This window comes from Ignavibacteria bacterium (assembly GCA_025612375.1).
GTDB lineage: Bacteria > Bacteroidota > Ignavibacteria > Ignavibacteriales > SURF-24 > JAAXKN01.
The window spans coordinates 41,503-99,173 of the sequence record JAAXKN010000011.1 but is presented as its reverse complement, the minus strand read 5'-3'; the positions used below and the strand labels follow the sequence as shown (position 1 = coordinate 99,173).

The window sequence follows — 57,671 nt, the reverse complement described above, 5'->3', positions numbered from 1 at the left end:
CCCTGGCCATGAAAAAAGACTACAGGCTTATACAGGTGCATAATATGCCAGACTTCCTCATCTTTACAGGTATTGTGCAGAAGATGCTCGGGAAAAAACTCATTCTTGATATTCATGACCTTACGGTGGACCTCTTTGAGACAAAGTGGCCGGATAAAAAGAAATCCCTGATGATGTCGGCTGTAAGAAAAGTTGAAAAGCTCTCGTGCAGTTTTGCAGACCACCTTATAACCGTAACTGAAGCATGCAGGGATAAACTTGTCGAAAGGGGAGTTCCGCCGGAGAAAATCACTCTTGTCCTTAATACGGCAGACACCCGTATATTCCAGTTCGACTGCAACCGCACTTTTGAAAGGATTGAATCCGGGGCCAGGCTACTTTACCACGGCACAGTTGCTGAAAGGTTCGGAATACATACTGCAATTGAGGCACTTGCGCTTCTGCAGAATAAAATCCCACGGAGCACACTTCATATTTATGGCAAATATGATACCGACTACAGAATTAAACTCGAAGGACAGATCAGGGACCTGGGCCTTGAAGGACTCGTTTTCTTAAACGGCGCCAGGAGCCTTGAAGAAATTTATGAGATAATTAAAAAATCTGACCTCGGCTTGGTGCCTTACGTTGACGACCCGTATATGAATCTCGCATTGTCAACTAAAACATTTGAATATGCTGCAACAGGTCTCCCTGTAATTGCATCTAATCTATACTCTCTTTCACTTATCTTCGACCAAAGCAGTATTAAATTTGCACGGGCAGATAAGCCTGAGGCTTTCGCTGATGCCATTGCCGAGTTGTGCCTTAGTCCTGAAAAGCGCATGCAGATCTCGCAGAATGCAAATGAAGTGGTAAGCGCAATTTCAGGCACCGTAATGGGAAAGAGATATCTCAACCTTGTGGAAAGCCTGGGAAAATAATCTTGTGCATAAAACTGAGAATTAACTTACTAAAATAGGGCGATTCTTTGAATCTTAAAATATTCGGTAAGAATGCAATTGTATATTCGGTCGGGACGGTGGTTTTAAGGGCTTCATCATTTCTGCTTATTCCGCTTTATACGCATTATCTCTCCTTGAGTGACTACGGGCTCCTTTCCACGCTTCTGCTGACAATTCAGATACTTGTTACAATTGTGGACTTTGGTATCAGAAGCGGTATGATGAGGTTTATGGCAAAATATGAACAGGAAAACCGGCTGAAGGAATTCCTGGGAAGTGCTCTGGCTGTGAATATTATGGGCGGCCTTCTGACTACACTTGTTACAATCTATCTTTTCAGCCCTATACTTCGCGTAGTGCTGCATTCAGGGGATATCTCAAACTACATTATGCTTACCTGCCTTACGGCAGTTGTACAGTCATTATGCATAAATATTATTTCTTACTACAGGGCAAAAAACCAGGGGCTGGTTTTTATGATTATTAATCTGGCGGCCTCTTTGCTGCTTATTGCCGGAAGCCTCCTGTTTCTTGTGAAGTTAAATATGGGAATTCAGGGCATACTTATTTCACAGATCATGTCCTATGGCATAATCTGGGCTGTTGTAACAGCTGCTGTTTCTCTTAAGCACGGCTTGTCAGTCTCACCAAAATTGTTTCTTCTGCTTCTGAAATTCGGGTTTCCTCTCATATTTGCCATGGCAGGAAATCTATTAATGAATACATCGGCTGTCTATTTCCTGGGATATTTTACAAACCTTGAGCAGGTGGCAATATACTCACTTGCCTTTAAGATTGCATCAATTGCCGAGATGGTTGTAATTCTTCCTTTCCAGATGGCATATGAACCCTTTGTCTTTGCCAATCTGCATAACCCTGAAATTAAGGCAACAATATCAAAACTTACTACCTATCTGCTGCTTACTTTTACCGTAGTAGGATTCCTGATAGTTTTTGTATTCCGCGGCCTCATTCACCTTATTGCCCCGCCTGAATATAGTGACGCCTACATTTTTATATTCTTACTTCTGCCCGGTATTGCGGCCCAGGGGCTGCAATACGTGGGACAATCCTTGCTGCACGTTCAGAACAAGACTCATGTAACAGGAATAATAGTTTTCAGCCTCAGCCTTTTTAGTGTGGCATTAAATTATATATTTATCCGCCAGTATGGAATCTGGGGGCTCGTTGCTGTATTTAATATCATCATGTTTACAATTGCCGTAATGCTTCTTGTTCAGGGCTCCAGGACGTTTACTCTCAGGCTTGAACTAAGGCGCGTTATAATGGTAAGCCTTGCCTTTATTATACTCCTTGTAAATGCTTTTACATTCAGGAACGTTCCTGCATATTTCTATTACCCCGTGGCTTTAATTGTACTTTTGTCAACGGGTCTCACGCTGTACTGGGGCAAATTCCTCAAAAAAAATGAAAAGGCATTTCTATCCGGGTTGTTTAAAAAGAAGAATAACCGGGCAATTGAAAAACAGCTTACTGGTGAAAACTTATGACAGATCTTTATCTCATATTGGCTATTTTAATTGCAGGCATTCTTGCCGCGGCAGTTATATATATATCTGTAATCAGGTATGAAGCCGCTCTTTTACTCGTTGTTATATCCCCCTGGGTTTCTGCAATTTTCTTTAACAATTCGCCTTCATTCGACTACCAGTCCGAAGGGGGATTGGGCTCATACCTTAGAATCGGGATACTCGCCCTTACAGGAATTGCAGGCGTTATCAAATATCTGAAGCTTCTGCCTGTAAACAGGGGAAGGATATCAGTCCATTTTATACTCCTTGGCGTATTCCTCGTTCTGGCATTTGTATCTGTCAGTTATTCCATCGATAAGGAATTTACATTCATACGCACGGCATCTTTTCTTGCACTCGGGGGATTTTTGCTCGGACTGGACAGCTGGCTTCAAAGTGAAAAGGAGTTTGAAACTTCGCTTAACGTGGTGTTCTTCTTTATAGCTTTTTCCGTAATAGTAAATTCACTCGCTCTTATACTTCTGCCCGGAAGAGTCTGGTGGTGGGAGGCTGAAGAAAGATTCCTCGGGCTCTGGGATCACCCCAACACCCTGGGCGGGCTCTGCATGGTATCCTACCCCGTGCTCATGTGGAAATACAGGAGGGCTGTGAGCTTAAACTCAAAGCTTTTTGTTATTGCACTTGGCATACTGACGTTAATTCTTCACTACCTGACCGGAAGCCGTACATCAATTGTTGTTGCAATTGTCGGGCTTATAACGTGGTATCTTGTTGAGAGAAAACTTTTGAAGGCGGGAATTATTGCTGCCCTGTTTATTCTGCTTGCAGTTCTTGTAACACAATTCAAGCCTCAGGTTTTTCAAAGGGAGGGAGACAGCGGTATTACCGACCTTACTGGACGCGAAGGTTTCTGGCAGGGTGCCCGCATCTTAATTTCCGAGCGTCCCCTCCAGGGCTACGGCTACTCTGTGGAAGGCAAGGTGTGGGAGGATGCGAGGTTCTACGACCCCAAAAACTCCCTTTGGATCGGAAGCTCAAGAGCTTCACTACATAACGGATATATCTCAGTTGTAATAGGTGTCGGCCTGCTTGCATTTCTACTATGGTGCGCAGTTCTGATTCTTCCTCTATGGCGCATTTCTTTTATACCTGAAAGCGACTACAAGGCATTGATTATTGCCCTCATAGTAATGATTCTTTTATCGAATTTTGCCGAAACTGCAATAACCGGGGGCAACTCAATTAATTCAATATTTTTTTGGATAGCGTGGGTATTGGCGGGAAGGTCAGCTGTTCTGAAGACCGGGAACAACCTGATCGAAACCCCATACCTGATTGGAGAGTGAATCTATGAAGACGACTTATGTGTTGATTACCGCAGCAAAAAACGAAGAGGCTTTTATTGAAGACACAATTAGAGCTGTGTTAAGGCAGTCTATCCTTCCGCTTAAATGGATTATTGTAAGCGACGGATCAAAAGACTGCACAGATGAAATAGTAAGACAGTATGAGGCAGATTATGATTTTATTCAACTCCTCAAGGTGACGAGTAACGAGGGGAGAGATTTTGCCTCTAAAGTCTATGCGGTAAATATAGGCTACACACTCATAAAAAATCTTTCATATGATTTTATAGGCATTCTGGATGCCGATATAACGTTTGAAGTGGATTACTATAAAAAGCTGCTGAAGGAATTTGATGTTAATCCCAGGCTTGGCCTGGCCGGAGGACAGATATTTGATCTTTATGACGGCAAGATGCATAAAGGAATTAACAGCGACAACAGCGTCGGAAATGCCATTCAGTTCTTCAGGCGCGAGTGTTTTGATAAGCTTGGCGGGCTTACCCCGATTGCAAACGGCGGAGAAGACGGCGTGGCTGAAATATCTGTCAGAATGCACGGCTGGGAAGTTAAATCCATTTCACACCTCCCGGTCCTTCACCATAGAAGAACGGGTACGGCAGTCCTGAACATTCTTAACTTCAAGTTCCGCCAGGGGGCCGTTGAGTACTGCCTCGGATACCATCCCTTCTTCCAGGCTATGAAATGCATTTTCCGCTTCAGGGAAAAGCCATATGTCATAGGAAGCATATTCCGCTTTGCAGGGTTCTGGTGGACAACCCTGAAGCAGGAGGAAAGGCCTGTAAATATTGACTTTGTGCGCTATGTAAGAAAAGAGCAGATGGAACGCATAACAAATATTTTATACCAAAGAAATTTCTATTGCCTTTCGAAAACAGACAAAAACAAAGAGTATCTGGTGTAATGAAACATCGCAGAATTAAATTTGCCGTAAGTTTATGCTGCTATATAATCCTTCTTCTTAAGCGAGGTATCCTCAGGCTTATTGGCAAAGAGCCTGAAGGAAGGTGTACCGTTATTTATTTCCATTCTGTTAAAGGCAAGGAAATAGAAAAGTTCAGGTGTAAGATGAATCTCCTGGTAAAATATGCCGTGCCCTTAAGAGCCGACTACGCGGGCAGCCTCCAAAAGGGAAAGAACTACGTAGTGCTGACATTTGATGACGGCTTTAAGAGCCTGATTAAAAATGCCATCCCTGAACTGGTAAAACTTGGAATTCCCTGTGCAATTTTCTTCCCGGCAAAATACCTGGGGCGCAGGCCCGGATGGGAATTCAATAAGAGGTTCAACGACGAAGATGAAGAGATAATGACAGCCCGCGATATAAAAAATCTCCCGGCGGATTCTGTCCTGATCGGATCGCATTCATTATCACACAGGATCATGACAGACCTAGATCCCCTGGAGGTCGAGGAAGAATTCACAAAGTCTAAGGAGTATTTAGAATCATTAATCGGCAATGCTGTTCACTTGTTTTCATTTCCATATGGCGCTTTTAACAAGAGCCTCATTGAACATGCACTGGAAGCCGGATATAAAAGAGCCTTTACAAGCAGCTATGAAGTGCTGGCATCTGAATTAAATAGTTCCGCAGTTGGCAGGGTGAGGGTCGACCCCTCGGATAGTATACTGGAATTTAAGCTGAAAATACTGGGGGCCTATAAATGGATGAATTATTTCAGGCCCCTGAAAGAAAAGCTCTTAAGCCTGAAAGGCAGGAGCGTGGCAATAAAGAAGACTGACGCAGATTACAGGGCGTCGGAGGCTGGTTCATAAAGTATTATAAAGTTATATTTGCGCCGATGTCGGAAGTTTTTGCCTTTTTTGTTTTCCTTTGGGCTTCACCTTTTTCCTCCGATAAATTCTTCCCGCGCCCTTTAAGAGGAGAAGTGCTTTTGAGCCTGTAATTCTTTTTCCCGGGGTTCTGAAACCCCGGGTTTATGTTCAGGAGGTCTCCGGGGGAATGTATGATCCCTTCAGTCTCTTTGCCGTCGGTGCGGAAATAACAGTTATAGCCCACATCAAGAGTGCCTCTTCTGGAGGAGGGATCTGTAAAAAGAGCGGTACAGTTATAAAAAATATTGTTTATTACCTTTGCATTGTGCGTGTCATGCAGCTCGAATGCGTTGTCTGTGATGTTGACAAATGTATTGTTTATTATAAAAACTTCATATATAGGGCTTGGGTGAGCGGGGGAATGTGAGCCGTAAATGTTAAGTCCGCGGAACGTATCGTGGAAAATGTTGTTCCTGAAAGCAATATTCCTTACCGGCGGGGTAACTTCAGTTATCATCACAATCTCCTTGTTCAGGCTTCTTTCTCCCAGGCTGAAATCATTTTCTTCAAACGTAATATTGCTTGCAGGCCCCCAGGTCTGAACACAGTCTATATGAGGATGGGTGCCGTTTTCAGGGTCATTAAGTGAAATGTCGTGCACGCGGTTTTTTCTTATTATGTGGCCTGAGCCGAAAAACCTCATGCCGTCGGCATCCAGGTTCTGCGGGTTTGTCCTTGACCACTGGACGGTTCCTGAAATGTCATTATTTTCAATTGTGTTATTCTGTCCTGCAATCTGAATTCCGGCCTGCCCGCAGCGCGCCATTCTGTTTCCCCTGATAAGGCACCTGCTTGTTGCATCGGAAGTGAGGTCGTCTCCAAGGCGGATTCCTTCAAGAAATACATCGTGAATATAATTGTTGAGAATTTTTAAGCCGCGTCCCCTTAAGTGAATGCCGGCTCCTTCTTTCCAGCCTTTAGGAGAGGTCGAAGTAATTTCAAAACCGTCAATTTCAACGTGGTCTGCCTCAACAGTAAAACCCTTTGTAACAACACCTTTGCCGGAAGCCCTGAATGTGACGGGGGATTTTGAGGTGCCTGAAGTATGGATGTAAACCCTTTCGGGATAGTTCCCTTTTTTTACAATGCAGATGTCGCCTGCAGCGATAACCTCGGAGGCTTTCTGTATGGTCTTAAAAGCCTCTGATTCAGAGCGCCCGGAATTCGAATCGCTCCCATTATTTATATCGACATAATATGTACTTGATGCATATGACGAACACCCTGCAGCGGTAAGAATAACGGCCAGCAGAAATAATCTTAAACATGTACCCATATCTAAAGCCCGTAATGTGACTTGTTTTTGAAAAGGTTATAATCCAGTTTTATTATATAATAGAACCTAAATAAGGGAATAATTCAAGGCGATTGGCAAGAGGAAATTTATGAAGTTAATTGCACAGCCGGATGCTTCATCGGTTTATAAAAAGAGGATGGAGTTTTTTGAAACCCCGGGTAAAATAACTGTCGAAGTGGATAATGTGGATGAGAAGTTGTGGGATAGTTATCTGGAAGAATTTGAGGATGCTTCCTTGTACCAGACATGGGCCTACGGAAAATATTTCACTGGGGGAAAGAACCTGAGTCATCTGATACTTAAAAGAAACGGGCATATAGCAGCTCTTTCTCAGGCAAGAATACTTACGGTCCCTTTTCTGCAAAGAGGAATCGCATATATTTTCTGGGGTCCCTTGTGGAAAAGAAAAGGAGTACTTCCTGACAACAGGATCCTTGCAGACATACTGAAAGCAATGAATCGCGAGTATGTTGAAAAAAGAAAACTGATGCTCAGGATTGTCCCCGGATTGTTTGAGGAAGAATACGAAGAGATCTTTAAGCACTCTCATTACGAGAAAAATAATAGCTACAAACCGCAGAGGACAATTATAGTAGGCCTTGAGGCTTCACTGCCTGAAATAAGGGGAGGGTTCCATCATAAGTGGAAAAACCACCTTAATGTTGCCGAAAGAAATGAACTGCAGGTCCTCCGGGGAACTTCTGAGGATCTGTTTTTAATGTTTAATGGCCTCTACACAGAACTCCTTCAAACGAAGGATATTCCGGTGCCGGCTGACATAGATAATTTCATTAGAATACAGCATAACCTTTCCCAAAGGCATAAGATGCAGATAATGATCAGCACTTCGCAGGGCAGGGCGGCTGCGGGCCTTGTGGCCTCGCTCGTCGGCTCAACGGGCATTTGCCTTCTTGCTGCAGCAAATAAAGAAGGACGCGGGCTCCTGGGGACTTACCTTCTGCAGTGGGAGATGATTAAGTGGATGAAAGAACAGGGGGCCAGAGCCTATGACCTCGGGGGAATTGACGCTGAAAATAACCCCGGCGGCTACCGCTTCAAATCAGGCATGGGGGGAAGGGAAGTCAGGTTTTCCGGACAGTATGAATCCTGCTGGAGCCTCTCCAGCAGGATCATTGTTAATACAGGTGAATACTTAAGAAGAAGAAAAAAGAAATCTTAATCAGCCTTACTTCTCAATTATCATCTTTTTGTTTTCAATAAAATTGTTTGTCTTCATCTGATAAATATAAGTTCCGCTTGAAAGCTTTCCGGCATCAAACTGCACCTCGTAGCTTCCCTGTGACTTCTGCTCATGTACCAGCGTTGCAACTTCCTTACCCAGCATGTCGTACACCTTAAGTGTTACAAAAGAGTTCTCCGGAACAGAGTACTTAATAACCGTTGAGGGGTTAAAAGGATTCGGGAAGTTCTGTGAAAGCTCGTAGTTCTCAGGCGTCATATCTTCATCCGCAGCCTCAGCTTCCTTGCCGATACCAAGTTGGTACTGTGCTTTGTTATCAAATGATGAGATCACGTTGCCAGCCAGATCTTTTATGTTACTTACCGTTACAGTGTAAACAATCCCTCTTCTGTGCTTTGAAGTGGAAAGAATAACACCGTCCTGGGTTGAATTCATAGTTACGCCGCGTACTGTTATTCCATTGGAAATGCTGTAGTTCGACTTTAGCAGGGCTTCAGCCGAAGCAATCTTTTCAGAGAATGTTATTACCAGTTTGGAAGATGAAGTCAGGCTGGCTCCCATAACCTTGGGGGATGATACATCTGTAGTCGGGTTTACAATAACGGTTGAAGATGCATATTCATAAGCACCCATGTCATATGACGTACCCTGGGGTCTGGAAATTCCGCTAAGGTCAGCTGTAACATCAGAAAGAACAGCTCCTTTGTCGATCAGTCCTGATGTTGCCTGGAGGTGGTAATCTCTCTGAGAGGGGCTGACAAATTTAGGGTCTGTGCCCCACAGATCGCCCTGGTAATGCGTTCCGGCAGGAAGTGTACCGTCAGTATGGAAAAAGCTGTTATAGCCTATCTGAAGGCCTCCTGAGGCGGTTTTATCATCGATATAGAGCTCAACAGTATTGTTGAAAATATTATTCATTACCTTTGCATTCGGGCAGTCGTGCAGTTCAACCGGGTTATCCACGAAGCCGTCAAATGTATTGTTCTCAACCTTCAGGTTTTCAATAGGTGTGGAAGTACCGGAAACGTGGCTTCCGTAGATATTAAGGCCTCTTAAAGTATTATAGCAAACGTTGTTTCTGTATGTGATGTCGTTAACCGGGGCATTAACTTCTGTAACCATGGATATCTGCTTGTTTAAGGTAGGCTCTGCCATGGCAAATGTGTTGTTTTCAATTGTCATGTATGTGGCAGGTCCCCATGTTTGTACAGCATCGACGTGAGGGGCATTGCCGTTTTCAGGATCACTGAGCAAAATGTCATGAATATAATTATTGCAGATAATGTGGCCTGTACCGAAGAACCTTAAACCCACGGCATCCAAGTTCTGCGGATTTGTTACGGCCCACTGTACAACGCCTGCAATTTCATTTCCTCTTACCATGTTATTTGCGCCGCAGACAAGAATTCCTGATTGGCCTACGCGAATAATCTTATTATTCTGAAGCAGGCAGTTGGCCGTGGCTGTGGAAGCCGCATCATCGCCGAGCCTGATACCTTCGCGGTAGGTAATGTGAATGTAGTTATTAAGGACTTTTACGTACTGCCCTTTGATGTGAAAGCCTGCTCCCTCAACCCAGCTTGTGCGGCTTGTCTCTGTTACCTCGAAGCCGTCAACCGTAACGTAGTTTGCAATTATTGTAAAACCTTTTGTTACAGCACCCTGCCCAAGTGCCTTGTATACAATTGGAGCGTTCTGTGTGCCTGAGGTGCTGACGTTTATTCTTTCAGGATAGCTGCCCGGAACGACAAAGCATGTATCTCCTGCAGCCATGGAGTTTGCAGCCTTCTGAATTGTTTTCCAGGGGAGTGAGCTCGAGCGGCCTGAGTTTGCGTCGCTTCCTCTGGAGGCATCAACATAGTAGTTTATTGCCCAGCTCTTAGTATTCATTAAAATTAGAGCAAACAGTGTAAATAATAAAATCTTTTTCATTGGCGTCTTTCCCGTAGTTAAAAATCTGCTCAACCTCAGGAAAGAAAGGTGCCATTAGAAGAATTGTTAAATCGGACTAAAATGTAACATTTAGTAAATATTTTAAGTTTAAAGTGTGACTAATATTGCACAGATGGGGGCATGCGTACTCTGAATGCGGCAGAGGCCTGGGGGCTGTAAAAAGAGGGTACATACAAAAAAAGCAGGCCCTGTATGGTGCCTGCTTTTTTTTATTTATTTGTATTTATGCGTGATTACTGGAAGAGACCGGAAGACTTTACGGCGTCTCTGTAATACTTGAATTCCTTGTTGACAATCCTTTTGGATTCAACGGGCAGTTTGTTATAAAGAGGGAAGATCTCCTCCCAGTAATCCTTGATTTCGTTTAAGTTATTCAGCTTGGGAAGCGTATCCCTTACAGAATCCACAAGGTTCTGCGGTTCAGCTTCAACTGCAGGTTCACTCTGGGCTGCCTGGGGAGGCTTTTTCTGCTGCGGAGCTTCATATTTTGCGCTTGGCACAATCCCTTTTTCGTTCCAGAATGGATCGGCGTCTTTTCTTCTCCACTGGGCTTTTGTTTCAGTCTTACCGGTCTGACGGTCCTTTACCTCAACAAAAACCTTTACGGCATACTTTTTAACCCAGTCGCGGCCGTAGGCGGGCTGCCACAATTCCTTGGCGATTCCCAGATCCTTACAGCACCTTACCAGACAGTCACTCTTTGCGGCTTCATAGACCGAGGCCCAGCTAGTATTCCTGTTGTTTTCATAGTACTCATGCTCACCGAGTGCACGGCTGACGAAGCAGCCTCTTACATAAAGCGAACCGTCAAAACAGAGCGTATTGCCTATCTTTGAGATCGAGTGCTGGATCAGTGCCCACTGGCCGATTCCAAAGATCGAATTCAGCTTTTCACGGTAAAAGACCTGTGGATAATAGATCAGTCCGTCCGGGCGTATCTCAACTTCTTCCGGATTAAGCGGCGCCTCGAGTGCTTTCTGCTCTTTCTCCGTTACTGTAAGAAGGCTTGCCTTCTGGTACATGTTGTTGAAAGGAGTCAGATTTGTTGTCTCATTTTCGGCAATATTCTGCAAATTGTTCTGTTCATAGCTTGAAACAGCATTTTCCATAGTTTCTTCTCCTAATGGTTTTTAGCCAATGATAAGATTATTTTTTTCTATTATTTCGCAGCCGAGCGGTACTAATCCTGTTGCTTTGAAATATTTCTTTACTTCCTCTTTTTTAAGTTCACGCGAGTGCTTAACCAGCTGAGGACAAGCTTTTTCGAGTTCTTCCAGATCGAGCACCTCATCTGTTATAACGTGCGAGGATTTTCTCCAGCTTACCTTTACAGTCCCGAAATCCACATTTTCACCTTCAGGAATGAAAGCTTTCAGCGTTTTCTTTACCGATTCTGCCTTTTTCTGCAGCCTCGTCTGAACGGCCTGAAGACGCTTTATCTCTTTTTTTACCACTTCTTCCATATCCGCACAGTAAAGATTGTACTGTGCCAGACCGTATACCAGATCAGAACGCGACTGACTAAGAGTTTCCAGTTTATCACGGACCTCGGGCAAAAGCTCTCCTGTTTCCTCGGAATAGCTCGAATCAGAATCAAGCAGACCCTGAATATCCTGATCAATCTGAAAAAGTTTGAAAGTATCGCTCATCTTTTTTTACCTTTACCTTTCTCTGTTTTCCGTCCCCATAATTCATCTGTTTTTAATCTTGTCCGGACTATGAATATAGTGACGGGCATTCTGAAATAAAAACCATATTTTTATCCGAAAAGTTCAGTTTTTGGAGCATTTTTAAGGAAAATTAGGGGAAATAATCGTCCCCTTTGACGCCTGAAAATGCCTGTTTTTAAGGAGAAAAAGGGCAGGGAAACGCCCCCTAAAAAGGGAAGGTTTTATGACCAGAAAGATGACACTTTAATCGGGCTTTTTAGCCTGGCATGATTATGGTTTCCTTTTACTTCCGGGGCAATATTTTAACCTCTGTCCCTGATAAATAGTTCGGGAAATTTTGACGCTAAGTTCAGAGGTTTATTGACTTAATTGCTTTATATTTTTAACTTAAGAAAGCATTAATAGGGTTATTGGGCGGATTTTTGTGTGTTAACTTTGCCTTTATGTTTACCTGCCGGAATTTGGATGCCTAATGCTTTGATTTCTTGTGATAACGTTTGTTTACGCTCCTGCAGCCCGCTATTCTTAAATAGCAATAACATTTTAAGTTTGAAACAATTTTATTATCCATATAACCGGTATCTGGTAATAATGTAATTTTGCGGAGCTGTATGAAATCAAAACTGTTACTGACCCTGGCATTCATAGCATTTATGACTTATGAAGGCTTTGCCCAGCTGGCACAGAACAGCTGGAGCTATTCCTTTGGCCTGGCTTATCCCAGATACATCAGTTCCGGAATCTCTCCAAGCGAGTATAATTACGGAGTATTCCATTCCTTCCAAAGAAATTTCTCTGAGCACGTGGGACTGAGAATTTCGGGCAATTATAACCGCCTGCAGGGAAAATTTGGAACAATTGAAGAGAAAACAGACCTCCTGAGCGCAAACTTCGACCTGGTTTATTACTTCGCCCCCTGTGAACCGGTCTCTCCTTACTTCCTTGTTGGTGCGGGTGCTTTTATCTTTAAGGTAAGCAACCCTATCAGCCCCGGCCTTTCAAGCAAATTCCTGAGGGATTACCAGATCGATGCCGGCCTGGGTGCCGAATGGTACCTCTCTGAGGACTGGAGGCTCGAGACGGAACTGGATTACACTACTCCTGCTACAAGCAGAATTGACGGCGTTACCTCGGGCTTTAACAACGGGCTTCTTGGCGGTAACTACGATACATATGCCACTTTCCGCCTGGGCGTTATTTACTACTTCTCAAAAGGGGAGCCTTCAAAACTTTGCGACCTCTACAGCGGCCTGGCAAAGGAAACCCCTGAAATAGATTATGACCGCATAGAGAGCATAATTAAAAAATACCAGACCAAACCTACAGAGACTGTAGATTACGACAGAATTGAGGACATAGTTAAAAGAAACCAGACTCTTGCCGCTCCGCAGATGCAGAAACAAAACTGGCAGCTTGTTGGCGTAACCTTTGACCTGGGAAGTGCAAAGTTCAAAACAGAGGCTTATCCCATACTTTATAACGCTGCTCAGATGCTCGTGCAGAACCCTGATCTGAAAGTTGAAATACAGGGCTATACAGACGACATAGGCTCCGATACATATAACCTTAACCTTTCACTTAAAAGGGCCGATGCCGTTAAGGATTACCTCGTAAGCCACGGGGTCGCGGCAAACCGCCTTAGCGCCGTGGGGCTTGGGTCACAGAATCCTGTCGGCAGCAACAAGAGCCCAAAAGGCAGGGTACTGAACCGCAGGATAGAATTTAAGATATTAAATTGATATATTTAGTAAAGTAGAAATTTTTAAGATTAATAAAGGGTTACATACAGATTGTAACCCTTTTTTGTGTAACATGATAAGAAAGATATTTTACCTGCTCGTAATGCTGTCCGGGATCCTGCCGGCCCAGACAATTACTTTTGATGAGTTCCTGACTATAAGCAAGGGATCATTAAACCGCGATGCCCTGCTTGAAATGAAAAATATTCTGCCTAAGAATTTTGCAATTACAGCACTGGACTATGCCGACTTCTCAGGCGACGGTAAAAACGACCTGGCTATAGCCGTAAGACCTTTGAACAGGCACGACAGGACCATCTACGTCTACATGTTCTGCGATTCCCTTAAGCATTACACACTCGTTCACGCCGATACTATGAAGTTTGTCGTGCTTCCGATTGAAATAGGTTTCAGCATCAGTAACAGGGTCTGCTACATTACACAGAAAATTGAGGATAAAAGCTGGGCCATTACAGGCTACTCCTTTGTAAAAAATGAACTTGCACTTGTGGATTATTACAGGACCCAGGTAAAGCCGTTAAACAAAAAAACTGATATCGGCCTTGAGCGCTATAACAACTACAGGAACCTTGAGGCCTTTACAGGGTACTACGACGTTAATACACTTAACGAGTACAAAAAAACAAAGTACTTTTACCATCCCGTATACGCACTTAAAAGAAATGTTTACTCAGGCTACGACAGAAGTGTGGCTATAGATAAAAGCTGGCTGTGGGATAACTCTAAGCCTGGCCTCAGCCCCTCCTGGGGCAATGTTACCATTTCTCAGGATGAGACACAAAAAGATGATCCCGAAATGGTAATTGACCTCACCTTAAACAGAAATTTTTTATCCGGCATCGATTCGCTTTTACTAAACGAGCTGACAATCTGCTTCGACCGTTCGGCTGAAAGGCTGATTAAAGGCGCAACCAGAAGGGGGGAGAAGTTCAGGGAATCGGCCGATGAGGACGTGGCAAGAATAAACGTCAGCTTCACTGCAAGCAATCCCTCCCAGGCAAGGATTGTTACCTCAATTGGAAGCAATTACAGGCTTAAGAGGGCATCAGAAATAAGACTGTCGGGAAAAAAATCGGGCGACCTGACCTTCAGGCTTAGGCTCCCTATGGAAATGCTTAACATTGCCCCGAATATGAACGAGATTGGTACTTTTATATCCCTTGCCCTGAAGGCTAAGGACGGGAGTGACATACTGCTTAAGGATTCCGACGGCGACTATGACGATCCTTCCTCATATGCAAGAATGGTACTCCTGGGTGAAGGGGAGTACTACGGGAACATTCAGACGAACAGGTTTGATCTTCTCTTAAAAAAACTCTCGCAGAACGGAATTTTTTAATGGGAATTTTCCTCGTTTACCATACCCCTTTACTTTTTAATAAATTTGTTTTATGTTAAGGCAAACATATTCTTTTAATTTTATCCGGCGAGGTAAAGAAAGATGACAAAGACGAAATTACAACTTATAACAACAAGGGAGAACCTCCGCGGCCTGTTATCTGACTGGTCAAGGAGGATTTTTTGTATATGAACATAAAAGCTAAAATTATTGACCAGGAAGGTATGAACCGTACGCTTACGCGCCTTGCGCACGAGATACTGGAGAGGAACAAGGGTACAAAAAATCTGGTGCTGATCGGTATGAGAACGCGCGGTGAGTTTATTTCCAGAAGACTCCTGGAGAAGATTAGGGAAATTGACCACTCGGAGCCCCCGTACGGAGTGCTTGATATCACTCTCTACAGGGATGACTTCCGCAAGCGCCTCAAACAGCCGCAGGTCTCTGTAACAAACATAACCTTTGACATTAACGAAAAAGACGTCATACTTATTGATGACGTCCTTTATACCGGCAGAACCGTCAGAAGCGCCCTCGATGCCTTGATGGACCTCGGGCGGCCTTCTACAATCCAGCTCTGCGTTTTAGTCGACCGCGGGCACCGCGAGCTCCCGATCAGGGCCGACTTTATCGGGAAAAATATCCCTACTTCATTCAATGAGGAAGTAAAAGTGAAAATGAAAGAAATAGACGATGAAGACGCCGTCTATTTAATCGATATTTCTAAAGAATAGATATTTCCTGAAGGCGAAACCGTTGTTTCGCCTTTTTTTTGATAAAACAAAATTTAAGTAATTCTTAAAATTAAAGAGAGAATATTACATGCCTTTATCAAGCAGACATCTACTGGGATTGCAGGGCGTTCCAAAGGAAGATATACAGCTCATTTTAGATACGGCGGTCACTTTCAGGGAAGTGCTGGAAAGGCCGATCAAGAAGGTCCCGACACTTCAGGGGAAAACCATTGTAAATCTTTTCTTTGAAAACTCCACCCGCACCCGTATCTCATTTGAACTGGCGCAGAAGCGCCTTTCGGCCGATACGATCAACTTCTCAACTTCCACGAGCAGTACAAAAAAGGGAGAAACCTTCAAGGATACTGTAAAGAATATTGAAGCCATGAAAGTCGACATGATCGTAGTGCGCCATGCCTCGGCAGGAGTTCCGCAGTTCTTAACACGCATTTCAAATGCAAATATTATTAACGCCGGTGACGGCGCACACGAGCACCCCACGCAGGCCCTGCTGGATATGTATTCAATCAGGGAAAAGTTCGGACGCCTGGAAGGACTTAAGGTCTGTATCGTTGGCGACATCGCTCACAGCCGCGTGGCGCTTTCAAACATATTCGGGCTTAAGGCCATGGGCGCCCACGTGTCGCTCTGCGGCCCTGCAACCATGATCCCGAGGGATATTGAAAAGCTGGGAGTAAAGGTAATACACGACATTGACGAGGCCATACGCGAAAATGACGTCCTTAACGTCCTTAGGATCCAGCTCGAGCGCCAGGCGGGCGCCTTATTCCCAAGCCTGAGGGAATACCACAACTACTTCGGCATAACTTCTGAACGCCTTGAGAAAAACGGAAGGGATATTGTTATTCTACACCCCGGACCCATAAACCGCGGCGTTGAGATCTCTTCGGAAGTGGCCGACGGACCGTATCAGATAATTCTCGATCAGGTGACAAACGGTGTAGCTGTCAGAATGGCTGTGCTCTACTTATTAGGAACATTAAACAAGGCGGATGGAAGATGAAAATAATATTAAAAAACGCGAGGCTCCTTAACCCGGAGCAGAAACTAAATGAAACCAGTGACCTGCTGATTACTAACGGCGTAATTACAAAAGTCGGCAGCCTTAATGCTGAAGACACAAAAAATGCTAGAACATTTGAACTTAATAATAAATACGTGGTCCCCGGGCTTTTTGACATGCACGTCCACTTAAGAGAGCCGGGCAGGGAAGATGAAGAAACTGTTGTTACAGGAAGCAACAGCGCCGCTGCAGGAGGTTTTACGGGACTTGCATGCATGCCGAACACCAATCCGGCAATAGACTCGGCTGAAATTGTAAGCTTCATAAAAGAAAAAGCAAAAAACCACCTCGTGGATGTCTATCCTGTAGGCGCTGTTACAATGGAAAGAAAAGGTGAATCTCTCAGTCCTATGGCTGAACTGAATGAAGCAGGCGTTGTGGCATTTTCTGACGACGGCGATGCCATTAAAAATGCAAGAATTTTAAGGCTGGCATTTGAATACGCCTCAATGTACGGCATACCCATTATGGAACACTGCGAGGATGAATCCCTGGCCGGTGGTGTGATGAACGAGGGCGTTACCTCTACATTCTTAGGACTTCCCCCGATGCCTTCAATTGCCGAAGACCTGACCGTTATGCGCGATATAATGATGGCTGAATACACGGGCGGCAAAATTCATATCACCCATATCAGCACAAAAAACTCAATTGAAATGGTACGCCAGGCAAAGAAAAGGGGAGTCAAAATTACCTCAGACGTTACACCCCACCACTTCTCTTTGACTGAAGAAGCCCTTAAGAATTACGACACAAATACAAAGATGAATCCCCCCTTAAGGACGAGGGCCGACGTGGATGCCGTGCTTGAAGCCTTAAAAGACGGCACCATAGACGCCATTGCAAGCGACCACGCGCCTCATTCAATTGAGGAAAAAGAGATGGAATTTATCTATGCGCCTAACGGAATAGTGGGACTTGAAACCGAGCTCGGCCTGGCCTTAAGCGAGCTTCTGAATAAGAAGATCCTTTCAATTGAGGAGATTGTAAATAAACTGTCGGTTAACCCAAGGAAGATTCTGAACCTCCCGGTTCCGAAAATTGCCGAGGGTGAAATTGCCAACCTTACAATAATCGATCCCGAGGTTGTCTGGACGGTTGACGTTAAGCAATTTAAGTCCAAATCAAAGAACTCTCCTTTCGACAAGAGGCTTTTGACCGGAAAGGCCCTGGGTGTTATTAACAAGGGTAAAATGTTCTTTGAAGATAAATTCTTTGCGATTTAATCCTGTAGTTCTTAATATGTAATGTTTATTCCCATTTCCATAAATAATCCGGGGTTATATAAGCATGAAAGAGAAAAATGTGTTCCTTATTCCTGCAGCTTTAATCGCTGCAGGACTTATTATCTGCGCCGTTATTATGGCTTTGACCTGGCGCGCTAACAGGAAAGCCGATCAGACAATTACCGTTACCGGTTCGGCAAAGAAGGAGATAACCAGTGACTTCGGCCTCCTTAGGGGAAGTATCTCTTCGCGCGCCACTACGGCTGAGGAAGCGTTCAATGAGCTGAACCGTCAGAAGCCGATCCTGCTTGAATACCTTGCCTCAAAGGGGTTCCCTCAGGATAAGGTTACTTTCTTTACAGTTAATTCTTTTCCTGTCTATGAGGTGGGCCCGAATAGGGAACAGACGGGAAGATTGCTCAATTATAACTACAGCCAGAGAATAGAGATCAGTTCAGCCGACGTTAATAAGATTCGGGAAATATCGCTTGAAATCAGTTCACTGGTTAAAAAGGGCGTTACGTTCATGGTGGAGATGCCTGAATACTACTATACTAAGCTTGCGGACCTAAAAATCCAGGTACAGGCTGAGGCCGCAAAAGACGCCATTAACCGCGCGCAGAGGATTGCCGAGGCCACGAACAGATCCTTAGGCCCCATTAAGTCGGCCAGGATGGGAGTCCTTCAGATTACGCCGAAGTTTTCAAACATGGTCTCCGACTACGGTGTAAATGACTTAAGCTCAATTGATAAGGAAATTACAGCCGTAATTTCGGCCTCCTTCCAGCTTGAATAAAATAAAAAAGGCATGCGCTTTCTAAGCGCATGCCTTAATAAACTTTTGGGAAAAATTGTTTTACTTCAGAATCGACATCTTCCTAATTTCTGAATACTGGCCCTGTCTTAATTCATAAAAATATATTCCGCTTGGAACGTTCTTTGCGTTAAAATGGATGGAGTATTCTCCTGATAGCTTAAAGCCGTCTAAAAGCGTTGCCACCTCACGCCCGAGTATGTTATAGACCTTAAGGGTAACATTGCCGCTTCTTTCAAGGCTGAACTTAATTGTCGTCTCAGGGTTAAAAGGATTCGGGTAGTTCTGTGAAAGGCTGAACTTTGCCGGGACTGCCGGAGCGCCTTTCTGTTCTACTCCTGTAACAAGCGCGGGGTTCCCTTTTGCAAGTATAGTCCCCCAGTCGCCCGAGATCCAGAGCGTGGAATCATTCATCATATGCATTGAGAAAAGGTCGTATGCGGTTGAAGCCCACTGTTGTGTCCATGTTGTGCCGCCATCAGTGCTGTAAAGAACGAGTCCTCCGTCGCCAACGGCATAAACAACGCCCGCCGACCTGCTTTCAACAGAATTTATATTAGCCGTAGTGTTTGTAGTAAGGCGTGTCCAGGTTTGTCCGCCGTTAATGGTCTTTAATATTGTGCCGTTTGAGCCTGAAGCATAACCGTTGTTTAAGTCTCGGAAGTCCACGTTTACAAGCGCATAGCCTGTATTCTCATTTTGCTTTGTCCAGCTTTGTCCGCCATTTTGCGTATGGAGTATGAGCCCGTTTTCGCCGCATATCCAGCCGTTCTGTGTGTCTTTGAATTTTATTCCGAATAAAATACTTGTTACGCCGGGATTCTGGTATGTCCAGGTTTTGCCTCCGTCCATTGTATGGATTAGCTTACCCTGTTCACCAACAGCCCAGCCGTTATTGAGGTCGACAAAGCTTACAGCTTCAATCGTCTTGGAATCAAGCTGTGTATTTATCTGCTGCGTCCATGTAGCCCCGCCATCAGAGGTATGCAGAAGTATTCCCATGTCTCCAACAACCCAGAGGTTATCTTTTCCCACGGCAGCTGCGCCGTAGAATGAGTCTCCTGTAATCCCCTTGGTTATGTTGTCCCAGGTTTTCCCGCCGTCATTGGTCTTAAGCATATAACCCCACTGCCCGCCGGCAAAGCCATTCATGTTGTTGCCGAAGGTAATCCAGTTGACGCTTGGAGCAGTGCCTTTATTTGTGAAGTTCCAGGCGCCGGTTCCGGTTTTGCTTGCCAGCATCCCGAAATCCCCAACAGCCAAAAGTGTTCCCGGAGTTCTGGACAGGCCGTGTACCGAAGTATAAATGCCAAGAGCTTCATTTGTCCAGCTGCTTCCGGAATTAACTGAATGCAGCATGGTGCCGTTATCGCCCGCAACATAGTATTCCGATGGGGAAGTAAAAGTAATGTCGTTTAAGCCTTCTGTAACGCCTGAGGCAATTGGGCTCCAGCTCGCGCCGCCATTACGAGTGACATACATTGTTCCGCCGCTTCCCAGGATAAAGCCTGTCGACTGGTCAAGGAACTTAACCATCGTGTTTATAACCGTGGTAGCTTCACCGGTTGCTTTTGAGCTCCAGCTCGTTCCGCCATTTGTTGTATAAAGAACAGTTCCGTTTGAGCCAACGGCAAAACCGTTTGTGCTGCTTATAAAGCAAATGCTGTTGATGCTAATGTTTGTTGGAACGCCCTGCGACTGCTGAGACCAGGTTTTCCCTCCGTTCAGGGTTGTAAGAATGGTCCCGTTATCTCCTGCAGCCCACCCTAAGTTTTTGTCGAGGAAGAAAATTGAGTTAAGTCCGTTAGTGTTATTCGGTCTTCCGTTCTTGTCGTTCTGCTGTATCCAGTTGGTTCCTCCGTTGGTTGTGGCAAATATGGCGCCGTAATCGCCTGCAATAAAGGCTGTAATTGAATCAACGACAGATATGCTCCTGAAGTTATCTGTAATAGCTTCAAACTGTATCTCCCAGCTTTTCCCGGCGTCGGGGCTGAATAAAATTGTGCCGCTTTCGCCAACGGCATAGCCGTAAAATTCATTATAAAATGAGACCGCCCAGAGCGTATTCGACTGCGGCCTGGGGTTCTGCCAGCGCCAGTCCTCGGCTCTGGCGGTTATGTTCATCGTTATAAATAAAAGAAGGAGTATTTTTATTTTCATTCTCTTAGAATCCTATTCCTATTGTGCCCGTGAAATGATAAGATGAAAAATCGTTATAGTCATCGTTCGACTGGTTTCTTAAGACTCCGGTGCCGAGCATTACGTCGAGGCTGAAGCCAGGGAAAAGTGTAAAGTTTTTAGAAACGTATACTTCTACTGAATTGGTCAGGTCATTGCGTTTTTCATTATTTATCTGCACACCGTCCAGGTTCAAAGCAGGCGCTTCAAAGTTCTTCTGCTGGAAGTTGTATTCCATAGACATCTGCATATTCCATGGCAGGGGCTGGTCCACGGCAATTTTCGATTCAAAGCCCTCATAGCTGAAGAAGTCATTGTATAAATCTTCTGAAAGCATTGACGTGTTGGCGTATTGTGCCAGATACCTGGTCAGGGTCTTGGGGTTATACCTGTAAAGGAAGAGGGTTCTTAATGCCGTCTGGCTTTCCCACCTTTTATTAAAAAATACTCCTGCCGTAAACTGCGAGGTGCCGTTTTCCTGTGGCTCCAGGAGTATCTGCTTTGATGATGGGACCGTTATCTTTGATCCGAGCTTGCCTTTACCCTGGCTCTTCTGGTTGAAGCTTCTTTTGGTCTCAAACTTTGTCGTGTCGTAGATCGACTGTGTGTAATACTTTATGCCTCCTGAAAGTGAGAGGCCGTACTGATAGGATACGTTATATCTGTTATATATCTGAACGGAGAGCTGGTCTGTAAAGTTGGAAAGTTCAGAAATATAGGCGTAACTTCTCAGTCCTGCGGAATTTGTAATCCTGAGCGAGAAGAGGTCTCCGGGAACGGTTTTATACGACGCAGTAAACCCGGTGCCGAAGTTGTCAAATTCCCTGAATGCATCTTTGTCGTGCCTTGCTCCTGCCTGAAGAGTAAAGTTGAGGTAGCTGGCGCTGGAGTCTTCCGTTACGCTTTCTGCCGATTCTTCCTCTTCTGCGGGCTCTATCTCCTCAGACTCTGTTGACGTGGAATCATCACCTTCTGAGGCTTCTTCATCCATGGGAGCAGCCCCTTTTTCCAAGCCGGCCGAAGGCTTCTTTGTTAGCCTCAGGTTATATTTGGCGAAAATGTTGTGCTCGTAAAAATTTCTGTCGCTTAACTGGTTAAAAAGCATAAGGCCCGAGACGTAGCTGAAAGAAAGCCTTGAAGCCTCAAAATCTTTCAGGTAATTCATCTCCAGATACGATTGCCTTAGCTGATCGGGCTTCCTCTGGTAATTATAAAGTGGATTATTATAATAACCGAAGCTCGTGTTGCCGTAAAATGAAAACTGCGGAAATGCCTTCGAAGAAAATAAAACTATAATGGCTGCGGCTATTAGCAGTGTCTTATTTGCTTTGCAGTTCATCCTTAAGCTCCTTTTTTGTTGTTTCCACCTGGGGCTGAGTAATCTGCGAGGGCTTTACTTCAAACCTCACTGTTTTATCCCAGGTGCGTTTTTCTCTTTTTATGTATTCTGAATAAATGGCCTTCACAACAATATATATCCAAAGCTGGCAGTAGCTGAAATAACTTAGCACTATGAGAAATATATTCTTTATGCTTTCTTCCTCGTCAAAAGATATGGCAAGCGTAATTTCAAGAATAAACAGGAAGAACGCCATGATCCAAACAAAAGTGTAAGGGCCGGGAAGTGCAATACTGACCAGGTTCAAAGCACTGATTATGAAAAGAACGTCAGAAATCAGAATTGCGGCAAAAAATACGTAATAAAGAGAAAGGTTGTATAAAAGATCAAAAGCCAGACGCTTGTTCTTGAACTTCGGTATCTGCTTGAAGAACTTTGCAATTACGTAGTTGTTGCCCCTGACCCATCTCATGCGCTGCTTTATCCAGACCTTCCACTCCTGCGGCTCCTGTTCGTATGTAATTGAATAGGGGATAAACTTAATTTTGTAGCCTTCCTGGTAAATTCTTATGCTGAGCTCTGAGTCTTCAGTGAGGGCTTCTTCATCCCATCCTCCGAGCTTGTATATGAGCCACTTCCACATTACAAAGTTTGTCCCTGGCAATGTTGCTATCCTGTGCATCTGCCAGCGTCCTGCCTGAAGCATCGACTGGAAGCTGAGGGTTTCAATATTGATGAACTTTGTAAGAAGGTTTGTGTTTTTGTTTACTGTTCTGAATTTCCCGAGCACCGCACCCAGGTCCTTATGTGTTGTAAGCTGAATTACCAGGTACCTTAGTGCATTCGCATCCGGGGTGTTGTCGGCATCATAAATGGCTATGATATCGTTTTTAGCCTGCCTGATCCCGAGGTTAAGCGCGCGGCTTTTTCCCTTTCCGCCTTCGCCCTTGGGAACGTCAAAAAGAACCACGCGGCTGTCTAAAGATGCATAATGCTGTATGATCTCTTTAGTCCTGTCTTTCGATCCGTCATTGATAACAATTATTTCAAGCTTGTCTTTTGGATAATTCAACCTTAACATTGCTTCAATCGTTTGTCCGATTACCTTATCTTCATTATGAGCAGGAATAAGAATGGTGCAGGAAGGGAGGTCATATTCTTTAGCGTCAACTTCCTTCTTCTCCTTCAGGCTCTTCATATAGTTGAAATAGCCGTATACGGTCAGTATAAACTGATAGCCGATCATGAACCATATCAGAATGACAGCAACGACAAATAAAAAGCTTAAATCTACTTCTAAGACTGACATTGATTTTCCTTTAATTAAAATAGTAGAGTAGTAAGTATTACTTTTATTAAAAACCACAGGCACTAAAACCCGTTTTTCCCAACGGCTAAAAAGTTTTATGCACCTCCAAGACCAAACCTCTTCAAAAACATCAGACCATTATTTCCAATCAGAGGATTTTAGTGCCTGCGGCTTAATTTAACGGTATTTCCTTTTATATATTTTCATCGTAAAGTACATTACCATGAGCATCATGATTGCAATTGATCCGAAAATTGCAATTCCGTTAGATGACCATAAGCTTGTCAGGTTGATCCCGTAAGAGAACGCATCTCCTGCAACCAGTTCCACCTGGTGGCGCCCTGTGGGCAGGTATATGCTGTAGCAGTCGCTTCCTTTCAATACCGTAAAGCTGTAATCGTGTCCGTCAACCTTAACACTGGTCGGCTCACGGTTGAGGGAAATAACGTTCCGCGCCTCAGAATCGTATTCAAATTTTATCCCCTGCATTCCATATGCGACAGAAAGGATATTGCCCGTAAATGACATGATCCTTGTCTGAAGCTCATGCGTGGAGAATGTATTTGTGATATTCATGTTGAGCTTTATAAAATGCTTTCCTGCCGGAATCAGATATGAATTCTCCCTCGAAGGCGCAATTGGGCTTCCGTCGAGCAGAATTTCCTTTATGTCCTTCGGAAGACGAATTGTAAATGAGTAGGGCGAGTTTACCTCATATCCGTCTCCTGTAAAACGGTACTCAACCTTGCTTGCAAGGGCATAAGGCAGGAAGAACATATCCTGCGGATTTACGCTCGACTCGGCATAAATGGTTAGTCTTGGTGCTCCCATGGAGGCTGCTTTTACAAGAAGGAAGCTTTCCGTTCCGGTCTGTATCTCTGTCGGGAAGGGGGTTGCCAGAGACTCGTTGTTTCTGAATGTAAGTATGTTTAAGTCCAGAAGCAGCTTTGTGCTGTCGCCGATCAAGCTATTATACTTCCTTCCTATTTCAACATAACGCATCGGGTCGGTTGACCAGAGGTTCTGCGGATCTTCTACCTGCAGGAGGAAATTATGCTTTTTCTGCAGTGAAATTATGCTCGTCATATCGACGCCTATATAATCCTTTAACTCAGGAGACCCGTAGCTGTCCATCGCAGTTACAATTACCTGAAAGCCCTTCTTCTTCTGTGCGAAGGCGTTAAATGCTGTAAGAAGCCTTTCATAGACTTCTGAAAGCTTGTTTATCCTGTACTCTGTCACAAGAGACTTTACGACGGGGTTGGTCTTCCAGTATGAAGCCGTTCCGGGAGTAAAGATCTTCTTCAAATCCAGATTATATCTCTGTTTGAACTCCTTCTGTGCGCTTTCATGCATCGGAGTGTAAAGGTTCGGATTCTCCAGCCCTTTACCGGCCTCGAAATAAAGCTCTGCCAGGTTTACGCCGTCCCACTGATACGATCCCAGGAACCTGGTAAACTCCGTCGTCATTGCCTTCAGGCACTCCTGATCGGTAAGAGCAACAGGATAGCGCCACGAAGGCCTTACATCCTCACCCTTGTAGTTTTTCTCTCTCCACTCCGGATGCTCCTGGTAAAACTTCAGGCTTACCTGCGGGGGCTCCAGCCATGCATAAACCAGTATTCCGTTGGCATGTGCCAGCTCAATTAGTTTCTTGTAATCATAAGTATACTTGGGATACTGGTGCCAGCCTGCAACATGAATTATTCTTATACCCTCGTGTACCCACTGCTTGACCAGATCCTCTGTGCTCGTAGTGTGCCTGAATCCGGGATCGAAGTATACCTCCAGGTTGTCGCGCCTTACTGCGGGCCTTAACTGGAAGTACTTTCTGACGTGTTCGAGCAGGAACGGGTAAAGGCTGTACCCGTGCTGCGAAAGGGGATCAAACCTTGAGCCTAAGAACAGAACCTTTCCTTTGCCGAACGGCTTGCCGATCTCAACAGGTGCTCCCGTCATTTCGTCCGTGGAGAATATCTCGTCAACTTTGTCCTCAATTTCCAGCTTGTTCATAAGCTCGCCTTCTCTCCAGAATATCTTCTCTTCCATGAAGAACTTATCCCTTATTCCATGAACTTTTATTCTGGTCTGGCTGAACTTAATTCCCAGTTCCTTTGCAACTTCATTCTTAGTATCGGTAATCAGGTTGCCGCCCTGCTCAACGTACTGTGTAATTATGTCGTAATCCTTGGGCTGAAGCGAGTCTACTGCGGCGTAAGGAACAATAAGCAGGCTGTAGCCTTTGGGGTTGATTGCCTCTCCTGTAAATATCGTATCGACATTTATGTTAACGCTCTTGAAAGCTGCAACCAGTGAGGCCTGGTCGTTATATGCCGCGCCGTTGGCATAGTGGTTCCAGAGAACTGCAACCTCGGCATTGCGCCATTTTTCATCTGTATGAAAAAGACTGTTGTAAATCTTTTTGAAGAAATTTACCAGCTTTTCAAAAAATGAAGGTTCATATTCCTTGAACTCTATAGGTTCAGCCTTGTAAAGCTCCCCGGGCTGAAGCTTGATGTTTTTTGTTATAAGGCCCGAGAGCTTCTTATCTGAAATGGTTTTCTTTTCTACCTCGCCTTTATCGTTTATGTAAGACTCGGTAAGAAACTGATCGTTTAATTTTACTGAATAATCCTGCGAACCGGTAAGTATTATCCTGTTATTGGTTCTTACCCAGTTATTGTAATCCTTCAGGTCTATGTAGTTGTAGCCAAGGGCACGCACCCCGTCAACGAGCTCTTTTAAGAGGCTCACGTCCAGAAATGAATGGAAAAAGCAGGCTGCAAAGCCGTCCCTGACATTAAGGTTTACCTTTGCCCCCTTAATTATATTCTGCACGTACTTGCGGCTTACGTTAATATCCTTGTCAAGAGGAATGTATCCCAGGTTTTCGGGAAATATCTTCTGCCCGAAAAGATCTTTATTTATGACGTAAGGGAAGTACTGGCTGTAGTCTGAGCTTTCAATTGCGAGCCTCTGTTCAACTGCAGTAGAGAAGTACTGGCTTACTGTTTTATAAAGAAGGAAAGAAGCCGTATAGTGCGGCGTCTCCCAGGCAACAGGGTAGAGGCCGTTTTTCATTAGCTCCTGAATGCCCATTTCAATCTTCTGCCTTATGTCTGCTTCTGTCTGGTTTTTTATAACCTTGTCTGCATTGCCGTCCCAGAATTCGAAGTCTCCTGCTGTAATGCCCCTGTACTGGTGAGTCGAGCCGTGCATGACGATTGACCCGCCGTTTCTTACGGCATACTTAAGAGCATCCACCAGGTCGGGCTTGTCCGAAAGGCTGAGCCTTGTGCCATCGCCAGGATTTACATAAAATGGGATTACGCCGACAAGAAAAGGTATACCGCGCTCCGAGAGTACATCCACCACTTCTCTTATCTTGTCCGGGCTGTCTGTGGGGTTTATGTCTTCAATTCTTAGTATGGCTGAATGAGAGCTCTCGTGATTTTCATGCAGAATGTCATGAAGCATATCTGCAAAAAGAAGATACCTGTCGGTTTCGGTAGCATAGGAAAAAGGCGAGTCGGCAATGTAGATCAGGTTATCAGACTTTATGATGTACGGCACTTCCATTTTCTTTTTTGTGGAATATGCCGTAGCCATTACAACAACTTTTTTCCTGTCGGAGATTTCAATAATGTTGTTTTTGCCTTCCCCTTTGGTAAAAATCTTTTTGTTTGCCTTTACCTGGTCAAACTGGTAAGAGGAATCGATTCTTGAGACCGAGAAGCCGTACTTATTTTTGAAAGTTTTATTATTTGAGCTTTCAGCCATGCCGGTGTTCATCCATATGACCGGCTTGTTCGTCCTTATGACGTCATCAGCAAACTTCTGAGGTACGGGGTCTTTTACATAAAAACCGATATAAAATGTGTAATCGTAGCTGTTTAATTCCCTGGGCTTGTAATCGTCCATGCCCTTGTAGGTGACATCAGTCTGAAAATGTCCAAGCAGGGCCGCCAGCTGTCTGGCATCGCCAATGGCATAATTTCTGAGGTTTGAACTGCCCTGAACAACTATCAGTATTTTCTTATTCCCATTTCCTGCTGCAAAGCTTGGTGAGACAGCCAGTAATGTGAGTAGTAGAAGAAAGAGTATTTTAATATGTTTCATGCGCTTTTCATTAAAGTGTATAAAGGGTCCTTTTTTAATAAAGAAGTAGAATGACCACCGGAAAAATTTACATGTAAAAATTTCCTGCTCTTTGAGCCCGATCGGGCCCAAAGAGCTGAATTTCCATAAAAACAGCACGCTTTTTTTATAAAAGTGCAGTTTTTATGCCAGGTTTTACCGCAGGCTTTACTTTTTGTTTCCGGATTTTTTATTTCCGGCTTTGGGGATGAATTCATTTACCGCAGCTTTGGAGAGGCCGAAATAGTTCTTTATAATCTGAACCGTTCTTTTTGCCGAGAGGCCGTCGCCATAAGGGTTAACAGCTGAAGCTATCTTATTATAGTATGTTTTATCATCTATAAGTTTTTTTGCCGTTGAATAGATCTTGTTTTCATCCAGGCCGACCAGTCTCACAGTCCCGTACTTTACGGCCTCCGGGCGTTCGGTAACTTTTCTTAATACAAGAATCGGAATGCCGAAGTGCGGCCCTTCCTCCTGAACACCGCCTGAATCCGTTATGATCAGGTAGGATTTCGCCATAAGGTTTACGAAGTCCATGTAATCCAAAGGCTCTATCAGGTGCACATTTTCAATCTTGTCCAGTGTAGGGAATACGACATCCCTGACAATCGGGTTAAGATGCACCGGAAACACGAAGTTCAGCTCCGGATAAGCCATGGCAAGTCTTTTTACCGCATCGCAGGCACCCTGCATCGGAGCTCCCCAATTTTCTCTCCTGTGCATGGTAAGCAGTACGATTTTCTTCTTCTGGCCTACAAGTTCATTCAGTTTCATTATCGAAAACTTGTATTTTTTCTTTACTGAAACCTTCAGGGCATCAATGACCGTGTTTCCCGTTACAAATACGGTTTTGCGATCGATGTTTTCTTTTAAGAGTGCTTTTTTTGCCGTTTCTGTGGGGGCAAAGTGAAGCTCGGTAATTGAGCTCGTAAGTCTTCTGTTTATTTCTTCGGGGAAGGGATTTGCCTTGTCGTTTGTCCTCAGACCCGCCTCAATGTGACCTACGGGTATCTGCCTGTAGAAGGAGGCCAGGCTGCCTACAAATGTTGTAGTGGTATCGCCCTGAACTAAAACCATGTCGGGCTTTTCTTTGCTGAAGACGTTGTCAAGCTCTTCGATCGTGTTTTTTGTTATTGAAGCAAGCGTCTGCTTCGGCTTCATGATGTTCAGATCGTAATCAGGTTTAATGTCAAAAACCTGCAGAACCTGGTCGAGCATCTGCCTGTGCTGGGCAGTGGCAATGGTTAAAAGTTCAAACTGTTTACTGTTTTTCTTTATTTCCTGTATAATTGGAGCCATTTTTATGGTATCCGGACGTGTGCCGAATATTACTGCAATCTTTTTCAATTATCGCATCCTTATGATATTAAATGGGCATATTGATTGTATATCGTCGTAATTAATTGCGCGGAATTTTAGTGCACAAAAAAATGCACTAAAATTCCGCACTTCAAAATTACCTGATTGAGCATTAAAGACCAAATTTCTTTTTTAAGGATGAGGTATTAGTAAAACTTTTTTATTCGAAAAGTATTTTTATTCAGAAAAAATTTTTATTTGAAAAGTAAATTTAAGGTAGCGGCGGGAAGAGATGCCTTTTATAAAAAAGGCTCCCCTGGTAAATCCCGGGGAGCCTGCTGAATAAATATGTGCTATTTCTGAACTTCTGTAATAACTCCGAAACTGAAAGTAACCGAACAGCCGGGCTTCAGCGTCATCTTGTCTTTTAGTTCCGGACGGTTAAACGAATTTGTAATGTACTGTACCGGCTCCAGGGCAATCGACATCCTGGGGCGATACTTGACTTCATCTGCCGAATAGGCATAAAACACCCCGCCTTTCTGGAATACCGTAATCTTCAGACCGTTTTTGGGATCCCTTATTGTGGACCTTATTATACCGTCGCTGCCTGCCTGCAGGTCCGCATAACAGTAGTTTACCTCTCTGTCGCCTATTGTATTCTGGTAAATGTCTTTCGACGGACGGAAGTCAGCCTCCGGCATCTCACTGATCGGCAAGTATGCATCCTCTCCGCTTAATGGTATCAGCTTCTCGTCCACAATTATAACGCTGGAGGCGGGAATTGTAAGAACCAGGTGGTCCACTCCTTCATCCGAGGTCTTAAAGTAAGGGTGCCAGCCCGATCCGAAGGGGGCGGCTTCGGTTCCTTTATTGTGCCCTGTAATATCAACGTGAAGCTCATTGTCTTTTAGGACAAACTTTACTTCAACATCCACCGCATAAGGATATCCCTTAAAGGCGTCTTTCCTGAGCTTGTTCGTAAAGAGTATAAGTTCCGCCTTGTGTTCATCGGTTGTAACTTTCTTTACCTCAAAATCAATCACCCTTGCAAAGCCGTGGATCGCCTCGCGCTGCGGATTTACGGGGTTATACATCTGGTGCTGCGCGTCATCAAATTCATAAAACCCGCCTTCAATCCTGTTGGAGAAGGGGGCCATAATGCATGAGCGTGCTCCGCTTTGCTCTTCAAGTTCCTTTGGGGTCTGATAACCGTCAATGATGTTGAAGAGCTTATTTTTTAAGGGGATAAAAAAATTCAGCAGTGTGGCGCCTCTGAGTGCAATTTCAACGCTGCTGCCCGAAAGCGTGTCTTTCAGGATTATAGTTTTGAAACTGCCGAATTTGCTTTCTGTATGTATGTATCTGCTCAAAACTGCTCCGGGGTTAATCTATAGCTTATATTAATTACAAATTTATAAAAAATCCACTGAATATACTTACGGCAAAAAAGATTATTTTACAAACTTATAAAAAGATTATAGTTTAATAACGCTTCGGTTATGCCCCCCTGCAGTATGAAAGATGCCGCAGAAAGATCGTGCCTCGAATTCCTCGTTGCCGGTACCGCCGCCGTAAGGCCAATTCCAGAGGCGCGCAGGGCGATGATCCCGTTTTCAGAATCCTCAAAGCCCAGTATGCGGCTGAACGTGCTATGCGGAATACCGAGCCTGCTTAATGCAATGCTGAAAAGATCGCGGTGAGGCTTTGGCCTGATCCTGCTGACCTTGTCTGCTGTTATAAATACATCAACTACGTTTTTATAATCAGAAAACTTTTCCAGGAGCATTTCTTTTTTTGCCTGCGGGATCTTCCATTTCCTTATCTCATGAGAAATGACGTTGAAAAGTTCAACCAGTATGATGTCTGCCTCATAGCCTCCTGAAGAGGTGACCAGGGCTAACTTAAGGGGGTGAGTTTCTAAAAACTTCCCAAGCTTAACCAGCTTCTCTCTGGCTTCTTCCTGGCTGCTGATGCGGTAAACCTGGCTGCTTTTTTGCTTAAGCTCCTCTCTCATTTCATCAAACAAATAGCTGATATCTTCCCCAAGCCATCCTTTTACCAGGGCAAAGAGTACAGGGATTGAGGGCAGGGGCCTTATAAGCGGCAATTCGCTCTGGCCTGAAACTTCTTCTGCCAGATTGCTCCCTTCACCATACTTGACAAGCTCCAGCATCTGATGATAATTCTGGAAAAATATCTCTGTAGCTGCCCGTACAGCCTCCTCAAAATTCTTTATTGACAGCAGGCTGCCATATTTGTGCAGAAAGTAATTCCTGATAAGGTTGGAATTAAACTTATTAAACTCTTTCTGAAGCATAAGCTCTTGAAGCTTACTGTCTTTTAACATTTCCCCAAGGCCAACCTGCTCCAGACTGTATCTGGATTCATCTTTCCTTTCCTCGTTGTGGCCCGAAATAATTGTCCAGAGTACAGAATGCAGATAGGCTTCCTTCATCGCCTCAGGCTTTATAAAGTTATGATAGCGCTGTATGAGATAGCGGATCTGCTCCGGGGTCCCTATTCCCGTGAGGTTCGGGTGATCAATAAGGGGATCAAGTCCTTTCCACTCATCTTTTGTCAGCCTGCCGCTTATTGAACGGACAGTATTCTCAAGTGCATGCAGCCTTAAATCCAGTGTTGAGCAGACAGTCCCTTCAAGGTCCATTAAAACAGCCGAGAGTTCCTTCTGTGGAGCTGTTATCTTTGGAGCAAGCGGATAAAGTTCGATTTCGGGATATAAAGGTGCCGGGTTGTGTACAACTGCAAACTCAAGCCCCAGCTTTGCTATAATTTCCGAGACCTCATCGCTGTTAAGAAACTTTTTATCTGTCATATTATTTTTCTCCGCCAAAAAAAAAGTAGAAATCCCCAATTCTACTTTATAATCGGAAGATTAATGCGAAAAGTAAAGCGGAATAAAAAAACTAATTGCTTTTGCTGTAAACAAAGCCATGCAGATGGCCCGCCTGAAGCCTCAGCCTGAAGCCTCAGTTAGAAGCCAAAGGCAGGGCATCTGCATGCAGAGAACACCCGGGGGCTATTTTGAAAGGTTCTTATCCATGCGGCTTGTTATCTTGTTATAAATAACCAGCGCAACAGCAGCGGTAAATCCTATTGCGGCAAAGTAATACCATACATAATGTGCGTGAAGGTATGCCGTTTTTATCCCTTCGGCACTCAGGCCCGCACGCTCAGGCACGTAAGCTGTAAGCAGATAACCCGAGATTCCAAAGCCGAGAAGGTATGCAAAAAATGAATGCAGGTGGCTGAAACCCATATACAGCCCCTCTTCCCCTTTCGGCGCCTGAAGCGAGAAGAACTCAAGATAGCGCGGGGAAATAAAACATTCTGCAAACCCCTGAAAAGTAATACCAATAATCATCATTACTGTTACCGGATGAGCCGAGAAGAACCCGAAGAAGGAAACCTCTCCGCCGGTTAACGACGAAAGCAGAGGGCTTGATGCCATGCAGAGGGCTGAGACCGGCATGAGGAACATGCCGACCGTCATGCTCGTAATTGCCTTAACCTTGCTCATAAGGGAGGTAATAAATACTACCGAGGTCATTACTACAAAAGGATTTACGTTTGCAATCCATTCCGGCGAGGCGCTTTCTCCCACTGTCCTTAAAACGTATTTTGGCATGGTTGCATAAAGCTGCGACTGGATTATCCAGAAGCCCGTAATAATTAGTATGAGAGTCAAAAGCCTCAGGTTCGTCAGTATACTCGTAAAGCTCTTCCAGATTTCCCTGATCTTTCTGGTCTCAGAGGACTGATCGACATTCTTATAGAAAATAAAAACAACTACGAGCGCCAGAAGTGTCATTGCACCAGCATAGAAGTTGATCGATTCTAAGCCCCACTTGAGCCTTAAGGGATAAGCAAATGTTTTCCCAAGGAAAGATCCCACGTTAACCATGCCGTAGAAAATGGAGAATGCGCGCGCGCGGTTTGCCTCGTTTGTCGTCTTGGCAACCGTACCCGTAATGATGGACTTGATAAACGACCCGCCAATCATAAGTATTACAATTGCAGGCAGAACTGTTGCCTTGTACGGCAGGGCACCCAGCGTGAAGTAGCCGGCTGAAAGCAGTGCAAATGCAAGTATGATTGCTTTCCTGAATCCAATCTTGTCGGCAAATGCCCCGCTGAAAGGGGGAAGAAGATAAAGCCCTGCCGAAAAAATGCCTCCTATCCACGCAGCCCAGATGTCGGAATACCCCACTACACGCGTCAGGTAAAGTGTAATTGCAATGAATACGGCATAATAGGCCGAGCGTTCAAAAAGCTCGACAAGGTTTGATATCCAGAATGAAAACGGAAAATTCCATTTCCTCCCGGCTTTCTTTGCCTCTTCTTCTGTCACTGATGCTTCTTTTAAGGACGTCTCCACAATACCTCGGATTTTTATTTGAATTTGAAAGCAAATATAAGCAACAATTATTAAATTGCTGAGTAGTTAATTTTTAATTTCGCAGACTTTAATCTAATGAAAAAAATCCTGAAGAACTCGCGCAAAAAGGTGGGCCAGCTGCCCGGAAGCCTCATTTATATGGGCGACCGGACGGGAAACGGCATTAAAATTAACGCCGCACACTACGGCAGGGAGAATTTCTATGAAAAGAATATCCTGAGCCCGGAGGAGCTGAAACCCTCCGGCGAGGGGATCCTCTGGCTTAACGTCGATGGAATCCATATTCCTGAGACCATCGGGAATATCTGCGACAAGTTCGGCATACATCCTCTTACCCAGGAGGATATTCTGAACACCGCACACCGCCCGAAGGCAGAGGATAACGGGAGCTATATCTTTATTGTAATGAAAATGCTCGGCTTCCAGTCCGGTTCGCTCCTGAGCGAACAGGTGAGCCTCATAATAGGAAAAAACTATGTGCTCTCTTTTCAGGAAAACGCAACCGATGAGTTTGAAACGGTGCGCGAAAATCTGAGGAAGAATAAGGGAAAAATAAGAGAACTGGGACCTGATTATCTTGCCTACAGGCTCCTGGATTTTGTTCTGGATAACTACTTCGCTGTTCTTGAAAAAATAGGGGATGAGATTGAAAATGTTGAAGACGAACTGGTGGAAAACCCCACCAGGCAGACGCTGGAGAAGATCTATAAGTTAAAAGGGGAGATGATTATCATCAGACGCGCCGTCTGGCCTTTAAGAGAAGTTATTAGCAGCCTCGAAAAAACCGAGACGGAACTCATCTCAAAATCCACACAGCCTTACCTGAGGGACCTCTACGACCATATAGTCCAGCTTATTGATACAAACGAAAACTACAGGGAAATGGCCGCGGGACTAATGGACATTTACCTTTCCAGCGTAAGCAATAAGCTTAATGAGATAATGAAAGTTCTGACCATCATCTCTACTTTTTTCATACCGCTGAACTTTATTGCAGGCATCTATGGCATGAATTTCAATACTGGTATCAGCAAATACAACATGCCTGAGCTGAATTTCTACCTGGGCTACCCGATGGTATTGTTCTTAATGTTTCTTGTTTCCCTTGGACTTTTTATCTACTTCAAGAGGAAGAAATGGTTTTAAGAAAGTGGCAGCGTAAAACAGAATGTGCTTCCTTTTCCGGGAGTGCTTTGAACCCAGATCCTTCCGTTATTCTTTTCAACAAACTCTTTTGTAAGAATGAGCCCCAGGCCTGTTCCCGGTTCTTTTTCTGTTCCGCTTGTGGAATGTATTACTTCGATGCGGAATAACTTATCCAGAGTATCCTTATCCATTCCCACGCCCGTGTCGCATACTGAAATCATGGCCTTGTCTTCGCCTTCCATCTGCACGCATTTTACTGTAATGCTTCCGTTTCTGGGGGTAAATTTAACTGCGTTTGTTATAAGGTTCTGAATGGCTGAGCTAATCATCTCCTCATCCACAAATGCGGCTCTGTTGATTGTGGTTTCTGTAGTAAGGTGAATCCCTTTTTTCAGGGCATTGCCCCTCAGGAGATCCACATTTTTACTTACAAGTTCGCCCAGGTTGTATTCTGAAGGATTGTACTGCACCCTTCCTGTCTGGAACCTTGAGAACTGAAGCAGGTTGTTTAAGAGGTTATAAAGATTCCTCGAAGTGGCATTAATTATTTCCAGGTACCTTTTAAGGTCCTCATGCGGGAGGCTTTCAAAATCCTCAAGCATCATCTCCGAGAATCCCAGCAGGGAGGAGAACGGCCCCCTTAAATCGTGGGAGATAAAGGAGAAGAATCTGTCCTTTGTTGCATTTGTTTCCTTTAACTGCTGCACGTATTCGAGTATCTGTTCTTCGTTTTTCCTTCTTTCAATTGCGCGTGAAACAGGGTAAGATATGAGCTCAAGAGTTTCCTTGTCGTTTTCTGTATAGGCTTCCTCCCTGGTGTAGTCCTGTACAACCATGGCTCCGATTGTTTTTTCCTTTATCTGCAATGGAACACCCAGCCAGATCCTGGCAGGGGAGCCTACCAGGTCAACTTCTCCTTTTTTCTGGAGTTCAAGGTCGTCATCTTCAGTAAGCAGCATGGCCTTGCCGCTTCTTAAAACGTATTCAGTCAGGCCCCTTCCGGGCTTTTTAGGAAGCATCTGCTCATCTTCTTCGTCTACCCAGTAGGGGAAGGAGAGTACCTGATTCTGTTCGTCGTAAAGTGCTATATAGAAATTATTTACGGGCATCAGGCTTCCCACTGCCTGATGTATATAACGGAAGAGTTCTTCGGTAGTCTGCGTAAAATTTGATGCCTGAAGAATCTTTAATGTAGTCTGCCTTATTCTCTCCTGCCTTTTAAGATCCGTAATGTCGCGTATGACGAGCTGTATTGCAGGCTTTTCGTTATATGTCGTGGGTAAGCCGGTAATTTCAGCGTCAATGGTTTCACCTGAAAGTGTGATCAGTTTTACCCTGTTAGCCCTTGCAGGTTTTTTTCTGCATAAAATGCTCTCCAGAAAACGCTTTGCAGTTGGAAAATAATGCGAATGAATGAAGGTGAAAATGCTTTCTTCAAGAATGTCTGACATCTTTGGAGCCTTCAGGAGGCTCATTCCGGCGGAATTCGTATAGACGATCTTATTCCCGCAAATAACGGCAATTGTATCGGGAATATATTCCACAAGGTTGCGGTAGCGTTCTTCCGACTTTAAGAGTGCTTCCTCGGAAAGCTTCATTTCCGTTACGTCCCGGGAAATTCCAACAATTCCGTTTGCATTGCCCCCGGCGTCAAAAAGCGGAGCCTTTGTAGTCGATACCCACGCGATCTCCCCGTTGGGGAATGTTTCTTTTTCAACTTTGTTGATTACAGGTTTTCCCGTCCTTAAAATTCTTTCTTCATCATCGAAGGCTTCCTGTGCGTGCTCTTTCGTAAAGAAATCAAAATCTGTTTTCCCGATAGCCTGATCGGGATTGCTGATCCCTTTTAAGTGAATATACCTGCTTACTTTTGTAAACCTGTGCTCGGCATCCTTAAAGTATATGGCGTCAGGGATGTTGTCCATAAGCCTCTGAAGGTAGTATCTTTCTTTCTCAAGCTGCAGAAAGGACTGTTTTCTTTCTGTTATATCGTTCATGGTCATAACCATAAACTCAGGCTTGCCTTCACGGCCTTTTATGAGGTTAACAAAGATCCTGCACCAGATTAAATTTCCTTCCTTGTTGTAAAGCGGCCTTTCCAGCTCAAAACACTTTATCTTCCCGCTTACCAGGTCGTCATAATAATAAACTTCATCAACATAATCAGAGTAGCATATTTCCTCAAGCTTCATCGAAAGAAGCCTTGTTTTATTAAATCCAAGCACCTGCTGAAATGAACTATTGAAGTGAAGCATTGAGCCCGACATGTCGAAAACTGCAAAGCCAAGGCGTGTCGGTTCAAACAGGGAACACATCATATCTATAAAAGGCTTGTAGCTCTGAGATGAGCCTGTCCTGTTTTTTTTGTCCAGAAGTTTTATTACCGAGGCTGAAATTACTTCATTCGTGGCGTCCTGCAGGAAAACAGTTTCCGTGGCACCGGCTTTCATAAGCCTGTAGGCAAGCTCATAATCTTTGTTCTCAAGTATAAATATTGCCGGGGGATTTAAGCGGGTGAGAAATTCTGAATACTTTCCGGGATTGACTTCATCTTTACCGATAAAAAAAATACATACATCATAGTCCGGCTCCTGGTGAGAGAATTCCATCTCTGAATAATCAGGCTTCCGGATGATGCTGATACATGTTCCGTTATTTCTGATCTCGTCCCCCAAAAGAGTTCTATGGGCACCGGGATTTATTAGCAGGCACTTAATATCTTTTGTTGTCATTGATGAATAATTATGCCGGTAAATGGTAAAAATTTCATAAAGGATAAAAAAACAGTTTGTAAAAAACAATAGCCTTGTGAAAAATTCTTTTCCTCCTGTTTTTTCTGGAAAATCGGACTTTTATATTATCAGGACAAATTTAAGTAATTATTTCAAAAAAAATAGGAAAATTATGAATTAATCTGCGGAAGTTCTGCTTTTGTCAAGATACTGCTTTTCCTGTACTTGCGGAAGAAACCCCGGATTGCTTAATTTAATAAACTCGCTCGATTTTAATGATTATTTGAATTAACTTTCTTTTCAATTATTCATTAAAATGGACAGAGCGGCCTATGAAAACAAAACTATTTTTTCTTTTAACTGCAGGATTATTTATGAGATTATCTATTCCGGTCCTTTCTTCAGGGGATATCATGGCTCAGGATGTTACAGGCAGCCTGCCCGCAAGAGGTGACATTGAGGCCAGGTATACCTGGAACCTTTCGGATATTTATAAAACAGAGAATCTGTGGGAAAAGGACTTCAAATGGGTTGATGAAAATGCCGCGGGATACCAGAATTTCCAGGGAAAACTCGGCTCTTCTGCCGATGAGCTCCTGAAGGCAATGAAGTTCGACGATGAAATGGGAATTAAACTTTCCAGGCTCTACCTTTATTCTTCACTTGCAAAGGACCTCGATCTTGCAAATAGCGAGGCGAGGGCCAGATACGACAGAATAAGCGCCCTTTCTTCAAAAGTTGCAGCCTTAAGCTCATTCCTTCGCCCTGAAATCCTGAGCATCGCGGAGGAGAAAATTAAGGATTTTATGAAATCCTCCGGCGGCCTCATGCTCTATAAGCAGCAGTTCGATAACCTCTTCAGAACCAAAGAGCATACTTTGTCAAAAGAGCAAGAGGAGCTCCTTGCTATGGGCTCAGAAGTAAGCCGTATTCCATACAGCACATTTAACGTCTTTACAGACGCCGAGATGCAGTTTCCCGTTGTTAAGGACACCGAAGGGCAGGACGTCCAGATCTCCCACGGCAGGTATTCGGCGGCACTTTTCTCAACAGACCGCGAATACAGAAAAAGAGTGTACACAGGCTTCTATAAACCTTTTAAGGAGTATAAGAACACGCTTTCCACGCTTTTCTCGGGAAACATTAAAACTCACGTTTTTTATGCCAGGGCGCGCCGCTACAATTCCTCCCGGGAAGCTGCACTGGACGTTAATAATATACCCGTTGCAGTATACGACAACCTGATTAAAAGCATCAATGAAAACCTTCAGCCCCTGCACCGCTGGGCATCAATAAAGAAAAGAGTGCTTGGACTCAAGGAACTGCACATTTACGACAGCTATGTTACTTTGTTTCCCGGAGTTAAAAAAGAATATGACTATGAAAAGGGCAAGGAAGTGGTCCTTGAAGCCCTTAAGCCCATGGGAAGCGACTATATTGCCAATCTTAAGAGTGCTTTCGATAACCGCTGGGTTGACGTCTACGAAACGAAGGGGAAGCGCAGCGGGGCATATTCTTCAGGCACAACTTACGGCGTACACCCTTATGTCCTCCTTAACTGGAACAATCAGTTAAATGACGTCTTTACGCTTGCGCATGAAATGGGGCATAATATGCATTCTTTCTATACGGGCCAGACTCAGCCCTACCCTTATGCCGATTATTCAATCTTTGTTGCCGAGGTGGCCTCAACGGCTAATGAGGCTCTTTTATTGGACTACCTGATACAGCACTCACAGTCCAGGGAAGAAAAGCTTGCCCTGCTAGAAAAGTATCTTACTAACATCACCTCAACTTTCTACCGCCAGGCCTGCTTTGCCGAGTACGAACAGATGGTGCATTCCATGGTGGAAAAAGGGGAACCCCTTACGCCCGATAAACTTAATGCACTCTACCACGAGATTACACAGCGCTACTGGGGCCCTGATATGGTTATTGACGAGGAAGAGGATTATACATGGGCCAGGATCCCTCACTTTTACTATAACTTCTACGTCTACCAGTACGCAACGGGACTTGCGGCCTCGCAGACACTAGTGGCAAATATTAAAAAAGAAGGGCAGCCTGCAATCAACCGCTACCTTGATTTCCTTAAGGCCGGAAGCAGCGATTACCCGATCAATGTCCTTAAGAAGGCGGGCGTCGATATGACTTCACGTGAACCGGTACTTCAGACCATAAGCAAGATGAACGAACTTCTGGATGAAATGGAAAAGCTCCTTGACCAGAAGTAATTAAACTCATATATTGCGTGGTAATAAAATAAAAGGCGAGGTAAAATCTCGCCTTTTTAATGTCAAAAAACATCGAAAAGAGAAATAAGATGAAGATTTACTCGAAAAAAGACTTAAATGAGTATCATTTTTCACTGACCTATGACGATATAAGTCTTATTCCTACGGAAGTTTCCAGAATTAAGAGCCGTACAGAAGCATCAACCAAGTGCAATTTTATGGGCCTGGATCTTGCAGTGCCCGTTGTCTCCAGTCCCATGGATACTGTTACCGGAATTGCAATGGCAGAAGAGCTGACAGCCCTGGGATGCCTTGGAGTGCTGAACAGGTTTGATTCATCCCTTGCACACATTCTTAACGGGACAGACGGTCATAACCTGCGCGGCGTTTCAATTGCCCTTAATACTGAAATGGACGTGGTCGAAAAACTTGCCGAAAGAAATTATGTGATATGTATAGATACGGCTAACGCAAATAACAGGGCCGTGCTGAATAAAACCGAAGAGATTAAAAAAAGATTCCCTGGTGTAAAAATCATGGTGGGAAACATTGCCCACGGAGCCTCATTAAAACAGCTAGAGGAATCAGGAGCCGATGCAGTAAGAGTTGGAATAGGAAGCGGTAGCGTTTGTACTACATCAATCCAGACCGGTATCGGCATCGGTCAGGTGTCGTCTTTATTGAATGTGATCTTTTCAAGAAAAAAAGATAACCTGAAGATTAAGATTATTGCCGACGGCGGTATCAAATCACCTGGCGACGTGGCAAAGGCTATGGCTCTTGGAGCAGATGCCGTGATGCTGGGACGTATGCTTGCCGGTACAAAGGAAACCCCGAGCGAGGTAATTAAATATAACGGACAGCTTTGGAAAAAATACCGCGGCTCTGCTTCTTTCGGCGTTAAAATGAGAAATGAATTCATTGAAGGCGAAGAAACCATGGTGCCTTATAAGGGCCAGGTAAAAAGCGTCATTGATGCAATCTCCGACGGCCTGAAAAGCGCAATGAGCTATATGAACTGCTTTAACCTTGAAGAGCTGAGAAAAACAGAAACCTTTGCCGTTCTCAGCAACAGCTCATTCCTGGAAAGACTTCCTAAGATATAATTGTCCTGAAAATAAATTCCTGCAAAATGCCCTTAGTAAACTAAGGGCATTTTTCTTTTATGGCTTTCTTTCAGCCTTCTCTTTTTACCCTGTCCATTGTAAAAGCCGGCACGCATACCGAAACATATTCAACCGGCTCCTCAAAGGGGTTTGAGTACCTTACCCTGGTTCCTTTTTTTATGCAGATGGACTCGTTCCTTGAAAGCTGGATCTTTCTTCCTTCCACCTCCACAATTTTCCTTCCTGAAATTACATACGTGATCTCATTAAAATCCGGCGTCTGAAAAGGCTCGCTCCAGCCTGCAGGAGCTATCATATGGGCAAAGCTGTAGTCGCCGGTATCGATGCTTGCCTTCCCGAAATGTTCCTCTATAAGTTTGCCGTCATTTGTCGGGACAATGAATGGCGCGGTTTGAAGTTCATATTTACTCATATACTTATTTCCTTAAAATAATTAAATAAAATTAAAATCCTGATGCCTCCATAAGCTGCAGGTCCTCGTCAAATACCTCTTTATTTATATAAAACTGGTAGTATCCGTCCTTAAAAGTGACGTCCTTCTGACTGAAGGAAAAGCCCGCGCTGTAGGAAGCAATTAAATTATTTGTGTAAAGGTTATAAACGCTTACTTCTTTTGCATTTGAGGTTATGAGGTACTTCTCTCCTTTGTAGCCTGCTTTGGGAAATATCTCCTGGAACTTTCTGCTCTTATAGTTCTCCGGCTTTTCCTGAGGTGATAAAACCATGCTGCCCTTAAGCCTCACCAGGTAAAACTTCCCGCTCTCATAGATCTTTCCTTCTGCATCTTCATATATCACCCTTCCCGGAGATCCTTTTTCTTCGAAGCTTATGCCGCCTAAATATTTATAAGCGTTCAGAAACTCCTTAAAACGCACCTGTGAGGGAAACCTGATGGAGTCAAGTCCTATGTTATCAACGAACCCTTCGCTTCCACTCAGGCTTCTATAAAGCTTAATGTAAGCCTCGATACCGAGCTCTTTTATGAGGAAATAATTATAAAGCCCCGCAACGGGGTAAGTCATTGACGCGTCTTCCGAAGTAAACTCCTTTTTTGTAAGAATTGAGTTGTAGGGAATATAACCCGACTTCTCAAGGTAATATCCTGCATCCAGTATGACGTTTCTCGCCAGGCCGCCTCTTCCTCCCGTTGCAGCGGCAAAACCTTCCTGCAGAAAGGGAAGCGTATACAGGGGGAGCCTCTTAAGCCTGAAATTTATTAGCAGGTGTGAAAGCTCGTGGAAGTGAGTATTGAACGTGGTTATTATTTCATCAAAGGCAAGAATGTACATGCCGCGTGTATTGAAGCCTGTAAGCTTCTCAATTTCGTTCTCATCTTTGCAGAGTATATAAATAATTTTATTCTTTTCAAGGAGGTCTTTGTCATCTTTTGTAATGTTTAAGAGGTCACATGCGGCATCAACGTATGCGTCAAGCTTACCGGCAGAATAATTATTAAATAATGAACTGTCGCTTATAAAAAAATTAAAATATTTTGTCTTAAAGTTTTTCCAGCCTTTCGTGTAATAAAGCTCAGGGGAGACATATTTATTATCCTTAAAGAAGAACTCTCTTTTATAGCTCATCCCTTTTATGGAGAATGAAGCCTTCGTAAAACCCCCGCCCAGATCTTCTTTTGTAATATTATACTTCATCTGGCCCGAGTTTATCTTCTCTTTTATACTTTTATCGATATCATAGGATATGAGGAATTTCAGGGGAGTGTTTTCATAGTTTACGCCAAGGCGCTTTGACTTTTCCAGTTCACTATCCAGCACAAACTTAGACAAATTCCCGTTGTCTGAAAGAAGCGTCTTAAAGAAGTTGTCAATTTCATCCGGAGCAGCGTTTACCCCGGCCCTTAAAACAGTAGAAAAAATAAATAAAAATAAAAAGATACTGTAAACTCTGCGCATTTAACCGGTCCTGAAGTTTATGTTTTCAATGTAAAAGATAAACAGAATGGGCTCTAAAGGCAAAGGTGAAAAAGAAAAAGGAGGGCTGATATAAAATAATAACGGGCGCCATGCCTGAGGCGCCCGTTATATTAAAAGATTACAATTTAACACCCCTTAAGCGAAGGGAGTTTGTTACCACCGAAACAGAACTAAACGACATTGCAAGCGCTGCAAACATGGGGTTTAACAGTCCCAATGCGGCAAGGGGAATTCCGAGCACGTTATAGATAAAGGCCCAGAAGAGGTTCTGCTTGATCGTCCTTATAGTTCTTTTTGAAAGCTGTATTGAATTAACCGCTCCCTGAAGGTCGCTTTTCAGGAGCGTTATATCGGCCGTTTCAATTGCAACGTCAGTGCCCGAACCCATTGCAATTCCAACGTCGCTTTGTGCAAGCGCCGGGGCATCGTTAATTCCGTCTCCAACCATTGCCGTAATGCTTCCTTCCTTCTGGTACTTTGCAATTTCGCGCGCCTTGTCCTCTGGAAGTATCTCGGCCCTGAATTCATCAACGCCTATTCTTCTTGCAATAGCTTCGGCGGTTTTTCTGTTGTCGCCCGTCAGCATCACAACCTTTATGCCCATGCTCTTAAGCTTCCTTATGGCGTCTTTTGACGTGCTCTTAATCGGGTCCTCAATTGCAAAAAGGCCTTTTATTCCGCCGTCAATTGCAATAAATATAATCGTCTTGCCTAAAGAAGAAAGCCTGTCAAAATCCTCCTGGAACTTCCCGGGTTTCAGTGAATAATCCCGCATCAGCTTCTCGTTGCCGACTAAAACGGCTCTTCCTCCAATTACAGCCTGGATTCCGTGTCCCGGTATGTTCTTAAACGACTCCGGGTTCCCCAGGGTAATGTTTCTTGCTTTTGCATAGTCCACTACTGCCTGAGCCAGCGGATGTTCGGAGCGGCTTTCAACCGAAGAGGCAGTTTTTATCAGTTCATCTTCGCTGATTTCATGAGTAATAATGTCAGTAACAGAAGGCTTTCCTTCGGTAATTGTTCCCGTTTTATCCAGCACAATTACATTTATTTTGTGCGCGTGTTCAAGGCTTTCACCATTTTTAATCAGTATGCCGTGGTTTGCCCCGAGGCCCGTTCCAACCATAATTGCCGTAGGCGTTGCAAGCCCCAGTGCGCAGGGGCAGGCTATAATTAAAACAGCAACAAAGTTTATGAGTGCAAGGTTAAATGCTCCGTCACCCCCTATAATAAGCCATACGATAAATGTCAGAAACGCAACTAAAACTACTGCAGGAACAAAGACCGAGGCTATCTTGTCTGCCAGCTTCTGTATGGGAGCCTTGGAGCCCTGGGCCTCCTCGACGTACTTTATTATCTGTCCTAGTACGGAATTTTTACCAAGCGCCGTGATCTCAAATTCAAAAGATCCGTTCTTATTTATTGTGCCTCCAATGACCCTTGCTCCCGGGCCTTTTTCAACGGGTATTGCCTCTCCTGTAATCATGGATTCATCTACCGTTGAAAGCCCTTCTTTTATTACGCCGTCGGACGGGATCTTCTCACCCGGGCGCACAATAACAATATCCTTCAATGCCAGCTCATCTATCTTAACGGTAACCTCTATTCCATTACGCCTTACCGCAGCGGTCTTTGGCTTTAATTCAAGAAGTTTTTTTATTGCCGATCCTGTTTTCCGCTTTGCGCGGTTTTCAAGAAAACGCCCCGTCAGTATCAGCGTAATTATTACCGCCGTAGAATCGTAATAAACGTGCGGCGTACTGCCTGAAGATGTAATCATATCCGGAAAAAGCGTTGCAATGAGGCTGTAGATGTATGCTGTTCCCGTACCTATTGCAACCAGCGAATTCATATCGGCTGCAAAATGCTTCAGGTTGTTGTAGAAAATTGTAAAGAATCTTTTGCCTGAAATAAAGACAACGGGTGTGGTAAGTATAAGCAGAATTTTATTTATATAATGCATCAGCTTTTCATGGCTTAGGGAAGCTGGGAACATCCTGTGGAACCAGCTGAAATCCATTGTCATGCTGATAATAAATACCGGTACAGTCAAAATAAGCGCAAACAGGAGATCTTTTTTCAGCGCCTTGTAAAATGCGTTGTCTTCTTCTTTTTCTTCAGGCAAAGCCTCCGGCTGTGCAGTTTCAGTTTTTTCAGGAAGTTTTATTTTGTATCCTGCATCTTCAACAATCTCAGCAATTTTACTTAAATCTGCTTTTGAAGGATCCAGCTCAAAATTTGCCTTTTCGGTTGCAAAATTTACAGCGACATTTTTTACCCCCTCAACCTTACCGATGGCCTTTTCCACCCTTGCCACGCAGCTTGCACAGGTCATCCCTTCAACGGGAAGGGAAAATTTCTGTAATGTATTTTCCTGCGGACTATCCACCAGGGTTTTATTTACCTTATCCATAATTCCTCCAAACGGCTTGGCCGGGGTTAAAAAACTTTAACCCCGGCTTAAAACCCTAAATTATTACTTTATATCCGGCCTCATCAACTGCCTTAATGAGGTCTTCTCTTTTTACTTTATTTTCGTCATATTCCACGTCGGCCGAACCGATCTGTACGTCCTTTATGTTAACGTCGAGTTTTGATAACTCTTTTTTTACGTGCATAACACAGTGGTTGCAGCTCATGCCTTCGATTTTTAATTTCTCAGATTTCATTTTAGTCTCCGGAATTTTTAAGTTGTTGATTAATTTATTATTCAGATAACTTATGTCAGTGTTAACGTCTGATACAAAAATAATAATGGCGGGCAAGGGAAGCGTTACATAATTTTATCAATCTGTTATAAAATTTTAATGGAGCTTGTCTATCGGTTTTCTCTGGCTGTGTGTGAGCGCCTTAAACTCGCTTGCTGTAAAGCCGGTCACTTTCCTGAACTGGCTTGAAAGGTGCTGAACCGAGCTGTAGCCCAAGCGGTAAGCAATTTCGCTTAAGGTTAGTTCGTTATATTTCAAAAGCTCCTTTGCGCGCTCCACCTTCTGAAGTATAACAAAATGCTCAAGCGTAATATTTTCAACTGATGAGAACAGGGTGCTCAGGTACTGATAATCCTGATCCAGATTCTTTTCCAGGAATTCAGACAGGTTCATGTCTATATTTTCCAGGCGGTCGCTGTAAATAAGATCAATAATAAGGCTTTTTATTTTGTTTATGGTAGCTGCTTTCTTGTCTTCAATGAGTTCAAAACCGTTTTCTTCAAGCGCCCTGATAATCTGATCAAATGGAAAATGCTCGCCCCTTATTCTTACTTCGCCAAGCTCAATAGTTAGTACCTCCAGCCCGAGCTTTTCGAGCTCCTCTCTAACCACTTTGATGCAGCGGCTGCAGACCATATTTTTAATTAAAAGCGTTTTTTCCGAAAGCATTACTGTTCCCTTAAAAGTATATATTAATAAGATGCAAAAATTCGCAATCCGATGCTGGAAAATAGGCATAATTTTCCCGAAACCGCAAAATTATAAATGAAAATATTCTTTATATTCACTTTTTGTGCCCAATCAATTTATTTGACTCAATTAAAAAAATCACTATTTTATTAAACTAAATTATCGTTATTAACTTACGGATCATATAATGAAAGCTAAAATCCTATTCTTAGTCGTTTTGTCATTCATTTCTGCAAGCGTATTTGCCCAGAAAAAGGCTTTTACAATTGCTGACCTGTATAAAATAAAAAATGTCGGCTCACCCGTCCTTTCTCCAGACGGAAAGAAAATCGCCTATACCATCTCAACTTCCGACATGGAAAAAGGGAAGTCGAATACCGATATTTTCATTATGAACAGCGACGGAAGTGATAATAAAGGCTTTGCAACAGAGGAGAAATCTGAATACAACCCCATCTGGGACGCTAAAGGCGAGGGGATATATTACATTTCCACCAAAGAGGGAAGCCCGCAGCTTTATTACCAGGAAATCTCAGGCTCTAAGGCAAAGAAGCTTACGGACTTCTATGGCGGCATCTCAGACCCGGTCTTGTCACCCGACGGTAAAACTGTTGCCTTCACGGCATCGGTGTTCCCTGAATGCGGCGCAGACCAGGAATGCAATAAACTTAATGCAGAAGCCATGGAAAATGGCCCCATTCAGGCCCATATGGCTGACCAACTATTATTCCGCCACTGGACCGACTACTCAGACGGAAGATTCACGCACATAATTCTTTTTAGCCTCGACAGGGAAAATTATACAGATATTACCCCGGGCAGCTGGGAATCTCCTACTTTTCAGCTCGGCGGCGGCATAGGCTTTAACTTCTCACCCGACAATAAGGAACTCTGCTTTATGTCCAAAAGGGTTAAGGACCCTGCATCTTCAACAAATTCTGACCTCTGGCTTGTACCTGTTACGGGAGGCGAGGCGAAAAACATTACCGCAGATAACAAAAGCTGGGACGGGAACCCGATCTATTCTCCCGACGGACGCTATATAGCATACAGGAAACAGGTGATCCCGAACTATGAATCGGACCGCTTCAGAATTGCCGTATACGACCGCCAGACCGGAAAAAGTAAAATTGTTACTGAGAAGTTCGATAACTGGGTAGATGACTTTGCATGGGCAGATAATTCAAAGGATATATATTTTACCGGAGAAGTAAAAGGCTATAGCCCCATTTACCGCGTTAACATTGAAACTGAAAAAATCGACAAAGTCTCAGGCGACGAGTCCATCTCCGGCTTCGGACTCTCCCCGGAGACAAAGTTCATAGTTTATAACAAAAGAACCGTTGAAAAACCGGGCGAAATCTTCAGCCTCGACCTGGCTTCAAAACAGGTAAAGGAACTGACCAGCGCAAACAAGGAGTTCCTGGATGAGGTGGATGTAAGGCCTGCTGAACAGATCTGGGTTAAGGGAGCTGACGGCAAGGATGTCCACGTATTTATTGTTAAACCTCATAACTTCGACCCGAATAAAAAGTATCCCCTCATCTTAAACGTTCACGGAGGGCCTCAGAGCCAGTGGATGGATGCTTTCAGGGGCGACTGGCAGGTTTATCCCGGTGCAGGCTATGTGGTCGCTTTTGCAAATCCCCACGGATCAACAGGCTACGGGCAGGAATATACACACGAGATCTCGGGCGACTACGGCGGAAAGGTGTTCCAGGATTTGATGAAGGTTACAGACGCCCTCGAGAAACTACCTTACGTAGATAAAGACCGCATGGGAGCTATGGGCTGGTCCTACGGCGGCTATATGATGGACTGGTTTGAAGGGCATACAAAACGCTTTAAATGCATAGCCTCAATGATGGGCCTCTATGACCTGAAATCTTTCTTCGGAACAACTGAAGAACTCTGGTTCCCGGAGTACGACCAGAAAGGCCAGCCCTGGAACTCAAAATTTTATGAAAAGTGGGATCCGTCTGCATCTGTGAAGAATTTTGTTACCCCGGCTCTCATTGTCACCGGCGAACGCGACTACAGGGTTTCCTATACGCAAAGCCTCGAGTTCTTTACAGCCCTGCAGAAAATGGGCGTGGATTCACGCCTGATCGTTTTTAAGAACGACGGACACTGGCCCAGTAACGTTAAATCGATGCCTCTTTACTATAACGCGCATCTGGACTGGTTCCATAAATACCTGGGAGGCGACCCGGCTCCTTACGATATGACACTCATGATTAGAAACAGGGCTTTTAGTAAGTAATTTCCGGCATCAATAAGGAGTTTTTAGGAAAATTGAGCAAGAGAAATCCTGTCTTTTTATATTCTGCTTGCTCTTTTCCTTTTTTGTATTTAATTCCCATGTGCGAAATATAAAACTGAAGGTGGTTAGAAATGGGTTTTCTTAAAGGAATCTTTTCAAAGAGTGAGTCGGAGAAGCTAATTAAGGCTGCATCCGGTAAATACGCCGAAGGTGACTACAAGGCCGCAGTTGAATTATACAGCAAAATTATTGAAGCCGAAGAAAATAATATTCAGGCCCTTTATGGAAGAGGCCTGTCATACCTGTTCCTGGAAAATTTCAAGGATGCTGCTGCGGACTTCGACGGCGTTATTGCAATTGACCCGAACTATTCCGTTAAAGCTTATTATAACCGCGGCATGGCTAAAAGCGGAATGGGCGATAATGCGGGGGCACTCAAAGACTTTGATAAATTTATCTCCATCAATTCCAAAAGCGCTCTTGCTTTCTTTAAACGCGCCGAAATAAGGGAAGCCTCAGACGACCTTAGGGGCGCCGGCGACGACTTTCTTGCGGCGGCTAACCTGCACGCGGATAACCCTGAAATCTTCTGCGCCATGGGCCGCGTAAAGTATAAGCTCAGGGACTATAAAAAAGCCCTGATTGACCTTAATAAAGCAATTGAAATAAACCCCTCGCACGTTAACTCCTACTTCCTCAGGGGCCGCGTGGCCCTTGAAATGGAAAATTTCCCCTCAGCAATTGAGGATTTCCAAAAAACAGTCAGCCTTAAACCCCATAGCCCTGAAGCCCAGTATTTTATTGCCCTTATCAAAAATAAACAGGAGGATTTTGAAGGCATGCTCTCTGCCCTCAATGTACTCTTTAAGATGGATCCTAAATACTCGAAGGGCTATGAACTAAGGGCCTCGGTTAAACTCCTGCAGAGGGATTTTGAGGGGGCCGAGGCGGACTTTACTCAAATGATTGAATCCTCTTCACAGGATTATACTGCTTATATGAGAAGAGGCGACGTAAGAAGAATACTCTTCGACTATGAGGGGGCCAGGGAAGACTACATGAAGGCTCTTTCCCTTAACTCTTCTTCTTATGAGATATTCTATAACCTGGGGCTCCTTGAAACCAACTTTAAGAGCTATGAGACCGCAGTCGGCCATTTCCTGAAGGCCATTGAGCTATGCCCCGAATCATCAGACGCCTTTAACGCAAGGGGAATAGCCAAACACCGCCTTAAGGACTTTAACGGCGCCGTTAAGGATTTTACAAAAGCACTGGAACTTAATCCTGAAAACTCCGAGTACTACCTGAACCGGGGTAACTCAAAAGCAGCCCTGCAGGATAACCACGGCGCTATTGCAGATTATACAAAAGCCCTCATGAATCCCGGCTATTCAGAAGCCTACATGGCACGCGGAAGAATGAAATATACGCTCAGCGACTACTACGGGGCAATACTTGACTTCACAAAGGCAATTAACCTTGAACCTAATGACCCGGCTAAGTATTTCATCAGGGCAAATGCAAATAAAAACCTGGAAAACTATAATGAAGCCATGGACGACCTGAATAAGGTCATAAGCCTGAGTCCTAAATATGCAAAGGCTTACTTTCTGCGCGGCCTTATATTCTATAACATGCGGAGCTACAGAAACGCTGTTAGTGACTGGGAAGCTACTATAAAGCTTGACGGGTCTTTCAGCACACAGCTTAGCAAGCTTATAGCCGAGGCAAAAGGCAGACTTTAGATGCTGGAAATTGGATAAAAAAAGCCGGAATTGATTCCGGCTTTTTTTTGAAATATTTAGAAAAACTAGTAATCTCTCATCGGAAGATGATATGCCTTAATTTCACCATCTTCGGTTGAATGCAGTATCTGGAATTTACTCCTTGGCCTGGCGTTTACCTTCTGCTGTGCCTGTCTTCTTTCAGGAACATTTCTTTCATGAAAATTTCTTTCAGGAATAATTCTTTCCTGATAGTCCGCTCTTTCCTGAACAAATCTTCTCTCCACATCTGCTGTCCTTTCAGGATAATCCACTCTTTCTGTAACGGTTCCCATCTGCTGAGCTATAGGTGCCATTTCATGGGCCTGGTAATATGAGGCCTGAAAGGCCGGCATATAGCTCTTCTGTGCCGTATAAGGGCTGCCGGTTGTTCCACTATAAGGTTTACTTTTCGGTGATCTTAATTTATATAATATAAATGATATAGTTAAAGCCGTAACACTCAGGAATGAAAAGAGTCCTATTGCTTTTCCTATTATCGGTAATAATCCCATTTTTGTACTCCATGAGTTTTTCTATGATTAAAATCAATTCCTGTGCCAGCTGTGATACAGATCAAAATCGAACTTTTTATTTTATGCGGTGGTACCAAAATGAGATGCAATATCAATTTGAGACAATCCGGTGCGCCTGGGCCTCATTCCGGGGCTGGAGAGCTGTATAACCATAAGCATCATTGGCTAAATGAGTTATGAAGTTATTTTTGTTGGATTTTATAAAAAAATTTAATAACTTACTGCACTTTAATAGAAAAATTGTTTAATAATAAACGTGGTAATTTTAAGGGCTGATAATGACAAAGGCGGATATAGTAGAAAAAATAGCACTGGGAACTGGAGTTACGAAATTAGAAACTGAAGCTATTGTCGAAGGCTTCCTGAATACCGTTATAGAGGCCTTAAAAGAGGGAAAAGGAATAGAGATCAGAGGTTTCGGGAGCTATAAAGTTAGAAAGAAAAAAGCCCGTCTGGCCAGAAATCCCAAAACAGGTGAGAAAGTATTCGTCGAAGAGCATTACGTCCCGAGTTTTAAGTTCTCAAAGGACTTTAAGGCGATCGTTGATAAAGGTTTAAAAGAAGAAAGACTGGCTGTTAATAAATGACACAATGCCCGAATTGTAATTATCCTCTTGATAAGGAATATAATTTCTGCCCTTCCTGCGGAGTTGATTTGAAGGGGTTTCAGGAGAATAATTCAGGAAAAGATGAAATTGAGGAATTAAAGAAGTATATTATATGTGATGTATGCGGTGAGGAAGTACCTGATGGTTCTCTGTTTTGCCCCTCTTGCGGAGCAAAAGTAACCGGAAGGGAAAAAACCGGTGAGAAAAGGGAAGTAAAGTCCCCTCTGAAAGAGCTCTCGGCAGAACCTAAAGCTAAGGCCCCCGTTCAGAAACCAAAGCCTCAGCAGGCGCCACCGGCAAAAAAAGTCCAGGCACAGAAACCCCCACAGGCAATGCCTGCATCTTCAGGCAAAAAGATGAGTCCGGTGCAGCTTTGGGGAATGATAGCAGGACTGTTGGTTGTTGGCGTTTTGATTATGTGGGGAGCCGGGGTATTCAGCAGTTCGGAAAGCTCAAATGGAAATAACGGGCAGGAACAGGCAGGTAACCCTGCAATGAGCCTGGAAAATGTGCAGAGGATAAACGAGCTCGAAGCCGCAGTAAGGAAGGATTCAACAAATCTTAATACAGTTCTGGAACTGGCTCACCTGCTAAATGATTCAGGCATGAAGGATAGGTCAGTTCCTTATTACCAGATGTATTTAAGAAAGAATCCGATGAATGCCGATGTACAGGTGGATTTAGGTGTGGTTTATTATGAGATGCAGCAGTACAATGTTGCAAAGACGAGAATGAGAAAAGGACTTGCTATAAATCCAAGGCATCAGATAGCTAATTTTAATATGGGAATTATCAACCTTGCTTCCGGAAGTATCGATTCGGCAAAAATCTGGTGGAACAAGGCCGTGACAATAGATCCAACAACAGAGATTGGAAAGAAAGCAAAAGAATTATTAGATTCACATAAATGAAAGGAGGTTTAAATGCCCTGCGGTAAAAAACGTAAACGTCATAAAATGGCAACGCACAAGCGTAAAAAAAGACTTAGGAAGAACAGACATAAGAAAAAATTAAGATAGTATACTGGTGAAAAATGGAAGATTGAAGTCTTAAAAGCCAACGTCTTCCATTTAGTATCCCTTATACGTGTCAGGCCATCTTAGCTCAGCTGGTAGAGCAACGCATTCGTAATGCGTAGGTCGCCGGTTCGATCCCGGCAGATGGCTCTTAAAACAGCTCGAAGTCGCACTTTTTGAGTTGCCAATCTATTGCAGATTAAGGAAATTGCTTAGTATTGCTTAGTGAAAATCAAAAATCACTAAGCATTTTACTAAGCTTTTTTTTTATCTGTTGCCTCAGGCTTTACACCTTCCTTTTGCCGTAATCTCAGGCTTTAAGAGCTAAAGAAGTTCTGGAATTCTTCTCTGAATTTGATGCCAAACTTAAGGAGCCGAAAAAGCTATTGTTACTGATTTATTTCATGCTTTTTGTCCTGAAAATTATGATAAAACTGATTTGATTTTACATCAGAAAATCCCTAAACTTGTACCCATGGCCCGGTGGGGAATTGAGAATTTATGGCTCTCTTTATTATTCTGCAGTCTGTTTCGCAATTTATTGAGATGCATAATGGATTTTAAACCTGTATGTTATCCTCAATATTTTTTCCTGTGCTGATTCTCATTCTATATAAAGGAGTACCTAAATGCATATTTTATTCAGAGCCCTTTCAGTTCTAATTCTTCTAAGCGGAATTAACTTTTCTCAGACTAATGGTTTTAAACTTGCAGGGCGCTGGCCCGATGGCCCTTCCAGTGCTGTGGCCATTGATGGCAATTATGCCTATATCAATAACGGTTCAGCTCTTGAAATAGTGGATATAAGCAATGCGGCTAGTTTCAAATCAGCAGGCAGGCTCGATCTTGCAGATATAATTCACAGCATAAGTGCATCAGGTGCATATGCTTATGTCAGCGGTGCTAACGGATTTTATGTCATCGATGTTACCGATAAAACTTTTCCCAGGATGGCAGCTGCCGTTTCTATACCTTATACAGCATCAATGATCGTAAAGGACAATTTTGTTTATGCTGCCTGTCCGGACCCCGGATTTCTGATAATTGATGTAAGCAATCCTTCGCAGCCTAAAATAGCAGCTTCTATATTTAAAGATTATCTTGCCACAGGCGTTTTTGTAGCCGACTCGCTTGCTTATGTATGCTGTATGGATTCGGGGCTTTATGTAGTAAATGTGAAAAACAAGACCGCTCCCTCAATCCTCGGGCATTATAATTTCGATCAGAAGTACCGGCCCAAAAACGTCTATGTAAAAGACAGCATTGCATATGTAACAAGTGCCGAGAACAAAAGTTCATACACCATTAGTGGAAGATTTCATGCTATTAACATAAAAAATCCATCGAATATCTTTGAAGAAAGCGGGATATCTTTAACCGGCGACTGGCATGCCACAGGTGAAAAAATAGCCGTAAACGGAAATTATGCATACGTAACATCCTTAACGGATGTTGGAAATTATGTAACCATTGCTGATGTCAGCAATCCCTGCAGTGTCAAAGAAGTGCTTAAAAAGAATGTTGAAAATGCCTTTGACTTGGCCATAAAGGATAAGAGGCTTTTTGTTACGGCTGACTACAAAGGGCTGCTTTCTTTTGATTTGACCAATCCTGAATCACTCTTGGAAGATGGTTCTTTCAGGACCGCCGGCCTAACGGGTACCGTTGTAAGAAAAGGAGATTACCTTTATGTTGCCAAGAACCCGGACGGGATCAGAGTTCTTGATATTTCAAAACCCTCAAACCCATCCGAGGTGTCTTCCTACGAGGGGCCTTTGCATTATGAGGGCTGTAATACTCTTTTTGTTAAAGACACCATTCTTTTTGCAGGCATTTGGGGAACAGATTTTGGATTTTCAGTCTTCAGCCTGGCAAATATGCCCAGCCTGAAAAAGATAATTGCATTGCAGCCCGATAATGTGGCGAAAATAGAAGTTGCAGGCAATTATGCCTATACTGCGGGTGTTTCTGAATTTCTGATCTATGATGTAACTGATCCTTATCATCCGAAAAAAATATTCAGCTACTCCACCGATCCGGTCAGGAATCTGGATTTAGCTGTTAACGGCTCAACATTGTACCTGCTTGAAAAGTTGAACAGGCTAAAGATTTTCGATGTCAGTAATCCCGCCGGAGCTGCTCTGATCAGTGAAATTCCTGTTGCGAATGCCTTAAACATCAGTCTCGACGGCGGCTATTTATATGTGAACATTAATTATGACGGAACAAAAATATTCGACGTTTCTGATCCTAAAAACCCAAAAGAGATTGGTAAAATTGCCGAGCCAGACGCCTATAAAATTATTGCGCGTGATGGCTATTTGTATGCTGTTTTTGCAGCTAAAGGGCTTAAGGTATTCAATGTTAAGAACCCCGCCACTCCATATCTTGTTAGATCCGATGAAACCGTAAAAAATTCTTCCGACATGTTTGTTGATAAGGATTATATCATTATCTCCGGGAATCCGGAGGGGCTCTCCATATTTACCAATGATATAACCACCTCAGTAGGGGCCGCAGGCAGCCGCATAAAGGATTTCGCATTGCTGCAGAACTATCCGAATCCATTTAATCCGGCAACTATGATAAGCTATTCAATTCCAAGACAGTCATTTGTAAACCTCAAAGTATTTGACATGCTGGGGCGTGAAGTGGCTTCCCTGGTTAGTAAAGAGCAGTCTGAAGGTGAATACAAAGTTCAGTTCAACGCTTCGAACCTTCCCAGCGGAATGTACATATATACAATTCAGGCGGGGGAGTTCAGGGCTTCTAAGAAGCTGATGCTTGTTAAGTAATTTATATGTTACTACTCAGTGAGAAATTAGAAAATTAAAGAGGTTTGCCAGTAAATGCTGAGTTTTGAACCCCCGGCATATTTACCCCGGGGGTCCTTTATTATCTCAGAATTGTGTACCTAATAAGCACCCATATAAGCACAATGTAAAGTACAATTACATTGAAGTATATTGCCCTTATCTGATTCCTGCTTATGGAAGTTCCTGCCAGCCTGGGCAGAAGTATTATAACGGCTGTAAGCACACAAAAGATGATAAAACAAACCGCGTATAGCATCCCCACTTTTTCGTTAGCCCTCTTGTTATGAATACAGTTGTATTATATAAAGCGCCTTTCGAATAAGCAATTCAATTAGTGCAGCAGCATTATTTCTCGTATAAAGAAAAAAAGTTGAAAAAAATTTTTTTATTTATCTGCAATTCGTTGCTATTATTTAATAATCTTTTTATCATAAAAATAGGGCGAAAAAAGTGACCTTTTTTAGGGCTTTTTTCATGGTTTATTTAAGCATTGTCATTTAATACTTTTCAGAATCACCTGCCAATCAGAAAGAGGGAGACAATACGATGGATGATATTTCTGTGGAATACATCAGCAGGAAAAATACCGTGCTTGATGTAGTGCTGAACGGGATTGCAGACGGTGTGTATATTGTGGACGTAAAACGAAAAATTATTTTCTGGAACGAGGGCGCTGAAATTCTGACGGGCTATAAGTCCGAAGAGGTCCTCGGCTACAGGTGCAGCGAGGACATACTGAAGCATATCGATGAAAATGGCGAACCCCTGGGCATCGATACCTGTCCGCTGGAACTCGCATTAACCCAGGGTACATCAACAATAATTAAAATCTTTCCCCAGCATAAAAACGGCAAACGCTTCCCTGTAATGGCCCATATTTCTCCAATAAGAAATAAAGACGACCAGATCATAGCTGCCGTTGAAGTCTTCCGCGACATATCCAAAGAAGAAAACCTCCGCATACTTCAGGAAAAATTCAACAATATCATTAAACGCTACGTCTCTTATGCTACAGTTGAAAGGGTGATGGCGCAGGTCCTTTCAGGCAACGACGCCAGGAGCAGAAAAAGTGACCTTACGATACTCTACCTTGACGTTGTGCAGTTTACAACTCTTTCCGAGAAGTACCCCCCTGAGGAAGTTGCCCAGAGACTTAATGAGATCTTCGGCATCTGTGAAAGCGTTATAAAGGAGTTCTACGGGGATATTGATAAGTTTATCGGGGACGCACTCATGGCAGAGTTTGTGGATGCAAACGACGCCGTCAGGGCAGCCGAAAAGATTCTTGAGTCTCTTGGAGAACTCAACAGGCGCTATATTCAGGAAGGCCGGGAAGTAATAAACGTCAGAATAGCCCTTAACAGCGGCAACGTGGTGCAGGCTGAAATCGGTACCCCGGCAAGAAAGGAACTGACCGTAATCGGAGACGTCGTAAATACTACAGTCCGCATAGAAAAACTGGCTGTGCCCAATACGGTCTTTGTAACCGAATCAACTCTTTCCAGACTGCATGACACAAAAGGATTTCTTTTTGACAGAAGAATACTGGTAAAAGGGAAGACTGAACCGGTATCGATTTACTCCTTAATGAAAGCCTCTAAAAAAAGCAGTGTCCATGAGAAGAAAATAAAAATTTAGACGAATTTTTTCATAAATCCGGTAATAAAGCGCTCTTTTTTAAGAGCGCTCTTTTTTTAATTGCTCCATTATAATGCCCCTCTGAAAATCAAAACTTACAATTCCTTGCCTAAGACATGTAACGTAAATGCCTTAATAATAAGAAGTTAGGGCATTTTTTATCCCCCGGCATCATTGGGCAACTGTCCTATATTAGCCAGTTCTGCGCTCCCAAATTCTTCCCAATAGCTTAATTCAGCCTGTAAACGAGGTTTTTTATATGGCATACGGATTGTCGTAACATAGTCACGATCAATTATTTAAGGAATGAAATGATGACTAAGATTACGACTAGAGGCCTCGTTATAAGCTTGTTCCTCAGCATACTTACTCTGCAGATATTTGCACAGAGTAATAACAAATCCGCAACAGGTAGCTCTGCTGCAGCTTTGTTAGACGTATATTCAATGCCCGCTACACTTCATCAGGAACTGACAGGAAAGAATACTCCGGCAACAATAACACCGATTTCAAAGATGTCAGTCCGTGTAGCAAGAGGGGAATTTGAATCCCTTTCACTTTTTATCCAGCCCAAGGGGCAGATAAATAACATTAAGTTTAACTGGACAGACTTCAAGAACGGTTCAATGACAATTCCTGCCAACCGTATGGATGTTTCAATTGTTAAGGTATGGTATCAGTCAGGCTACAAATCAGATATCGCTGAGACCGGTGTTATTAAGCACTTAACTCAGGAACTCCTTGTAAAGAATGATAACCTGGTTAAGGTTGACTATTCTGCACAGACCAATTCTCTTCTTTGTACAAAAAAGTCAGACGGCTCACAGTACTACCAGAATATCAGCGACCCGGGTGCTACGTTCCCGACAAATGACGTTACTGTAAAGGATGCCGACACACTTCAGCCTTTCTCTCTGGATGGATCAACAAACAGACAGATCTGGATGACAGTCCACGTTCCTGACAACACTCAGGCTGGAAAGTATACCACAACCATGACAATCACCAGTGATCAGGGAACTGTAACATCTTTCCCGATTGAAATTGAAGTTCTTCCTTT

41 protein-coding genes and 1 tRNA gene (1 of these 42 running past the window's edge) are annotated in these 57,671 nt (G+C 43.7%); 23 read left to right on the top strand and 19 right to left on the bottom strand.

Translation table 11 applies throughout. The annotated features are described in order from the left end of the window. The 5 genes from HF312_09540 to HF312_09520 all read left to right on the top strand — a co-directional run. Positions 1-923: the 3' portion of a glycosyltransferase family 4 protein gene (locus HF312_09540; GenBank protein ID MCU7520444.1), read on the top strand. Its footprint begins 256 nt before the window's first position; 923 of the gene's 1,179 nt are visible here — the last part of the coding sequence; its start codon lies off the left edge, out of view; the stop codon is at positions 921-923. 47 nt (positions 924-970) lie between these two features. Beyond that, entirely contained in the window at positions 971-2,455 is a 1,485-nt protein-coding gene (locus HF312_09535; protein MCU7520443.1) for a polysaccharide biosynthesis protein, read from the top strand. After that, a complete protein-coding gene (locus tag HF312_09530; protein MCU7520442.1) occupies positions 2,452-3,783 on the top strand; it encodes an O-antigen ligase family protein in 1,332 nt (443 codons plus the stop codon). The genes HF312_09535 and HF312_09530 overlap by 4 nt, the downstream gene beginning before the upstream one ends. A gap of 4 nt (positions 3,784-3,787) precedes the next feature. Further along, complete coding sequence (locus HF312_09525; protein MCU7520441.1) at positions 3,788-4,705, top strand: glycosyltransferase family 2 protein; 918 nt, start codon at positions 3,788-3,790, stop codon at positions 4,703-4,705. Positions 4,706-4,869: 164 nt separating this feature from the next. Next, positions 4,870-5,577, top strand: coding sequence for a polysaccharide deacetylase family protein (locus HF312_09520; GenBank protein MCU7520440.1), 708 nt, complete (start codon positions 4,870-4,872; stop codon positions 5,575-5,577). A 4-nt stretch (positions 5,578-5,581) separates the two neighbouring features. Here the strand turns inward: HF312_09520 and HF312_09515 are convergent, their stop codons facing one another. Then, positions 5,582-6,913, bottom strand: a complete 1,332-nt coding sequence (locus HF312_09515) for a DUF1565 domain-containing protein (GenBank protein ID MCU7520439.1) — start codon at positions 6,911-6,913, stop codon at positions 5,582-5,584. Between the two features lie 109 nt (positions 6,914-7,022). Between HF312_09515 and HF312_09510 the strand changes: the two genes are divergently transcribed. Next, positions 7,023-8,114 carry a peptidoglycan bridge formation glycyltransferase FemA/FemB family protein gene (locus tag HF312_09510; GenBank protein ID MCU7520438.1) on the top strand — a complete coding sequence of 364 codons (1,092 nt, stop codon included), beginning with the start codon at positions 7,023-7,025 and terminating at the stop codon, positions 8,112-8,114. A 6-nt stretch (positions 8,115-8,120) separates the two neighbouring features. On the opposite strand, the gene HF312_09505 is transcribed toward HF312_09510, so the two are convergent. From HF312_09505 to HF312_09495, 3 genes are all read right to left on the bottom strand, one after another. Beyond that, positions 8,121-10,067, bottom strand: coding sequence for a T9SS type A sorting domain-containing protein (locus tag HF312_09505; protein MCU7520437.1), 1,947 nt, complete (start codon positions 10,065-10,067; stop codon positions 8,121-8,123). A gap of 254 nt (positions 10,068-10,321) precedes the next feature. Beyond that, entirely contained in the window at positions 10,322-11,197 is an 876-nt protein-coding gene (locus HF312_09500; GenBank protein MCU7520436.1) for a hypothetical protein, read from the bottom strand. Between the two features lie 21 nt (positions 11,198-11,218). Continuing rightward, positions 11,219-11,737 (bottom strand): hypothetical protein, encoded by a 519-nt coding sequence (locus HF312_09495; protein MCU7520435.1) that lies wholly within the window; start codon positions 11,735-11,737, stop codon positions 11,219-11,221. Between the two features lie 632 nt (positions 11,738-12,369). On the opposite strand from HF312_09495, the gene HF312_09490 reads away from it, so the two are divergent. The 6 genes from HF312_09490 (at position 12,370) to HF312_09465 (ending at position 18,697) form a co-directional block, all read left to right on the top strand. Continuing rightward, entirely contained in the window at positions 12,370-13,497 is a 1,128-nt protein-coding gene (locus HF312_09490) for an OmpA family protein (protein MCU7520434.1), read from the top strand. Positions 13,498-13,570: 73 nt separating this feature from the next. Further along, a complete protein-coding gene (locus tag HF312_09485) occupies positions 13,571-14,857 on the top strand; it encodes a hypothetical protein (GenBank protein ID MCU7520433.1) in 1,287 nt (428 codons plus the stop codon). Between the two features lie 188 nt (positions 14,858-15,045). Beyond that, complete coding sequence (pyrR, locus tag HF312_09480; GenBank protein ID MCU7520432.1) at positions 15,046-15,591, top strand: bifunctional pyr operon transcriptional regulator/uracil phosphoribosyltransferase PyrR; 546 nt, start codon at positions 15,046-15,048, stop codon at positions 15,589-15,591. An 88-nt stretch (positions 15,592-15,679) separates the two neighbouring features. Next, positions 15,680-16,615, top strand: coding sequence for an aspartate carbamoyltransferase catalytic subunit (locus HF312_09475; protein MCU7520431.1), 936 nt, complete (start codon positions 15,680-15,682; stop codon positions 16,613-16,615). After that, positions 16,612-17,901: a dihydroorotase gene (locus HF312_09470; GenBank protein MCU7520430.1), complete on the top strand. Its 1,290-nt coding sequence runs from the start codon at positions 16,612-16,614 to the stop codon at positions 17,899-17,901. Before HF312_09475 ends, HF312_09470 begins: the two co-directional genes overlap by 4 nt. 64 nt (positions 17,902-17,965) lie before the next feature. Beyond that, a complete protein-coding gene (locus tag HF312_09465) occupies positions 17,966-18,697 on the top strand; it encodes an SIMPL domain-containing protein (GenBank protein ID MCU7520429.1) in 732 nt (243 codons plus the stop codon). Between the two features lie 60 nt (positions 18,698-18,757). Here the strand turns inward: HF312_09465 and HF312_09460 are convergent, their stop codons facing one another. From HF312_09460 to HF312_09425, 8 genes are all read right to left on the bottom strand, one after another. Beyond that, positions 18,758-20,875: a T9SS type A sorting domain-containing protein gene (locus HF312_09460; GenBank protein MCU7520428.1), complete on the bottom strand. Its 2,118-nt coding sequence runs from the start codon at positions 20,873-20,875 to the stop codon at positions 18,758-18,760. Positions 20,876-20,879: 4 nt separating this feature from the next. Beyond that, complete coding sequence (locus HF312_09455) at positions 20,880-22,232, bottom strand: hypothetical protein (protein MCU7520427.1); 1,353 nt, start codon at positions 22,230-22,232, stop codon at positions 20,880-20,882. Beyond that, on the bottom strand, positions 22,213-23,541 hold the full coding sequence (locus HF312_09450) for a glycosyltransferase family 2 protein (protein MCU7520426.1): 1,329 nt from the start codon (positions 23,539-23,541) through the stop codon (positions 22,213-22,215). Before HF312_09450 ends, HF312_09455 begins: the two co-directional genes overlap by 20 nt. 177 nt (positions 23,542-23,718) lie before the next feature. Next, positions 23,719-27,660: a DUF2334 domain-containing protein gene (locus HF312_09445; GenBank protein MCU7520425.1), complete on the bottom strand. Its 3,942-nt coding sequence runs from the start codon at positions 27,658-27,660 to the stop codon at positions 23,719-23,721. 186 nt (positions 27,661-27,846) lie between these two features. Then, positions 27,847-29,028: a UDP-N-acetylglucosamine 2-epimerase (non-hydrolyzing) gene (gene wecB, locus HF312_09440; GenBank protein MCU7520424.1), complete on the bottom strand. Its 1,182-nt coding sequence runs from the start codon at positions 29,026-29,028 to the stop codon at positions 27,847-27,849. Positions 29,029-29,333: 305 nt separating this feature from the next. Next, a complete protein-coding gene (locus HF312_09435; protein MCU7520423.1) occupies positions 29,334-30,353 on the bottom strand; it encodes an aldose 1-epimerase in 1,020 nt (339 codons plus the stop codon). 86 nt (positions 30,354-30,439) lie between these two features. Next, complete coding sequence (locus tag HF312_09430) at positions 30,440-31,816, bottom strand: hypothetical protein (protein MCU7520422.1); 1,377 nt, start codon at positions 31,814-31,816, stop codon at positions 30,440-30,442. A gap of 204 nt (positions 31,817-32,020) precedes the next feature. Next, complete coding sequence (locus HF312_09425; protein MCU7520421.1) at positions 32,021-33,352, bottom strand: peptide MFS transporter; 1,332 nt, start codon at positions 33,350-33,352, stop codon at positions 32,021-32,023. A gap of 123 nt (positions 33,353-33,475) precedes the next feature. Here HF312_09425 and corA point away from each other — a divergent pair, with 123 nt between their 5' ends. Beyond that, complete coding sequence (gene corA, locus HF312_09420; GenBank protein MCU7520420.1) at positions 33,476-34,546, top strand: magnesium/cobalt transporter CorA; 1,071 nt, start codon at positions 33,476-33,478, stop codon at positions 34,544-34,546. Here the strand turns inward: corA and HF312_09415 are convergent. Continuing rightward, entirely contained in the window at positions 34,543-37,278 is a 2,736-nt protein-coding gene (locus tag HF312_09415; protein ID MCU7520419.1) for a PAS domain S-box protein, read from the bottom strand. The two genes, corA and HF312_09415, sit on opposite strands and share 4 nt — an antisense overlap. 374 nt (positions 37,279-37,652) lie before the next feature. On the opposite strand from HF312_09415, the gene pepF reads away from it, so the two are divergent. Both pepF and HF312_09405 read left to right on the top strand, forming a co-directional pair. Further along, a complete protein-coding gene (pepF, locus tag HF312_09410; protein MCU7520418.1) occupies positions 37,653-39,512 on the top strand; it encodes an oligoendopeptidase F in 1,860 nt (619 codons plus the stop codon). Between the two features lie 89 nt (positions 39,513-39,601). Further along, positions 39,602-40,618 carry a guanosine monophosphate reductase gene (locus tag HF312_09405; GenBank protein MCU7520417.1) on the top strand — a complete coding sequence of 339 codons (1,017 nt, stop codon included), beginning with the start codon at positions 39,602-39,604 and terminating at the stop codon, positions 40,616-40,618. Between the two features lie 70 nt (positions 40,619-40,688). Here the strand turns inward: HF312_09405 and HF312_09400 are convergent, their stop codons facing one another. From HF312_09400 to HF312_09380, 5 genes are all read right to left on the bottom strand, one after another. Next, positions 40,689-41,051 (bottom strand): cupin domain-containing protein, encoded by a 363-nt coding sequence (locus HF312_09400; GenBank protein MCU7520416.1) that lies wholly within the window; start codon positions 41,049-41,051, stop codon positions 40,689-40,691. A gap of 31 nt (positions 41,052-41,082) precedes the next feature. Next, the gene (locus tag HF312_09395) at positions 41,083-42,552 is read right to left on the bottom strand and encodes a hypothetical protein (GenBank protein MCU7520415.1); all 1,470 of its coding nucleotides are present in this window, start codon (positions 42,550-42,552) and stop codon (positions 41,083-41,085) included. Between the two features lie 139 nt (positions 42,553-42,691). Next, positions 42,692-44,986, bottom strand: coding sequence for a copper-translocating P-type ATPase (locus HF312_09390; protein ID MCU7520414.1), 2,295 nt, complete (start codon positions 44,984-44,986; stop codon positions 42,692-42,694). Positions 44,987-45,041: 55 nt separating this feature from the next. Next, positions 45,042-45,242 (bottom strand): heavy-metal-associated domain-containing protein, encoded by a 201-nt coding sequence (locus HF312_09385; protein ID MCU7520413.1) that lies wholly within the window; start codon positions 45,240-45,242, stop codon positions 45,042-45,044. A 135-nt stretch (positions 45,243-45,377) separates the two neighbouring features. Then, complete coding sequence (locus HF312_09380) at positions 45,378-45,950, bottom strand: helix-turn-helix domain-containing protein (GenBank protein MCU7520412.1); 573 nt, start codon at positions 45,948-45,950, stop codon at positions 45,378-45,380. A gap of 205 nt (positions 45,951-46,155) precedes the next feature. Here HF312_09380 and HF312_09375 point away from each other — a divergent pair, with 205 nt between their 5' ends. Together HF312_09375 and HF312_09370 are read left to right on the top strand one after the other, a co-directional pair. Next, complete coding sequence (locus HF312_09375; GenBank protein MCU7520411.1) at positions 46,156-48,234, top strand: S9 family peptidase; 2,079 nt, start codon at positions 46,156-46,158, stop codon at positions 48,232-48,234. 131 nt (positions 48,235-48,365) lie between these two features. Continuing rightward, a complete protein-coding gene (locus HF312_09370; protein MCU7520410.1) occupies positions 48,366-49,979 on the top strand; it encodes a tetratricopeptide repeat protein in 1,614 nt (537 codons plus the stop codon). A gap of 65 nt (positions 49,980-50,044) precedes the next feature. Here HF312_09370 and HF312_09365 read toward each other — a convergent pair whose 3' ends face one another. After that, positions 50,045-50,512, bottom strand: coding sequence for a hypothetical protein (locus tag HF312_09365; protein MCU7520409.1), 468 nt, complete (start codon positions 50,510-50,512; stop codon positions 50,045-50,047). Positions 50,513-50,811: 299 nt separating this feature from the next. Between HF312_09365 and HF312_09360 the strand changes: the two genes are divergently transcribed. The 6 genes from HF312_09360 to HF312_09335 all read left to right on the top strand — a co-directional run. After that, complete coding sequence (locus HF312_09360; GenBank protein MCU7520408.1) at positions 50,812-51,120, top strand: integration host factor subunit beta; 309 nt, start codon at positions 50,812-50,814, stop codon at positions 51,118-51,120. Next, entirely contained in the window at positions 51,117-52,052 is a 936-nt protein-coding gene (locus HF312_09355) for a zinc-ribbon domain-containing protein (GenBank protein MCU7520407.1), read from the top strand. The genes HF312_09360 and HF312_09355 overlap by 4 nt, the downstream gene beginning before the upstream one ends. Positions 52,053-52,234: 182 nt before the next feature. Further along, a tRNA-Thr gene (locus HF312_09350) sits at positions 52,235-52,307 on the top strand. A 479-nt stretch (positions 52,308-52,786) separates the two neighbouring features. Then, entirely contained in the window at positions 52,787-54,952 is a 2,166-nt protein-coding gene (locus HF312_09345; GenBank protein ID MCU7520406.1) for a T9SS type A sorting domain-containing protein, read from the top strand. A 567-nt stretch (positions 54,953-55,519) separates the two neighbouring features. Beyond that, entirely contained in the window at positions 55,520-56,611 is a 1,092-nt protein-coding gene (locus HF312_09340; protein ID MCU7520405.1) for a PAS domain-containing protein, read from the top strand. 311 nt (positions 56,612-56,922) lie between these two features. Next, positions 56,923-57,671: hypothetical protein (locus HF312_09335; GenBank protein MCU7520404.1), on the top strand; the 749-nt coding region annotated here is incomplete at its 3' end.

Excerpts from the sequence above, each read along its gene's own strand:
- HF312_09475 (MCU7520431.1), top strand. The coding sequence starts at position 15,680 with ATGCCTTTATCAAGCAGACATCTACTGGGATTGCAGGGCGTTCCAAAG.
- pyrR (MCU7520432.1), top strand. The coding sequence starts at position 15,046 with ATGAACATAAAAGCTAAAATTATTGACCAGGAAGGTATGAACCGTACG.
- HF312_09365 (MCU7520409.1), bottom strand. The coding sequence starts at position 50,512 with ATGGGATTATTACCGATAATAGGAAAAGCAATAGGACTCTTTTCATTC.
- HF312_09520 (MCU7520440.1), top strand. The coding sequence starts at position 4,870 with ATGAATCTCCTGGTAAAATATGCCGTGCCCTTAAGAGCCGACTACGCG.
- HF312_09395 (MCU7520415.1), bottom strand. The coding sequence starts at position 42,552 with ATGCGCAGAGTTTACAGTATCTTTTTATTTTTATTTATTTTTTCTACT.
- pepF (MCU7520418.1), top strand. The coding sequence starts at position 37,653 with ATGAGATTATCTATTCCGGTCCTTTCTTCAGGGGATATCATGGCTCAG.
- HF312_09505 (MCU7520437.1), bottom strand. The coding sequence starts at position 10,067 with ATGAAAAAGATTTTATTATTTACACTGTTTGCTCTAATTTTAATGAAT.
- HF312_09390 (MCU7520414.1), bottom strand. The coding sequence starts at position 44,986 with ATGGATAAGGTAAATAAAACCCTGGTGGATAGTCCGCAGGAAAATACA.
- corA (MCU7520420.1), top strand. The coding sequence starts at position 33,476 with ATGAAAAAAATCCTGAAGAACTCGCGCAAAAAGGTGGGCCAGCTGCCC.
- HF312_09355 (MCU7520407.1), top strand. The coding sequence starts at position 51,117 with ATGACACAATGCCCGAATTGTAATTATCCTCTTGATAAGGAATATAAT.
- HF312_09450 (MCU7520426.1), bottom strand. The coding sequence starts at position 23,541 with ATGTCAGTCTTAGAAGTAGATTTAAGCTTTTTATTTGTCGTTGCTGTC.
- HF312_09500 (MCU7520436.1), bottom strand. The coding sequence starts at position 11,197 with ATGGAAAATGCTGTTTCAAGCTATGAACAGAACAATTTGCAGAATATT.
- HF312_09485 (MCU7520433.1), top strand. The coding sequence starts at position 13,571 with ATGATAAGAAAGATATTTTACCTGCTCGTAATGCTGTCCGGGATCCTG.
- HF312_09370 (MCU7520410.1), top strand. The coding sequence starts at position 48,366 with ATGGGTTTTCTTAAAGGAATCTTTTCAAAGAGTGAGTCGGAGAAGCTA.
- HF312_09515 (MCU7520439.1), bottom strand. The coding sequence starts at position 6,913 with ATGGGTACATGTTTAAGATTATTTCTGCTGGCCGTTATTCTTACCGCT.
- HF312_09400 (MCU7520416.1), bottom strand. The coding sequence starts at position 41,051 with ATGAGTAAATATGAACTTCAAACCGCGCCATTCATTGTCCCGACAAAT.
- HF312_09510 (MCU7520438.1), top strand. The coding sequence starts at position 7,023 with ATGAAGTTAATTGCACAGCCGGATGCTTCATCGGTTTATAAAAAGAGG.
- HF312_09445 (MCU7520425.1), bottom strand. The coding sequence starts at position 27,660 with ATGAAACATATTAAAATACTCTTTCTTCTACTACTCACATTACTGGCT.
- HF312_09470 (MCU7520430.1), top strand. The coding sequence starts at position 16,612 with ATGAAAATAATATTAAAAAACGCGAGGCTCCTTAACCCGGAGCAGAAA.
- HF312_09340 (MCU7520405.1), top strand. The coding sequence starts at position 55,520 with ATGGATGATATTTCTGTGGAATACATCAGCAGGAAAAATACCGTGCTT.
- HF312_09455 (MCU7520427.1), bottom strand. The coding sequence starts at position 22,232 with ATGAACTGCAAAGCAAATAAGACACTGCTAATAGCCGCAGCCATTATA.
- HF312_09385 (MCU7520413.1), bottom strand. The coding sequence starts at position 45,242 with ATGAAATCTGAGAAATTAAAAATCGAAGGCATGAGCTGCAACCACTGT.
- HF312_09430 (MCU7520422.1), bottom strand. The coding sequence starts at position 31,816 with ATGACAGATAAAAAGTTTCTTAACAGCGATGAGGTCTCGGAAATTATA.
- HF312_09495 (MCU7520435.1), bottom strand. The coding sequence starts at position 11,737 with ATGAGCGATACTTTCAAACTTTTTCAGATTGATCAGGATATTCAGGGT.
- HF312_09465 (MCU7520429.1), top strand. The coding sequence starts at position 17,966 with ATGAAAGAGAAAAATGTGTTCCTTATTCCTGCAGCTTTAATCGCTGCA.
- HF312_09405 (MCU7520417.1), top strand. The coding sequence starts at position 39,602 with ATGAAGATTTACTCGAAAAAAGACTTAAATGAGTATCATTTTTCACTG.
- HF312_09380 (MCU7520412.1), bottom strand. The coding sequence starts at position 45,950 with ATGCTTTCGGAAAAAACGCTTTTAATTAAAAATATGGTCTGCAGCCGC.
- HF312_09460 (MCU7520428.1), bottom strand. The coding sequence starts at position 20,875 with ATGAAAATAAAAATACTCCTTCTTTTATTTATAACGATGAACATAACC.
- HF312_09490 (MCU7520434.1), top strand. The coding sequence starts at position 12,370 with ATGAAATCAAAACTGTTACTGACCCTGGCATTCATAGCATTTATGACT.
- HF312_09415 (MCU7520419.1), bottom strand. The coding sequence starts at position 37,278 with ATGACAACAAAAGATATTAAGTGCCTGCTAATAAATCCCGGTGCCCAT.
- HF312_09525 (MCU7520441.1), top strand. The coding sequence starts at position 3,788 with ATGAAGACGACTTATGTGTTGATTACCGCAGCAAAAAACGAAGAGGCT.
- HF312_09360 (MCU7520408.1), top strand. The coding sequence starts at position 50,812 with ATGACAAAGGCGGATATAGTAGAAAAAATAGCACTGGGAACTGGAGTT.
- HF312_09530 (MCU7520442.1), top strand. The coding sequence starts at position 2,452 with ATGACAGATCTTTATCTCATATTGGCTATTTTAATTGCAGGCATTCTT.
- HF312_09345 (MCU7520406.1), top strand. The coding sequence starts at position 52,787 with ATGCATATTTTATTCAGAGCCCTTTCAGTTCTAATTCTTCTAAGCGGA.